This is a genomic window from Mucilaginibacter gossypii (assembly GCF_900100945.1).
Lineage (GTDB): Bacteria > Bacteroidota > Bacteroidia > Sphingobacteriales > Sphingobacteriaceae > Mucilaginibacter > Mucilaginibacter gossypii.
In genome coordinates this window covers 230181-287851 of the sequence record NZ_FNCG01000001.1, presented here as the reverse complement: position 1 = coordinate 287851, position 57671 = coordinate 230181, and the positions used below count along the sequence as shown (strand labels likewise).

The following is a 57671-nucleotide window of genomic DNA, read 5'->3' as shown; positions in this document are numbered from 1 at the left end:
TTTCCAGTCGGCGGGTGAACGCAGCGGAACCTTTGCAGGTACAGGTAACTTTGCGGCATCGTTAGCTAACTCTCCATAAGTGTATCTTTTGCTCCCGGCAATAACAAACCCATCTTCCGTTTTGCAGCTTTCAACAGCAATCCCCGAACGGGTAGCGGCTGTTTGAAGCAAGAGCGTCCGCGCGGTTGCGCCGGCATTACGATACCTGTCAAACTCAGACCAGGTGGTACTTGACCCGCCGGTAATTTGGGCACCGTAAATAACATGGTTAAACGCCTTATCGGCACCGCCATGTTTAATATTGATTTTTTTCAGATCCACATCAAGCTCATCCGCGATAAGCATGGGCAGTGTAGTCCAGATCCCCTGCCCCATTTCCACATGGCTCAGGTATACCGAAATGCTGTTGTCTGTACCTATATTTAAAAATGCATTAGGGGCAAACACATTTAAATCAGCCGTATCTGCAAGGGCAGCAAGCTTATTTGCCTTTAGAATAGTAAATGAGATGAGCAAGCCACCGCTCAATAATGCACCTGATTGTATAAAGTTACGCCTGTTCATGATTTTGCTCCTTCCCGCTGCAGTTCTGCAGCTTTGTGTATAGCCAACCGGATGCGGGGATAAGTACCGCAACGGCAAATATTACCTGACATCGCATCGTCAATATCCTGATCTGTTGGGTTGGGATTTTCCCGCAGCAAAACAGCTGCAGACATGAGTTGACCCGACTGGCAATAACCACATTGCGGAACATCGAGTTCGGCCCAGGCAATTTGCAAAGCGTGGTCATTTAATTTAGACAGTCCTTCAATTGTAGTGACCTGCTGCCCTGCCGCACGGCTCACTTTTGTTACGCATGACCGTACAGCTTCGCCGTTCAGGTGTACAGTACATGCTCCGCACTGCGCCACGCCACAACCGAATTTGGTGCCGGTAAGACCTAAAAGGTCACGAATAACCCACAGTAAAGGCATGTCCGGGTCAGCGGCAACCTCCAGCTGTTTCCCATTGATTGTTATCGCTATCATATTGAAGAGTTTAAGTTAGGCTTGAGATCGGGAATTAATAATTAAATTTAAATATTTCTACCAGGAATACCAGTGTAAATAAAATAGTTATTTTTCTTTAAATCTATTGCAGGTTAAATCTGGCGCCAGGGTGAACCGATCCGGCCGTTTCTCAATTCAATGTTCTATATTCCTGACGTGCTTGGCCGCTTACCTTTTTAAATGCCGGTGTAAAATACCGCGGGCACTTAAATTCTAAGCTGTAGACACTAACCAGCCAATTTCATATCGGCCAGGGGGAGATATCTCAAACATCGCAGCGCTCTTTATATGTACTGATAATAAATCATTGTCCTTGGGCTCTGTTACAACCTGATGGCCGTTTAATATCATCGGAGCAGGCAGATTTATTTGTTCAACACATTTTAACATTTGCCGGCATATTATTTATCTTCACAACAAATACATATTACCCATGTCAAAAACAATCAAACCCTTGTTAGTTACCTGTGCAATTGCTTCACTTTGCTCTTTTTTTGATATTACGCAGGCTGTTGCCCAGTCACTGCCGCCCGTTGAAACGCAATCACCAACGGCCGACTACAAGCCTGCTTTTCCGGGTCAGACAAGGGCCCCTGGCGCACAAACTAAAACCAAACTCAGTGTAAACGTCATCAATCATGAGCTGAAGCAACCCTTTGCTTTACGCTGTATGCCCGACGGGCGCTTTTTAATTACAGAAAAAGGCGGTACCATGCGGATATTAAAGGCTGATGGCGGTTTAGACAAGAACATTCAAGGTTTACCGGCAGTAGCGGTGGGTGGCCAGGGCGGTTTGTTAGATGTTAATTTTGATGCTTCTTTTGTAAAAGACCGGATGTTATTTTGGTCATACTCCGAAAAAGTTCCTGAGGGATTCCAGTTGGCTGTCGCCACTGGTGTACTTTCGTCCGATTACAGCAGGCTCGAAAACGTAAAGGTGATCTATCATGCTAAACCCGCCTATAACGGTCACCTGCAATTCGGCTCACGAATCGTTTTCGATAAACAGGGTAACCTGTTTGTAAGCACAGGCGAACATGGGGATGATGAAATGCGCGTCAAGGCCCAGGACCTGAATACCGCAATCGGAAAAGTATTGCACATAACCCGTGACGGGAAACCGGTACCCGATGGACCATTTGCGCAAAAAGCCGGCGCTTTGCCCGAAATTTACGCTTATGGCTTAAGAAACCCTGAAGGCATGACGATGAACCCAAATACCGGCGAATTATGGGAATCGGAATTCGGTCCGCGCGGAGGTGACGAAATTAACATTATCCGGCCGGGAAAGAACTATGGATGGCCGGTTATTACTTATGGTATCGAATACAGGGGTGTAAAAGTTGGCGATGGCATACAGCAAAAAGAAGGCATGGCCCAACCCATCTATTACTGGAACCCAAGTATTTCACCCTGCGGCATAACCTTTTATACAGGCAACCTGATTCCCGAATGGAAAGGAAATCTATTTGTAGGCGCCTTAGGTGGATCACATATCATCAGGCTTATTATCAAAGACAATAAGATTGTAGCGGAAGAACGCCTGCTGAAAGACAAGGGCGAACGCTGGCGTTCTCTTGTTACCGGCAAAGACGGCGCATTATACGGTGTTACGGACAATGGCAATCTTTACAAAATAAGTAAGCTTTAATGTGAAAAGTTATATGGGAGAGTAATTTTTGCTTAAATCGATCAGCGCTGCTTAATATAGCGGAACCGCCTGTTTGCAATTCGGGAACAGGATATACTATTACATCAAAGGTCAGCGCTTGTCCTTTTAATTGGAAATTGAAAGTTTGAGTTTCATAACTTTACATCATGGACAATAAAATAGCGCGATCGGTTTCTCCCTTTAACAATGAACTCAGGTTAAAAGGCTTCAATGTTTTCCAGATAGAAGAAGACGATCAGGCTGTCCGGTTTTACAGTAGAAAAGACTTTTACAAAATTTGCTTAACAACAGGCAAAAGCAAGATTCACTATGCCGACCGCAGCTTTGAAGTGGAGGGCACTGTTTTGTTTTTTGGCAATCCGCATATTCCATATTCCTGGGAAACTATATCAACCACTTATGTGGGTTATACCTGTCTCTTTTCCGAAGAATTTCTGTGCGTTTCAGAACGTACCGATATGCTGCAGCAATCACCCTTTTTCAAGATCGGCGGCACACCGGTATTAAAGATCACCGAACAGCAAAGAGCGTCTCTGAACATCCTCTTTCAGAAGATGATAGATGAGCAAAACAGTAGTTACGTATATAAAGACGACCTGATACGTAGTTACATCAACCTGATCATGCATGAAGCGATGAAAATGCAGCCCTCTGAAAATTTTGATCAGCATAAAAACGCTGCCTACCGGGTAGCTGCTGTATTTATGGAATTGCTTGAAAGACAATTTCCTGTAGAAAGCCCAAATAAGCCGTTGCAGTTGAAGACGGCCCAGGACTACGCCCAAAACCTCGCCCTTCACGTAAATTACCTCAACCGTATGGTAAAGGAAGTTACCGGCAGGCCAACATCTGCGCACATTGCAGAGCGGATTATTAGCGAAGCAAAAGCACTGTTACAACATACTGACTGGAACATAGCCGACATTGCTTATGCACTTGGCTTTGAATATCCCAGCTACTTCAACAATTATTTTAAACGTATGACGGGCACCAATCCAAGCTCGCTTCGCACCATGGAAGTTTGATTTTCATAAGCATTGGTTTGATTTTCTTAAACAACAAAGTTGGCAACAGCACTAACTTTGCAAAATGAAAAACATCGGCAGATACAAAACTTCCATCATACTGCAGCTGATGATTTTAGGTGCAGGTAGTCTGTTTTCACTAAGTGCCACGACGCAAAAATTTCTACACAAAGGTGATGTGGTCACCATTTCGTCGGGCATCTTACACTGGCATGGTACTACGTTCCAAAACAGCTTTACGCAAATAGCAATCAATTTCAATATAGAAAAAGGCATTGCGATATGGCTACATATTTCTGATAATGAATACAATAGCGTTAAATAAAAACATTATTATGAAAGATATTTTCGAACGGTTGAAAGCAGGGGAATTTGTTCCGCTTACTGACCCGGAATTTCACAAGGTAAATGATGTGGTGGCCCGCACTCTGGCGTTGTCGCCTGCACTCAATGCAGCTACCACCGTTGAGCAGCTCCGCGAACAGCTTAGCAACATTATTGGCGCAACAATAGACAAAAGCACCACTTTGTTCGCACCCTTCCATACCAACTTTGGCCGTTTCATTAGTATTGGCAAGCATGTGTTTATTAATCATGCCTGCTCGTTTCTTGACATGGGCGGTATTACGCTGGAAGATCACGTGCTCCTCGGCCCTAAGGTAAACCTGATCACTGAAAATCATCCACTCGACCCGGTTAACCGGCGGGGTATGATTTGCAAACCTATCGTTATCAAGCGCAACGCATGGGTTGGCGCGGGTGCCACTATATTGCCGGGTGTAACCATTGGAGAGAATGCAGTTGTTGCCGCTGGTGCGGTTGTTATCAAGGACGTACCGGCAAATACTGTTGTCGGGGGTATTCCTGCAAAAATTTTAAAAACCATTGAACCATAAAGAATAACGGTGCAGCGGCATATCGGAAACTTAAAAAGTTAATTCCTATACAGACAATAACATTTACTCACAAATACAGGTTATTAAGGCAGAATAAGTTAATGAAGCCAGGAAAATACAATGGCTGAAAAAGCACGCTATCGTTATGTCACTGATGTCAAAACCATATAAACTCTCTCAATCTATTTATTATGGAAATAATTAAAAACGGTGCGCAAGCATCAGTAAAAGGTCCGGAAGCCTGGTTTACCGGCGCCGTGCGTATAGATCCCCTGTTTGCAAAAAAAGAAGCTACCAAAGGCGCGGGTGCGTTGGTCACCTTTGAGCCCGGCGCCAGAACAGCCTGGCACACCCACCCGGCAGGTCAAACACTTATTGTTATTTCCGGTCTCGGCCGGGTACAACGCGAAGGTGGGCCAATCGAAGATATAGGGCCGGGTGATGTAGTTTGGTTTGAACCAAACGAGAAACACTGGCATGGTGCATCGCCGGGTAAAGCTTTGAGTCATATAGCCATTCAGGAAGCCGTTAACGGCGAGGTGGTTACCTGGCTGGAGAAAGTAAGTGATGATCAATATTCAAAATAAACGATTATGAAAACAACAACAGTAAAAGCATACGGTACTGAAGCTGCAGATGCGCCGATTTATGATTCCAATCTTAAGTCAGCCGGCATCCTGCCGACCGATTCAGTAGAGAAAGCCGGTTATGGCAACTTTGTACATTGGATGGATCCTGAAGGCAATAAAATTGAACTATAGGAACCTAATGCTGCGGAATATGCCAAGTCCGGGAAGTTAACAGCTAATAGCAGCATCACGCCGATACCGGTCACAGGCCATCAGAAGCCCGCTGCAGGGCTGCGACGTCAACTTTCTTCATCGTCATAAAAGCCTGCGTAATGCGTGCAATTTGTTCGGGGCTGCCGTTTTTCAGTGTTTTTAACATAACTGTTGATGCAACCTGCCAGGACACGCCATATTTGTCCTTCAGCCAACCGCATTGGCCGGGTTTGCCATCAGCTGAAAGCGCCGACCAGTAATAATCAATCTCTTCCTGCGTTTCACAAGGAATCAATAGTGACACTGCATCGTTAAAACTAAAACCGTGCGGATGCGCGCTGTCCATCGCTGCCAGCCAGGTTTGGTCGATATGAAAATCGGCAAACATAAGCGTGCCGGCTTTATCAGGCCCCATATCCTCTGGACGTGGGGCTGTAATACCCCGTTTGCCTTCTTTAAATACAGAACAATAAAAGTCGATGGCTTCATTAGCTTTACCGGCCACCAAGTCCGTATACATCAGCGACGGAACAATCACTGGTCTTTCCTCACCTGCCGGATTGGTCAGTATCAGTTGCCATGACACGCCATATTTATCGCTTACCCAACCGTAACGCTCGCTGAAAGGATAGCGGTCGAGCGGCATCATTATCTTTCCGTTTTCTGACAGTTTGCTCCAAACTTCGTCAATACGCCCTCCGGCATCCGAGTCACGCGACGGATCAAAATTGATCATAAAAGAAATAGAGGGACTGATCTTTAATCCATCCCCGGCGCTGATGCCCAGGAATGGCTGGCCGGCAAAGGTAAATTCAACTATTTCGCACTCTCCGCCGGGCATTGGAAAATGATTAACATAGTTTAAAGCCGAATCGGGCATTAAGGTTGCATAAAACTCGGCAGCTTCCCGGGCTTTATCCTGGTCGAACCAGATGTGTGGTTTGATGGGTAACATGGGTAAATGATTTTAGTGGTGATATATAATAAAAAATTGTAAGCGTTAATTGTTTTTACAGGCAGCACCGCCGGTTAAGGCTTCACCTTGCAGCCTTTATCCGGACTAAGAACTCAAGACCCTAATCTGTTCTGATTTTTCTTATTAACTACCTCAAAACTAATTGGTTTTTCATGGACAGACAAGGTGCATTAGTGACATTTAAGCGGCATATTATGACATGAGTTCGTTCACCGTCGGTCTGCCAAACCAAATGAAAAGCCCTCTATTTTCATCAGGTATACTATATTGCACATTCGTTGAAAAACCATGAAAAAACCCGTGCCATTTGACTTCCTGCTCGATTACCTGCCGACAGGTATAATCATCAAGCCGGCGGTAGGCATGTTCTATATCTATTTCGAAAAAAGATTGTGCTGATCTTCCGAAAGGTTAGTAAAAATCCGCAGCATAACGGTATTTGGATCTCTACCACGCGGGAAAATCATGCCAGCCTCAAAAGGGAAATACCGGCCGTCACTGATTTTGTATTAGACGAGGGCTTTGATACAGCCTGGCTCCTGCTTAGTGACAGCCACGATGATTTTGAGAATTCGGCAATCCAGCTTTGCGAACTTGTTTCGCGCAGGGATAAAAGGATCGGTAAAGTAACCCCCAAAAGCGCAGCGATGTTTTAATAGCCTCCTGAACAATTTAATCGTTGTCAGCATCAGCTTCTTCGGGATGATCTTTAAAATATTCCCGTGCCTTTTTTAAACCTGTGGCTATGGCCAGGCCTTCATCCCCGCTTTCCTTCAAAATTTCATTAGCAATTTCTACGGCCTTTTCCCGCAATTTGGGAGGTTGATTTTTGTAAGATGGCGGGTAGTCTCCGTTATACCAGGGCATGCTTCCTCCTTTTTAGGCAACAACAATTATAATGAAGATTTGATTGAAAAGAGTGTTGATTGAGCGACAAGAAGTTCAAAGCATTTCTTCAAAAGATCATTTGACCTACTCTTTCAAATACTTGCGAAGCCAATATCCTTATTAGAGAAGCTGCCTGATCAAAAAGCTAAATTCTGATAACGTTTTTCTGTTAGCATGCATTTGCATCAGCTTACTTTAAAAAATTGCTTAAGTAGGTCAACAGTGTTGTTGTCTGCATCATCAGGCTTACATGTCCTTGCGAAGGGACAATGGCCAATTGCGATTTTGGCATTGGCGCTAAATCAGCAGAAACGCCGCCTCCCAATAATTTATATGTTTTTGCCAATTCAAATTTGTCCAACCCGTCGTTGTCACCTGCTATGATCAATGCCGGCGCAGAAATTTTCGAAATATTTACATCACCAAAGTCGAACGGCTCCCGCGCGAAAGCGATCATCTGCCCTATAAACTTTGACCATTTTGTTTTATCTGGGGCTATTGCATCGTATGCGGCTTTCATAAGAGTATTCATAAAAAGTTCGGGCTTCCAGGATTTAAATGCATTGGTTATTTCAGGCAGCCAGCCGCTACTTTTATAAGTAGAAGAAATGATCACTAATTTTTTTAACCGTTTAGGGGCTTGTATAGCAAACTTGTAAGCCACAGAGCCACCCATACTATATCCTGCTACGTCGGCACTGTCAATTTTCAGGTAATCCATCACTCCTTCTACATCATGCGCTAAGGTAGCATATGATAACTTTCTATCCGAAAACGGTGTATGTCCGTGTCCCTGTAATTCAATAGCAATTACTTTCCTGTTTTTTGATAGTTCAGGGATCAATTCGGCCCAGTTTCCGTCAATTGTCATAAAAGCGCCATGCAGTAAAATGAGCGGTTTACCCTCGCCATATACCTCATAATAAACTTTGATACCGTTCACAGGCGCATAGCCACTGTTGGAAGGCTTTATTTGTTGTCCGTTTGATCGTGATGTTGCAAACATAATTACAATGAACAGTATTGATTTAAGAGCATCAAGTACATGGAGTAAATTTTTCATGGCGTTTAAGTTTGATTTTATTATCAATACAAAAATGGAACTCATTTCAGGGTTTGATAGCGTGCAAAAACGACTACTTAGGGGAGAATTGCGACAAAATATGCTTGTAAGCGAAGAAATGACTCTGGTTGCTCACCATTAAAGAAGATCAAGCATGGAAGCAAATAAACATGAATCTGTAAAAAGAAAACCCTCTAAAATTTCAATTTAGAGGGTTTTGATACTTGGTATCGCTTTTGTCGGGATGGCAGGATTCGAACCTGCGGCCTCCACATCCCAAATGTGGCGCGATACCGGGCTACGCTACATCCCGCTTTGGCTTTCGCCGGGTATTATGATTCCACCAATCAGAAAAGAAAACCCTCTAAAATTCAATTTAGAGGGTTTTGATACTTAGTATCGCTTTAGTCGGGATGGCAGGATTCGAACCTGCGGCCTCCACATCCCAAATGTGGCGCGATACCGGGCTACGCTACATCCCGTCTCCCTGATTGGGTGTGCAAAAGTATGATTTTAAATTAAGTTGCAAAATTTTTTTTGAAAGATTTTGCAAGCCTGCCTATAATCTGCTCATTAACAAAATATTGCCTTAAATTAAATTCTTTATGGTTTCTCACAATATCGAACAATCTTGCTATTACACTTGATTTCTCTCCAAAAAACTTAAAAAAGGATTGCATGTTGTTATGCTATAGCAGTTCAAATCCATGAATTTATATGAACAACAGCCTTACTGGCTAATAAAAGATGGCATAGTTGCCTCCTACCCTTCTCTTCAAAAAGATTTGAAGCTGGATGTGGCCATTATTGGAGCCGGCATCAGCGCCGCTTTAACAGCCTGGCAGCTCCGCAACTCGGGTTTAAGTATAGCTGTTTTTGATAAGCGCCACGTTGGTATGGGCAGTACCGCGGCCAGCACTGCGTTCCTGCAATATGAAATTGATACGCCCCTTACATCTTTAAAAGATCTGGTTGGCGAAGCAAATGCCGTAACAAGCTATCAACTTTGCCGCAAAGCTATTTATGACATTGCTGATTTATGTAAATCGCTTAAACCTGGCTTTGATTTTAGCTTGAGGCCAAGTTTGCAGTATGCCAGCTTCAAAACACATACAAATTCACTAAATCAGGAATATAACTTCCGTAAAAAACATGGCTTTGAGGTACAATGGCTCGAAGCTGATGAAATTGAACAGAAATTTGGGTTTAAAGCTTCCGGGGCTATTTTCTCCACAGATGGCGGTGAGGTTGACGCATACTTGCTTACCCATGCTTTACTTACAAATTTTGGCAAAGCCGGTCATAAAATATACAGCAATACCGATATTAAAACCATTGAGCATCATAAACAAGGCATAACGCTGCAAACCGCCAACGGCTCAGTTATCAAAGCTAAAAAGCTGATTATTGCATGCGGTTACGAAAGTTTAAAATACATTCCTAAAAAAATAGCCGAAATAAACTCAACTTACGCACTGGTTTCTGAGCCTTTACCCGATGTACGTTTCTGGTATAAGAACAGTTTGATTTGGGAAACTGCCGTACCCTACATGTATTTTAGGGCCGTGGGCGAAAACCGAATCCTGATTGGAGGCCGCGATGACCAGTTTCATCATCCGCATATACCTCCTTCTGTTATTAAACGAAAGGCGGATATGCTACAGCAGGCTTTTCTCAAAAAAATGCCGCACATCCCATTAAAAGCTGATTTTAGCTGGGCCGGAGCTTTTGCAATCACTAAAGATGGCTTGCCTTATATTGGCTGCATCCCCGAAAGACCGGACACTTATTTTGCGCTTGGCTTTGGAGGTAATGGTATCACTTTTAGCGTAATTGCTGCCGAAATTCTCCATGATCTTATCATGGAGAGAAAGAACGAACATGTTCAATTGTTCGGTTTTAACAGGTAGCGCGTTTTCAAATAATAAAAGCCGATATTTATACCTGAAATGACCGATCAATTACCCAAAATATACCTTTACCGCAGGCTTGTACAGGCTAAGTTGTTCATTGATAAAACTATCATGAACCGATCGACCTGAACGATATTGCCGACGAAGCGTATTTTTCCAAATATCATTTCATCAGGTTGTTTAAGAACATCTATGGTAAAACACCGCATCAGTACCTCATCCAGGTGCGGGTTGAAAACGCCCGGCTGCAATTAAAAAAAGGCCTTCCCGTTGCTGATGTTTGTTATGCTGTAGGTTTTGGCAGTGTTACTTCATTTTTTGCTTTATTTAAAAAGATCACCTCCTGTTCTCCTGCCAACTACCAGCAAACAGAACTTAAACGGCAAGCGGAGATGCAGCAATCGCCTCTCAAATTTATACCCGGTTGCTTTGCCCGGAAAAAAGAATGGCTGCGAAATCGCAATTTTCAATAAGCCCGGTTCTTTTTTGATAACGACTTTTGGTTTATCAAACAACATTAACATGATAACCAAATTAAACCATGTAAGCGTATTTGTACTTGACCAGGACAGCGCTTATGATTTTTATGTAAACAAATTAGGCTTTACCGTAAATACAGATGCTGCCATGGGGCCGGGAATGCGCTGGCTCACTGTGTGTGCTCCCGGACAGCCCGAATTGGAAATATCACTCATGGCTGTAACGGAGGGAATGATGTTCGACGCACAGTCGGCACATCAAATGCGCGAATTGGTACAGCGCGGTACCTTTGGGTTCGGAGTTTTTGAATGCAACGACCTTATAGCTACTTACTAAGAGTTAAAAGCGAAAGGTGTTGAGTTTACTAAAGCCCCCACCAAAGAGTTTTACGGCTTTGAAGCTTTATTCAAAGACGACTCGGGTAATTGGTTTTCATTGGGTGAAAAGAAAAGATAAATGCCTGCACACGCAATGGCGCAAAACCACCCCAATTATGGCACAAACGACAAGGTGTAAATTTTGATTTTGCATGGAGATTTGTATAAATCATTTTCAAAACATCATGGAAAATCAAATAACCACCACCCTCCAAACCGATGCACGCATTAACTTACTGGCAGTATTTGAGGATACTGCCAGCAACCTTTTATCAACCATTGCTTTATTCAATGAGCAACAAATTAATATTGTACCACCCCACGGCGGATGGACAGCCGGACAGATAGCGGAGCATGTTTTTAAATCAGCTTTACAACTTGTTCCGGTACTTAACAGTGCAGACAAAGCAGCAAAAAGAGATCCGGCCGAAAAAGTCAAAATGATAAAAGACCTGTTTCTTGATTTTGAGGCTAAATTCAAATCAGCATCAAACATATTGCCATCAGATGGGCCGCACAATAAATCTGAGCTTATCGAATTATTACAAACAGTTATCATCCAGGTTAAAGAAGTAATTAACTCCAAAGATCTTTATGCCATTAGTACTGACCTGGTAGTTCCTTTTTTTGGTGAACTTACCCGGTTAGAATGGCTCTATCTTATTTGCTATCATACTCAGAAGCACATTCACCAGTTAAAAAACGTCGGGCAGCCTTTGTGATTCGTTTAATGATACCTGCATGTTCCTGGCTACCGAATTTACAACGTAAATAATGAGCCACAGCAAACCGATTAAAGCATACATACTAAGTATAACAAGCGATAAAGTGCTCACGGAAGCGCCTTCATCGCTTTTTTGCATAAAAAGTGTGAGTATAGATAAACTTACTCCGGCACCTAAAAAGTAAGCGGTAGTACCCAGGCTTGATGCCAACCCGTAGTGTTGTTTGGGGATGTTTTTTACAGCAAGAACAGACAAACTTGTAAAACAGATGGTCATACCTAAACCGGATATAAAAGCAGCAGATAACAGCAGTAAAGGGAGAGAGTAACCTGTAAATACCGCGCAAATTAAAACCAGTCCCCCGGTTAACATACAACACATACCCAACAATCCTGTTTGTTCGGTTGTTAACCGTTTCATGATGCCGGGTAGCATAAACTTAGCCACAATAGCTGATAAAAAACTAAAAGGTACCAGTAACAAGCCCGACCGTGCTGCGGTGTAATGCATATCTTTTTGCAATAATTGAGATATAATGAAAAGGTAACCGGTAAAAAACGCGCCTAATAAAATGAATACGCCATTTGCGGTAATAACTGATGATGCTTTAAAAACCGAAAGATCTATCAGCGGATTTGCACATCGGGTTAAACGAACATATAACAGCCTCATGCAAACAACCACGCCTATGGCACAAATTATAATAAAAGTATATTGTTGTTTGATATCCGCAAGCTGGTGTACACCGTAACTAAGCATCAGCAAACCCATCACCAATAAAATGCCCGAAAACAGATCGGGAGACGACTGCCTTTGTTCAGGAGCGTCATTAGCCAGGCACAGCCAGCCTATAACAATAATAAAAACCAGTATTGGCACATTAATCAAAAACACCCAATGCCAGCCTAAGTAAGTGCTGATGATTCCGCCGATGGAAAGGCCGCTTCCTGAACCAACCGCCGCGAATGAGCTAAAGATTCCGATAGCCTTGCTCCGCTCACGTTCTTCGGTAAAAGTATGCGTTACGATGGAAAGTGCCGATGGCATGATCAACGCTGCAGCCAAGCCTTGTACGGCTCTCGATAAACTAAGAAACACAAAAGTACCTGATAAGCCGGCACCTAATGAAGTTGCCAGGAATAATACCGCACCGGTAATAAAGACCTTCTTTGGTCCGGCAACATCAGACAGCTTTCCTCCTATAATCAGGAAACCGCCGTACAATAGCACATAGAGCGTTTGAAGCCATTGAACCTGGTCGTTAGTGACCACAAACTGCTTTTGTATTGCCGGAATGGTGAGGTTAATGATGGCGATGTCAAGCGCTTCGACAAATATGGCCATAGAGGATATGATCAGGACCTTGTTCTTTTTTAGTGCCATAATTTTGATTTTTGTCCTTTCAAAACTATGCTAATAGAAATTAACAATATTATTTATTATAATTTTGGAACATAATTAAAAATTCAAGCACTAAAAAAGAACAAACGCCCAATTAACACACCGTTATGGCCCCACAAACAGAACAAGAAAAAGCCGGCATCCATCTTGATGAAAAAGATTACGAAATATTACGGCTGGTTGAACGGAATGCCAAGCTTACCGTGCGGGAAATTGCCGTTAAAATCAACCTAAGCCCTACGCCCGCACATGAACGCATTAAACGCCTCGAAAAAGCGGGGGTTATTAAAAGCTATACCGCCATTTTAGATAAGCGGATGCTGAACAAACGTATCATGGTGATTTGCATGGTAACCCTGCGCGAACATAGCCGCAAAGCAGGTGCCGATTTTATTAACGCTGTACTGGAATTTGACGAAGTGATAGAATGCTATAACATATCGGGCGATTTTGATTTTATGCTCAAAATTGTCTCTGAAAGTATGGATAGTTACCATTCGTTTTTTGTAAATAAGCTAAGCGAAGTAAAGGGTATTGGCCACTCAAAAAGCACTTTTGTAATGGATATTATCAAAGAAACCAATCATTTGCTTTAACTTACACAATAGCAGTGTTCTCCGTCCGTTTATATGTCCGGATAATTAATCGGTTCAACACCCCGTTTTATCGATTCATTAACCCGGTATATCAAATTGTTATCTTAATTTTAAGCTCAACTAAAACGGCACTTTTATCGTAATTATTACCAACCGGGTTTATATACAGACATATATGACTGCAAAACATTTACTTTTTACTTCCAAAATTATTGGTTGTTTATTAATAACGGTTGCCTTTTTTTCCTGTAAAAAAGATAAAACCGTAGCGCCTCAAACACAAGTTAGTCCTGTTACGCTTGGTTTATATGAATACGCCAGCGGGGTAAACAAACGGATCTTTTTACCCATTACGCTGGTAGGCACAAAAGCAGTGACTTATTATACCGTGTTTGATACAGGTTCATCAGGGATGACACTTGATGCCGCAGGTATCCTGCCTGCATCAATGATCACCTCGTCAGGCATCCAGTTTACCGGGGATTCGGTGGTTGTGAACGGCATTACGGTTACTAATACCAAGGGCACGATAAGCTTTGGCGACCAGTTAAGCTCTACGAAAGAATACGGCAATTTAGCCTACGCTAATATCACCATCGGCGACGCTCAGGGCAACCTTACGTTAAAAAGGGTGCCATTTTTTTTATACTACAAAATAGTTGATGAAACTGGTGCGCAATTATCGGCCCATGCCAGCGATGTTTTTGGTGTTGGCCCCGGCACAAGTTATGTAACCAGCCTGATTCAAAGCCCGTTAAGATCCTTTAGCACCGGCACAGGTCTTACAAGCGGATTTAAGCTGGCCACGTTAAATAAAAGCTTATTTTCTACCAGTGGAACTTATGTAAGCAATCTGTTAACTATCGGCTTAAGCAACAGCGATCTTTCATCAACTGGATTCATTATGCACCCGCTTTCTTATTCAAACAGCGGCGGATACTCGCCTAATATCCCCGCAACTATTACTTACAGTGGAAAGACCATCTCCGGACAGATTTTGTTTGATACCGGAACCCCATCAACTACTGTAATTGAAGACAGGCTGGCAACCAATTCAGTAGGCAGCCTTCCCGCAAATTCGACCGTAACCATAACTACCAACAAGGGCTTTGTTTATACTTATACAACATCAAGCACGGGAAACCTAACAGAAGTGCAAAACCCCAATAATACGGGTGATTACCGTACCATTTTCAGTCTCGATTTTTTCATCAGTAATGAATACCTAACCGATTATGGCAACCACCAGATCGGGTTAAAAAACAACTAAATATTAATACTTTAAAGGCGATAACATTATTTTCAAAAACCCGGCTCATAATTTCTGCTCCTTTTTTATCCCCTGCCACGAGATGACTTTTTCAATGCGCTACAAATTTACAGCGGCGCTTTTTAAATAAATCAAAGGAGATAAAAAGTCTATTTTTTATTACAGATCTCCGTAACTGCAGTACGGCGGGTGGCGGTGTAAACTATTCCATTTACCATTTCATAGCCAGTAGAAACGCTTTGCGAATAGCGTTTTAAAATAACCCCGGTGTTGTTATCTATGAGTATTGATCCGTTTATCCGGCTATTTAAGCTACCGCCTAAAACCGAAGTTTTATAAGTAACAACAGTAGTTGTGCTGCTTATAGCATAAACTGTATAGTTGGTTTCGGCCGATGAAGTAGTAACCTTCCATGAATAGCCCTTTTTAAGTGTGATGCCAACCGGAAAATCAACCATTAACTGTATTGTAGTCCCTGGCGACAGCCGTTCGGGCTGGATGCCGGCAAAAGATAACAGTGTATCATTGGCAACAGCCGGGCGTTTTAAATTCAGGATCTCGCCTTTGTTGTTTACTGAAACTATCGATTGATTATGGAACATCTTCTGCAAACCAACCTGGATAACAGAATTTGGGTCGGCAGGTTTACCTGAGTTATATACCAGGTCCTGGTTCATTGCATTTATGGTATCGATAAGCTTATCAGTAGTAATAGTAAAAGAGGCCCCCCTTTCAGAAGCATCGGTTACCTTGTAGGTTTTAACAACTATTGAAACCGAACCAACACGCAAAGTTTGGCTGCCGCGCTGTAAAACACAATTTGACTTTGTATTTACCTGCCTTTGAAACTCATCTCCCTGTTTAAATCTGCCCTGGGCATAGGTAACACCGCTCGCAAAAGCTAATATTATAACAAATATATATTTTAACTCAATTGGGGTACTTTTCATTTTAGTATTCTTGTTATAATGCCTTTAATAATTTGACATTATGTCACAGTTAGTGTTTTTTCCTGTTTGATTGGGGTTTGCCTTTTAACTTATCATCCTTCGTTCCCCCAGGCGATATCATTTTAAAGCTCTCGCTTTCGGGAATTTCCGGGATAGACCAGGGTGTAAAATTTTCGGAAGGCTGTAAAAGCGGTACCGTACTTGTTATATCGGGCATTATCGGAATGGGGCCTTTTATAATATTCACCTGGCCTGATACGGTTGGCTCAACAGGCGCTGGCGGCAATTCCGGCGATTCTGGCAAAGGGAGGTCTATAACAGCTGAAAACTGCAGGTCCTGCATTGTTTGCTTTGGCAAATGCGGAGCTTCTGGCGCTTCAGGTGATGGAATTTCAGGTAACCCCGCAGTTGCACCATTAACATCGGGTTGGTCGGGTGCATCAACCACAGGCGGCGTTGAGCCAACTGCAGCCAGCACAGGCATTTGAGTTGCTGAAACAAAGGGCTGAGCAATTACCGGGATATCCGTAAGCGTAAGTATAATCGGCTTACCCGCCGAACCACTGCCATGGGTGTTTCCTTTGGTAATTGTACCTGGGGTTAATGGCGGCGGCACGTTCCAGTCCGACTGATTATTGCGGCTCTGGGCCATAGTATTACTTAAGCCCCCCCAGGCAACTAATAACCAAATAAAGCATGGTATTAGGCTGTTGAGTCGCCGGTTTCTCTCCTTTTTTTGGACGATGTATGACATTTCCATTTAATTATCTTTATGCAGAAAGCGATTGCTTTCAATACAATCAGTCAGTTTTATTTGGTGAATAATAGCTTATTAATTTAATTTTTATTGATTGTTAATGAGCAATAATGATTTTAGGTATAGGTTAGAATTATATTGCAAAATCATTATTAAAGTTAGTCCTTTTTATCGATTACGGCACACGGCTTTCCAATATATGCTATCTGTATAATACTAAATAGTGTTTCTACATGATATACTTACCTCCAATATTTCATCTGTAAAAATAAGCTTTATGGTGTTACTCCAAAATACCAACTGCTTTGTATTGTGTGAATTTCGGCCTCTCTATAAAATTGTACTGTCAAGCACGATGGTGAAATAATATAAAACAAAGCCATAAATGGTTTTGAACAAATTAATTCATCGCGTTTCATCTAAATTAAAAAACCATGGAAAGTACTTTAAATTACCTCGCGGGCTTTGTTTCCCTAACTTTTATGGGATTATCAGCTATGTATAAATTTAAGCTCGAAAAATTGCAGGGAACAGGCAAAATACCCAACATTATCAGTGCCAGGCAACGGCAAATTGTGTTTTTCGTGTTAGCCGTATTATCTGCTTTAATAATATTCATATCCAGATTTTAAAAACACATTAACCGGTAACAACCCCAGGCCCAACGACTTTTGCTGATAAATATCAAATTACTATCTTTAACCGGGACCAAAAACCCGGATATGAAATACCCTTTGTTTTTTCTGCTTATTTTGGCTGTAATTCCGTGTTGCGGTCAAAATATTGATAGTTTAAAAAAGGTTGTTTTCAGCAAATCACCCACACAAAAACGCTTAACCGCCGCTACTCAGATTGCCAACTATGCGGCTGAAACAAATCCGACCAAAACCATCATTGTTGCAAAAGAAGGACTGAACCTTGCACATAAGCTAAACAATAAAAAAGCAATTACTTTACTATCGCAAACTTTAGGAGAAGCTTATTTCCAAACTAATCAATATGATTCCGCATCATATTATTACAACATTGCCGCCGTTGCACTCAACAAAATAAATCAACAGTACATTTTAACCGATGGTTACAACAGGTTAGCGAAAGCGTATGTAAAATTAAAAAATCATAAAAAAGCGCTTGAATTTTGCATGCTGGCAATTTCATATGCCCCAAAAACCGGTGACCGTACAGAATTGACAGAAGCCTTAAACCTGGCTGCGACGTTATATGAGGCAAAAAACAATTACCGGGAGGCCTTAAATTACTCCAGGCAGGCTTTCGACATAAAAGACTCTTTAAACCTTGCCCGGCAAACAAATGAAAACACCTCTGAAGCATACAGCCATAAATTTATGGGGGATGTTATGGGAAGTATTAAACCAAACGACTCAGAACAGGAAATTTTAAAAACCATCGATGTCAAAAAATCATTAAATGATACCCTTGCGCTTTCAATTAACTATTTTAACCTTGGCGTATTGTATAAAAACAAACGGTTATATCTACAATCTCTCGATGCATTAAAAAACAGCCTTCAGTTTGCCACACAAATAAATTATGCAGATATGCAAAGAAGCGCCACAAATGAAATAGCTGATTTGTATGAGCAATTGGGCGACTATAAGCAATCGCTGATTTACTTAAAAAAGCATGCAGCAATTAAAACCTCAGGCAACAGCACCATTGATGAACTACAGGCAAAATACGAAATAAAACAACGTGAAGATCAGGTACTGCAACAGCAATTTGAAATAACAAAGCGTAATTACTGGATGGCGGGTATCTGTGTTTTTATACTTTTAATGTTCTTTACAGGCTTTTTTTATTATAAACAAAACAAGCTAAAACAGCGCAATATGGCAATGCAGGCTATAATTGCGGCTGAGGAAAGTGAAAGACAAAGAATTGCCAGGGATTTACATGATAGTGTGAGCCAAATAATATCGGCGGCAAAAATAAACCTGTCAGTTATAGGCAGTGAATTACCTTTCATAAATGAAGAGCAAAGAACCCGTTTTGAAAAAGCAATTAACCTTGTTGACTATGGATTTAAAGAGGTAAGAACGATATCACATAATATGATGCCTTGGGCACTTCATAAAACAGGGTTAGCACAAGTAATTAAACAATTTATTGAGAATATCAAGAACAATAATATTGCAATAAACTTTTTTTGCCAGGGGTTTGATTCGCCGTTTGACGATACCATCGAGATCATTTTATACCGGGTATTACAGGAAAGTGTAAACAATGTAATGAAGCACGCTCATGCCGACAGGGTTGACATTTCACTTATAAGAAGCGATGAAAACATCAGCCTCACTATTGAAGATAATGGCATAGGCTTTGACGCAACCAATCCTGATATTTTTAAAGGCATGGGCTTAAACAATCTAATGTCGCGGATAAATTTTTTAAAAGGCAGGGTTGAATTTGATTCGCATCCTAACAGGGGGACACTTGTTTCTATTTATATCCCACTCACCAATAAACCTTTATAAGTTATATTGCATTATAAACCGGTTAAGCTCAACCGGATTTTTCAGATTAAGCTTTTGCATAATATTTTTACGGTGTGTTTCAACAGTATAAATACTTAAGTGAAGATGATCGGCCATTTGCTGGTTGGTAAAATTCTGTTTTATAAATTGTAAAAGTTCAGTTTCCCGCTTAGTAAGCTGGAACTGCTTTAAAAAAGGATCCGGTTCATTAGGCATGGAATTAACAACCGGCTGTTTGCAGGGAAAACACAGATGCCCTTGCGCTACGGAGCGCATTACCTGTAATAGTTCAGCCTTCCCGACATTTTTGAACAAGTAGCCGCTGGCTCCTTCAGCCTTTGCTTTTTCAATGAGGTGCTCCTCATTATATGTAGAAAGCATGATTACCTTAACTTTAGGATAGTAATCCTTTATGCGCTTAAGTACGTCGAACCCGTTCATACCCGGCATATTGATATCAAGTAATATGAGGTTGGGTGTTTGGGTGTGTAACAAATGTAATAATTCCTTACCGTTTGCTGCAACGCTCATTACCTCTATATCTGGCTCTCCCTGCAACAACATGTGTAAGCCGTTTATAAATAAAGTATGGTCATCTGCTATTATTACTGATAGTTTTTCCACGGTGCTTTCCATATAATAAATTCACTGTAAATCTATATTTTATCTTTATTTCATAAAATACCAACTGATTTGTATTGTGCATCCCAGCCTCTGTTCATAAAATTGTTCTACCGAAACAAACTTAAAAAAATGAAAAGCCATCGCACATCTTATTTATATGAATTATGCTTACCCGGTTACTGCACCCAATATATACCGAAATCTATTAACAGAAAAAAGTGATGGAATACTTTATTAGCACATTTATAATAATGCTGATTTGTATAATCGCATTATTACAGGATAAATCTTATGACAACGGGATAGTTTTACCAAGACCTCAGAGCAAACTTCCAGACCGAAGAGATTACCGGTTACTTAAATACAACCAAGCCTCCCACTCTATTTCGCGGATATCCCCTCAATTACTTGTTAGTGAATATGGAGCTCAAACAGGTTCATTAGCGACATCATCAACAGCCAGGCGCGTCTATCCCTCAAATTTTAACAGGACAAAAGTATTACAACCAAAGTCTAACCCAACTATTCAATCAAATACTGAAAAAGATACAGATGTCGCAAACGCCTTTTGCTCACAATGCAATTTAAGCTTCTTTGCTCCTGCCTGCAACTATTACAAACAATCCTTTAAGGTTGCATAATCGGCAGATGACAACTTCATGGCGGCGGATATTTGCTATCTGGCAATTAATGAAGTAATTAAGCTGCATTGAAGTGCTAAGTGCCGCCCCCCATTTTTATTAAACCACAAAAAATGGCTGCAATCAAAATACCTTGCTATTACAGTTTGACAATTAAATTCCTTTTAAAACATTTTATTTAAAAACAGAATCTGACAAAAAATAATAATATATACAGAATACAAATAATTAAAAACCTAACAATCAATTAATTAAATATTTATAAAAGCAATTCGGGTATTACAAGCAAAAGCTTTCACCCATTAATTTTTTAATATTCAGTCATTTGTCACTTTCTTTTTACAAAAAATATTATTATTTTTAAAAAAGTAAACTAAAACGTTTTTCTCAAACGTATATTTAGTTTTTTAATTTAAAAAAGAACACGCTTTTTCAATTATTACTTACATATCTCATTAATACTGGCTTTATAAAGTAATATTTCATGTCATTTTCCATAAACATCGTACCAACCGCCCTGAAAATTAAAATTCATATAAATTTTATATGAATTTCATATGAAGAATTCAAAAAAAACCACATTTCACTTATTTTGCATTAACGTTTTATCAATTTTTTTATAAATATTTTAATATATATAAAAAACTTTAAAAAAATTTTAACTTTTTTTTCATTTTATTACAAAAATTGTAGTTTTGGATATTAACTAAAACTGATTTTTTAACAATGAAAAAACTCCTACTCGCAAGCTGGTGTTTGTTCATGCTATTTTTTAGTGTGGTACATGCACAAAACAAAACGGTTACCGGCCGGGTAACTTCAAAAGACGATGGACTACCGCTGCCAGGCGTGTCCGTAAGAGTTGTAGGTACCACGCTCGGTACGCAAACAAATGCAGATGGTAAATTTTCTTTATCTGTTCCTGCCTCTGCAAAATCTTTAGGCTTTAGCTTTATTGGCTTTACATCTCAAACAGTTGAAATCACTTCGACACCATTAGATGTTAAACTAACAAGCAGCGCTAATAAACTATCAGAAGTGGTAATTACTGGTGCTTATGGCACCAAACAGTCATCACGATCGGCTTCATATGCAGCACAGGTAGTAAAGTCAGATGCATTGAACACTATCCGCCAGCCTAACGTTAACAACGCATTGGCAGGTAAGGTTGCAGGTGTTCAGGTACGTAGCCAGTCGGCTGCAGCTTTGGGCCGCAATACCAACATCAGGCTTCGTGGTGCTACAGGCTTTGGTAGCGGTAACAACCCTTTATATGTTGTTGACGGTACAATAATGCCAAACGCCGACGATTTGAGCAATGACGACATCGACAACATTAGTATTTTGAATGGTCCTGCAGCATCTGCTCAGTTCGGTTCACAGGGAGCTTATGGCGCTATCGTTATCTCAACTAAAAAGGGTAAAAAAACAAAGGGCGTTGGTGTTGAATTAAACCTTGGTGCCAATTTCGACAAGGCTTATATTCTGCCTAACTACCAAAACAGTTATGGTGGCGGTGCTTCTGCAGATTTCATTCAATACCATTGGAAAGACGGCGATCCTGAAGGATGGAAAGCTTTAGATGGCAAATATTACCCGGATTATACCGACGACAGTAGTTGGGGCCCTAAAATGGTTGGCCAGGAATATATTCCATGGTATGCATGGGCTGCTGGTACCAAATACTCTTTCAAAACTGCCAAATGGACCCCACAGCCCGATAACGCAAAGGATTTCTTCCGCACCGGTGTTTCTTTAAATAACAGTGTGGCATTTACTAAAGCAGCTGATGATTACAACATCAGGATGTCATACAATAACCAGCACACTACAGGTATAGTGCCTGAAACCTGGCTAAACAAAAACAACTTCACCTTAAACGCCAACTACGATCTTAACAAACACCTCACAGCAGGTGCAAGTATTAACTTTTCGGGTACACAACTTCATGGCCAGATCAGTGATGCTTACGCAAGCGCTTCAAGTGGCTCGTTCAACTCATGGTTCCACCGTGATTTGGACATGGGTATCATGAAAGAATTACAGGATCTAAAATCACCTGACGGCACCTATGTAAGCTGGAACCACCAAAACCCTAACTCATACGATCCATCAAACCCGGGCTCGTTTTATGCGGGTAACTATTGGTACAACCCTTATTTATGGCAAAAACAATGGCAAAACCTTAACACCCGCGACCGTTTGTACGGAAACATATACTTACAGTACAAGATCAATAATGATTTAAGCTTCAAGGTTACCTACCGCCGCAATCAAACCAACACCTGGAACGAAGGCAAAATTTCGTCTGAAATACAGGCAAGCGGCACTCAAACAGGTCAAAAAGCAGGTTATGGCACTTCAACATCATACTCAAACCGCGAAAACTACGAAACCTTGCTTAACTATGATAAGCAGATCAAAGATTTCCACCTGAATGTTAATGCCGGTAGCGATTTTTACAACTGGAGTTACAAAGACAACGGTGCAAACACCAACAATGGTTTAAGCGTTCCGGATTTGTATACATTAGCAAACTCTGTCGATCCGATCAGTGCCAGCAATACCAGGATCCAGGAGCAATACCGAGCGGTATTTGCAAAAGCTTCTGCCAATTACAAAAGGATTGTATATGCTGATGCGACTTTACGTAACGACTGGTTTTCAACCATCTCTACTATAAACAACGCTAACTCAGTGTTGTCAAAATCATTTGGTGGGTCATTCGTATTCAGCGAGGTATTGCCTGAATTTAAAGACTGGTTAAACTATGGTAAAGTAAGGGGATCATGGGGCCAGGTACCATTAGCCTTAGGTAACTCAACTGAAACATTTGGCGCATACAGGAACAATACACTATACGGTATCGCTCCAAATAAATGGAATGGCGCCTTATTGCAAGGTGGCCCAACCCAATTTGTTGACCCTGCCTTACATGGCACAACCACTACTTCAAAAGAGATTGGTTTAGACTTAGGTTTCTTTAACGACCGTTTAACTTTTGGCGCTACTTACTGGGCTGCAGATGACAAAGACCTTCCATTGGGCTTAGCGGTTAACGCTGCCAGTGGTGTATCATCTATCCTGACCAACGTAGGTTTGATCAAACGGAGAGGTTTGGAGATAACTGCAAGCGGTACCCCTATCCGGTTACCAAACTTTAGCTGGACAATTAATGCCAACTTTGCACAGTTATTGGATAATACAGTAGTAGAGATCAGCAATAAATACGGTGTTGACCGTGTGCAGGTTGCAGGTGTATGGGGTACAGACATGCCTTACCTGATCAATCAAAAAGGCAAATGGTGGGGCCAAATTTACGGTAACGGTATCAAACGCAATGCTGCCGGGGTCCCAATTCTTACTTCATCCGGCGCTTACATCAATGACCCTAACGTATATTTCGGCAGTGCGTTGCCTAAATATACCGGTGGTATACAAAATACATTCACTTTATTTAAAGAGTTTGTGTTGAGCGCAAATATCGACTATCAGTTTGGTGGCAAATTCGCTTCATTATCAAACCGTTGGGGTCAATATAGCGGTTTAACGGCTAATACGGCGGCACTTAACGATAAAGGCATGTCGGTACGCGACCCTGTTGCTGATGGTGGCGGTGTTAAAGTTACCGGTGTTGATGCCGACAATAAAGCCGTGACCTATTACGTCGACGCAAAATCATACTATCAGGGTTTAACAAACAATAAAACTTACGATCCCTACATCTACGACTTGACTTTCATCAAACTTCGCGAGGTTGCTGTAGGTTACAACCTGCCGATTAAAAGATGGGGTTTAGGAAATGTATTCCAATCGGCAAGGATTGATTTAACCGGCCGTAACTTATTGTTGATATACGCTAAATCTAAGGATTTCGATCCGTCAGAGATCACCGCGACAGAAGGTGAAACTGCCCAATACCCAGGTACGAGGGGTTTTGGTTTCAACCTAAAAGTAACATTCTAAGCGAACAAGGATTATTAGACTAAGAAAAAATGAAAAAGATATATCTATATACATTAGCAGGCGCGTTCACCTTTTTGGGCGCGGGCTGCAATAAGCTAAAGGATTTTGGCGACGTAAACAACAATCCTGCAGCAACAGTAACGCCTATCCCTTCGGCCTTGCTATCAAACGTTGAGGCAAATTTGGGTGGTTATGCATCAACCGGTACCGAGGCAATAAGCGGTGGCCAGTATGCTCAATATTTTACTGAAACGCAGTATTCAGGTACTTCATTGTACAACCTGCCTCAAAACGGGTTTACAGGCAATTATGCAGGTAATCTTAATAACCTGCAGCTTATCATTAACCAAAACCCAAGTAAAAACATGGTTAATGTGGCTAAAATACTGCAGCAATATATTTTCTGGATAGTAACGGATTCGTGGGGCGATGTTCCTTACAGCGACGCACTCAAAGGGGCGGCTAACATATTGCCTAAATATGATTCCCAGGAAACCATTTATAAGGGCATACTTACCACGCTGACTACGGCTATAAATTCGTTTGATTCATCGCCAATAAGCGGTGACATCATTTATGGTGGTGATGTGGCATCATGGAAAAGAATGGCAAACTCCCTTAAATTGCTTGTTGCAATTCAAATGTCAAAGGTAACCGCTTCTTCTTCCATCGCATCTGCGGCAACCAACGAAGCTATTACCCCAGCTAATGGAGGAGTAATAACTACTACCGATCAAAACTTCAAACTTCAATATCCTGGAGGTAATTACAAAAGCGCATGGTGGAACCTGTATAACGGACGTAAGGACTTTGCCGAATCAAAAACCCTTACCGATTATACCGCGAGCACCAGCGATCCGCGCCAGGCAGCTTTTGGCGGCGAGAGTGAGCAGGCGGGTAACGTTACGACATCAAATATTGGCGTTCCATACGGCTTAGCGCGTTTAGCGGTGACCTCTTTTACCGACGCTAACCCAAAATGGGCACGTGTTTTACGCGGCGACTTCAGGCTTGAAAACGGATCAGTAACCCTGATCACAGCTGCAGAGGTGTGGCTGGCAAGGGCCGAAGCTGTAAACCTGGGCTGGATCACTCCAACAACATCTGAAACAGTAGCCATCGATTTCCAAAATGGTATAGGTGAATCGTTCGTACAGTGGGGGCTAACATCTGCTGCGGGTAAAACTTTCGCACAAGGCTTAGGCACACCTAACATTCAGCTAATTTCAACTCAGCGTTGGGTGGCAAGTTACCCTGACGGCCATATGGCCTGGGATATCTGGAGGAAAAGTGGATACCCAGTACTTACGCCTGCTCCTGATGCTACAAACGCATCAAAGCAAATTGTAAGGAGGTTTGTGTATGCTACTTCAGAGTACAATACCAACGGCGCAAACGTTAGCGCGGCAGTTACACGCATGGGCGGCGATACTCAGGATACAAGAGTTTGGTGGGATGGTGGTAAATAATCATTTTAAAAATTGACACAACATGAAAAAGAACATATTCAATAAATATTTGCTTGTTGCCTGTATCGGATCTGCGATTGCTTTTTCAGGCTGCCGGAAAGAAACCATTGCTGATAAGGTTGGCGGGCAGGCTATGGACAATGGCAAGTCGTTTGTCGGCTTTCCAGACGGTCTTGAACAACAGCATTTCTTTGATCCATTCACAAACATTAAAACTGTTGATGTATTTTCTATCAAACGCGACGCAAAAAGCGCTGCTGATTTGCAAAAAGATCAAACTGTGGTCTTAAAAGCAATTCCAGACGCAATTGATAAATACAACGAAAATAACGATACGGAGTATGAATTACTGCCAACAAGTCTGTATACAATAAGCAGCACCAAAGTTACTGCCGGAACTTCGGGAAACCTAAATGCTAAATTTGCTCCTGGCGACTTCCAGAACTATTTTACCATCAAATTAAATGGAAGTAAATTTGATCTGACAAAAAAATACGCGCTTGCTTATATAATCAGTGACGCTGCCGGTTTAACCGTCCATGCTGAAAGCAAGGACACGCTATACACCTTCTTCGCTATCAAAAACAAGTATGATGGTGAATACCACTCAACTGGTATTTTTCACCATCCTGTGAATGGCGACCGAGCAATTGATCGGGATAAAATCCTTACTACAGCTGGTGCTACAGCCGTAAGCACAGAAATTGGTGATATTGGCGGATCAATGACCCTGACTGTAAATGAAGCTACAAACGAGGTAACCGTTTCTGGTAATGTTAGTGCAACCCAACCGTTATTACCTGTTGCCGGGAAGAAAAGCATTTATGACCCTGCGACTAAAAGCTTCATACTAAATTACAGGTACCCAGCCGGTACAGGTGATCGTGTTATTGAAGAAACTATCAAACACAAATAATAAAAAATCAAAAAAGAGCCGTTTTGCATTGCATAATGCGGCTCTTTTTATATCCTGTTACATCACATAATTGATGACATACTGACCTTATTAAACTAAACAAATCCGTATTGAATTGGGGTTTTAACAATTATTATAAAACACCAACACTTTTAACTGCAGCTTCGTTCTTTTAGTTAATAGTTACAACAAGAAACCGTACACAGTAAGCTCGTGTACGGTTTTCCCTATTATATTCGGTTGTCAGAAATTCGGATCAAAATTAAAACAGATCGGGTTTGACAATCCTACCATATTACCGCTCAGTGCTGCTGATTGCGGCACCTGAGGGTAAGGTGTAGACGGCCCTTCTACCGTCACCCGGTAATAAGTACGGCCGGCTATTGCCGGTGTATCGGTAAATTCAATCATGGGCATTTTTCCTTCCATTTTAAAAGCACCAAACGGGTTGCCGTTTTTTACCACATTGATAGTGTAGGTAGTATCCTTTATACTGTTCCCGGTTAACTGAACTTTAAATTTAACCGGCTTACCTGTTGCCTTTACATTATCCCCCATCATCATATCCATTTTATCGTCGCCATTTAAATCAGCATAAAACTCAACACGGGGAGCATATGGGTTTGAACTTATGGATACCCGTCCGTTGGTTAAGGCGTCAATAACGGCTTGCTTAGTACGTGCAGTTGCAAATACCCAGGTAGTAGGCGTTCCTGCATAATTGGCTTTAGCCTGGTAAGTATTAGGGCCTGGTTTTTCATCCCCTACAGGCACGCCGTGATGAGCATCGCTCCCTCCCCTGCCGGTTAGCTTTCGGCCCGATGAAAGCATATCATCCCAGATCATGATCGCATTGGCATTTTTTGACCAGATGGCCGAATTCCATACTTCGATAGAATTAACCATATCATACGAATACCCAAAATGATCTTTACCGCTGGGATGGTTTGCCGACAGGTGAATACCAAGTTTATTCTTTATGCGCCCAACAACAGTATCACGCTGATCGCGCACATCGTATAACTGCTGATGATTATAAGGCCTGGCCGAAAAGGCGTTGCCGTGGCCGCGGGTAGTTGTCCATTCGGCAGCGTAAAGCAGCAATACCGAATCTGATTTAAACTCCGGATCAGCCCAGGTATTGTGGGCTACGTCGCCTTCTACATGATTATCGTGATCGGTAATAGCCAGGAAATCGATCCCTACCAACTTGCAAAAAGTAATGATCTTGCTGATTGAATTATTTGACGACTCCTTGCTATGCCTGGAGTGCATATGCAGCTCGCCTTTAAGCCAGATACCCTGACTGAGACTGGCCGGCGGCGGCAGTGTACCCAGCGGTTTTTGAGCCCAGGGGTTTACATGGGCCGATTGCCCCAATGCCGAACCGCTGATGCAGCCCGCAACCATAATTATTAAACCGGTTTTAATTAACAGTCCAATGTTCCTGTTAGTGGTTAGTACCATAAGTAATTTTGTCGATCTTTTTATTTTGTAATACTTTCGGCAGCCAACTTAGCCCACTCATGTTAGCTCACCGTTAACAGGAACAAATGATATAAAAATGTGACAGTGAAGCAAAAATTGAGGTGTCCGCTTTAATTTTTATTTGACTGAAAATTAAAGCTAACATCCCGCAAAACATTTGTAATTTAGGATTAAGCGATTTAACTCAACAAATTACACCTATGAGCAACCCGACAACAACACGCTGGCCTAGGCTCGATTACCATGATCTTAAAGATACCCTTGCAAGTGTTCATATGTGGACTCAAATCATTGGTAAGGTAAGACTAAAACAAATGCCCTGGATCAATCATTCATGGCAGGTAACCCTTTATGTAAGTTCAACCGGTCTAACTACCGGAAGTATGCCATTTGAGGGCGGCGTTTTCCAGATAGATCTTGATTTTATCAGTCATACCCTGAATATATCCACCAGTACCGGAGAAAAACGATCGTTTGGGCTCGGTACCGGAAGCGTGTCCGCCTTTTACAGTTCCCTGATGAATAGCATTGCTTCAGTTAATGCAGGCGTAGAAATATATGCAGTGCCGAATGAAGTGGAGCCGGCTATTCCTTTTGCCAAAAATCATACGCCATGTAACTATAATGCTTCCATTATGCATGATTACTGGCAGGCGCTGGTAAGGATCCATAATGTTTTCACAGAGTTCAGGGCCGGGTTTCAAGGAAAAAATAGCCCGGTACATTTCTTTTGGGGAGGATTTGACCTGGCGGTCACCCGCTTTTCGGGCAGGCCTGCACCAAAACACCAGGGCAGCGTTCCCAATATGCCCGCGATAGTAATGCAGGAAGCCTATTCGCAGGAAGTAAGCTCATGCGGCTTTTGGCCAGGCTCAGATGCCTTCCCTCATCCCGTTTTTTACGCATATTGCTACCCTACTCCCGAAGATTTTGCCAAACAGCAAGTATCGCCTCCCGAAGCATTTTACAGCGGGGAAATGGGTGAGTTTTTATTGACCTACGAAGTTGTTTCCCGATCGGCCGACCCGGAACGGACTCTGCTTCAATTTTTGCAATCCACGTATGACGCCGCGGCTAAAACGGGTAATTGGGATAAAGATCTGCAATGTGATTTGTCGGCATTAAAGAACGCATGAGATAAACATTGAGAGGACTCTTTCGACAGACCCTGAGGAAGCTGTTCTAAGAACCTGGAAATATATTTCAATTTGGTATTATGCAAATTATCATTTAACTTTATTTAGCAATAATTATTTGATTATGAGCCAATTTCCAGATCCTGACGAAACCCCAACCCCTGAAGAAGACAGTGGAAATATCCCTGATATATGGGATATCAAAACATCAGGCAAGGGTCGTGTGGGCAGGTCAGACATTAACCTTGATGAGGCCATGCCTTGTGCCGAAGACAGCGAGCCCTATTTGGAAGGGGATATAGATACCCCCGGTTTATGGGATGATAACGACCTGTCATCGTCTGATCAGGCGGATTATCTGGGAGCGGAGTAGTCAGGAAGCTATAGTTGCAATAGCAAAAGCTATCCCCATAACTATGGGCGAAAAAAATATTGCCCGTAAACAAAGTACGTAAATATTCCATCTATAATCGTTTTTCTTTGTGTTTTGCTCAATCCGTTCCTGGTAATTGATGATCTCAACTTTGTAAAACCTCAGGATCCTTTCATCATCAGCAATATCCTTATGGAAAAATGCCTTATCAAAGTATACTTTGGGATTTGTACCTGGCAAAAGATATTCACTTGGGGTTAAGCCTTGCAGTACAAACATTAAACCTACTATCAAAAAATAAAAGATCCCTACAATTGCTGTAAACAACAAACTATCCAGGTGAGGTGTATCCTTCCATTTTCCGATAGCATAAGCCACAAGACCAATTAAAACACCTGAAACCAGGGTTAATAATCCGTTTGATCGTTCATAAATACCCTTTGCAGTTTCTATGGTGTAGTTATATGATTTTTCGGCCTGTTCAAATATGAACTTTGCATCTTCCAGGGTCAATTTATTGAGCCATTCCTTTTTTTCCTGCCAGTAGTTTTCCATATGGATACTTTTAACCTAATTTAAACTAAATCCGGCGTAATCCATACAAAATCAACTAAATACAATTTAATTCGCCTCGTGTACTGGCGTACCCCAATAAAAAAGCCCGGCGCTTTTTTAAGCAACAGGGCTTCGTTCTTTTATATTTGGGCTTCTATTAGTTAGGCATCAGCACAGTATTAACTACATGGATAACACCATTTTTTTGAAACACATCGGCAATGGTGACCCATGATTTATCACCTTTTTCGTCGACAAGGTATAGTTTTTTGCCTTTTGCCATAACAGTAAGTGTACCGCCCGCTACAGTTTTTAGTTCAGCTTTCCCCATACCTGCCTTAACTTTAGTCCATAAATCTGCCGAGCTTAAACGGCCTGCTACTACGTGATAAGTTAGGATCTTGGTCAGCGTTGCTTTATTCTCTGGTTTTAATAAAGTTGGAACGGTCTCTTTCGGCAGTTTACTAAATGCTTCATTAGTTGGCGCAAAAACGGTGAACGGGCCCTCGCCCTTTAGGGTTTCAACCAGGCCCGCTGCCTTAACAGCGGCAACAAGTGTAGTGTGATCTTTTGAATTTACAGCATTATCAATAATATCTTTGGTGGGGTACATAGCCGCGCCGCCTACCATTTTGGTTTGAGCGTTGACTTTAGGGACTACTGCAAAAGCTACTAATGCAAAGGCCGCGATGATCATTTTTTTCATAAATTATTATTTCAATTAGTTTGGAAGAAACTACGATTCACGGCAGCTAACAGATTTACAATCAATCAAAAATACACACAAAAATCTAATTATCAACAAGTTAATAATACCCTATTTTAGAGTAAAGCTATGTTTTCGGCATAATAAACAACTCACCTGTTTATTACATGCATTTCCAATCCGGGGCGTTCACAATTACGTTTATAATTGAAACCAGCAACAACAAATGCTCACCGAAAAACTTATAGCCAACAGGATCCGTACAGTAAGGCAAGAAAAAAATTACACTCAGTTTTACGTTGCCTACAAGCTCAACGTATCACAAAACACGTTCAGTAAAATTGAATTAGGAAATGTTAAACTGACCCTTGCCAGACTCATTGATATAGCAAAGGTTTTGGAAGTTGATTTGCATGACTTTTTAAAAGAAGAGCATTTGCATATTATCGCGAGGTAAAACTTTCCCTGGAGCTATTGGGCTCTCCAAGTTGCTTATTTCTATTTTCCAGGAAGATCAATCATATATTTTCGGAATATGACTTTGACCGCGGAATCTTCAATAAATTAAGCCTGGCTATTAACACTTCATGAAAAACACAACGTTGATTTACCGTGTACTGCCCGACTCGCTTTATCTGATATTCGGGCTCAATTACTTTTTACATTTCATAACCTATCAATCGCTTCACGCAGGCAAAGCAGTGGCTTTCATAGCACGCCCAAAGGCAAGGGATATTTTTTATCCTATGCAAAATGTCATACAAATAGTTAGCGGACTATCATTGATATTTAATCGTTACGCGCCGTTTTCGACCGTTGTATTATTCCCGGTCAGTTTAAATGCTTTATTGTTTCATACGTTTTTAGTGCGACATCGGGCTGGCTCATGGGTGTTACACTTGCAGTACCTAACCTGCTGCTGGGTTACGCTACCGTAAGTATTACAGCAGCATGTTTACCATGAAGGCCGTTGGGGAATAAATTATTTTGATAATATCAATATTCCTACACACCCTTTAAAGCCTGTGCTATCCAAATTGGAATCAGCTTCTTTCTTTCCTTTATCATCGTTGTAAATTCGGCGGCATCAAAATAGCCTGCCTCCAATTGCCTCGGTCGCACAAGAAAAGGGAAAACAATCATACCGGCAATATTCCACATCAGGTTAATGGGATGAAATTTCATGACGCCATCGGCCTGCAATGCATAAAGCTGCCTGGCAAAAACAGAATCGGTTAATGTCTTAATTTTTTCGACCATGGGCAAGGTGGTGTGCCCTGCAAGCACTTCGTTTACCATAAAAAATGGAAAATCAGGATTTTCTAAAAGCTGGTCGATATAATACCCTACGCAAATCTCTATCTTTTCAATAGCGGTAGAAGCCTCGTCGTTTAAAACCGGTTCAATTTTATCAAAAAGCTTTTTTATGGTTTCGTCCATGATAAACTCAAAAAGATTTTCCTTACTGCGGAAATAATAGTTAACCGATGCCACGTTGGTATTGGCCTCGGTAGCTATGTCCCGTACAGTAGTTGCCAGGAAGCCCTTTTTAGTGAAGATGCTCCTTGCAGCATTCAGTATTTTTTCTTCGGTTGTTGTTTCGGCTATTGTAGTCATGGATGATATATGTTTCAAATTTAGTCATTCAAAAACATATATCATCCGGGGCTGATTAATGTGTATCAGCCACAGCCTTTTGCCCTTTTACAATCGGCGCTAAAAATATCAGCGGAATGGCTGCCAGCATCACCCAACCAACCACAATGTAAGCGTCGTTATAACTTAGCAGTGTGCTTTGCTTGTTTACAGTACCGTCAATAGCGGCATAGGCCATTTTTGAAGCATCAAAAAAAGATTTCCCTTTAGCCATAAACCCGTGCAAAAGTGCGTTATATCTATCGGTAAAATAGTTATTATACGGATTGATATTACTTAACAAGTTATTGCGGTGCGTTGCCACGCGGATATGGATCAGCGTATTTAACCCGGCAATACCAAACGAACCGCCAAGCTGACGCATCATATTATTTAAGCCGGTTCCCTGCCCTATCTCAGCCCCCTTTAAGCCACCGATGGCAATAGTAGTAAGCGGAACAAAAAGGAGTGACAAACCGATCCCCCTGATAGCCAAAGGCCAAAAGAAATCGCCGGTACCTGATACCAGCGTCGAGCCGCTCATAAACCAGGAGAAAATGAAGAACAATATCATGCCCCCCACAGCCATAAACTGTGCAGGTAAACCTTTATTAAGCATAATACCCACAAAAGGCATCATCATAATGGTGAACAAACCACCCGGCAGCAGGATCTCGCCGGTTTGCTGTGCCGAAAACCCCAGCAGGTTTTGACAAAAAACCGGAAAAACGAACTGCGACCCATACAAGCCAACACCAAGTATAAAGGAAGTAACCATCCCGGCCGAAAAGCTGCGGTGCCGCATGATCTTGAAATTAACAATAGGATGATCGGTGCTTAACTCACGCCACAAGAAAAGCAGCAGGCCGATAACCGCTGTACAGCTGAGTACAATAATATAAGTAGTGGCAAACCAGTCTTCATCCTCTCCCTTCTCTAATATTGTTTGTAAACTTCCTACCGTAATTGCTAACAAAGCAATCCCCCACCAGTCAATAGGTTTGTCCTTGCCATCTCGGGATGTCACTTTTACGTACATCACTGTAAATATCGATGCAAGGATGCCTACAGGGATATTCACGTAAAAGATCCAACGCCATGCCGCATGGTCTGTTATGTAACCACCAATTGTAGGGCCTATGGTTGGCCCTACTACTGCGCCCAATCCAAATAAAGCTGTTGCAGTGCCTAACTGTTCTGCCGGCCATGTTTCAATCAGGATAGCCTGTGATGTTGAAAGCAAACCGCCACCTGCTAAGCCCTGTAAAATCCGGAAAGCAACAAGCTCCGTAAGACTGCTGGAATTACCGCATAAAAACGAGGCAATGGTAAATACAATGATGGACGTTAAAAAATAGTTTTTACGACCGAAAAAACTACTCAACCAGCCCGACATGGGCAAAATGATAACGTTTGCTACGCTGTAACCCGTAACTACCCAGGCAGCATCAGTTATGGTGGCCCCAAGGTTACCCTGAATTTGAGGAATGGAAACGTTAACGATGGTGGTATCTATTAATTCTAACAATGAAGCAATGATTACCGTGATGGTAATGATCCACTTTTTAAATCCTGACTCGGCCATTTGATAAATTTTTTTGTCTTAAATAATGGCACAAATTAATCAATCGTTTGATTAAAACATTTGTTTTAAATATTTGTACAAATTATTACTATGCAGTGACATGATAATTAATATTAGATAGAAAGGCAGGAGTAGTTGGATTCTTTTGGATAAATAGATTAAGGCTGTATAAAAATTAAACAGACAATCCTTACCTAAGAATTGAAATCTAACCGATAATATTTATTCAAAAGGGGGTTAACATGTTTCCGGAAAAAAACACACAATTAAATGATTATTAATCAGATATGCAAAACAACCCTAAATTGTGTTAACCCTGTTAACCCTTCTGTTAGTACAGTCAATCCAAAACTATATATCGCTTAAGAATCTGAGTAAGGCAAAAAAAGAAGAGGCTGATCATGATTTATGATACAGTAAGTACTCACCGGAGATTTCATTGATTTTTTACATCATTTGCTACAAGCAGAGCACGTTGTTCTCCTACGAATACATCGATCAATCCAGAGTATCAAAAATCACTGAAGCTTGCCCGAAATTGGGATGTGGTGGGCCCATTATTTTCCGGCTTTAGGGCACAGAAAAAAATTAAGGCTTGTTAAAGAATTCACCAAAATGCCAGAGGATTCCGGAAGGGTCATGTAAAAAACATTCCCTACCCCATTGCTCTACACGGATTGGGGTTAATCTTACGCCGGCATATTTTGCAGGCAGATCAAGAGCCAGCAACTCGTTCCAGTAGCGGGCAACATCATCAACTTCCAGAAACAACATGGTGTTATCAACCCAATCTTTAACGTAAGCGTTCTGAAGATAAAATGCCAGCTGACCTGTCTTGAACACCGACATATTGGCATCCAGTACAACCTCTTCAAATCCCAGGTCGCGATAAAAACTTCGCGATATTTCAAAATCTTTAGCGCCGATGAATGGCCTAAGCGATATAGCTTTGTGTTGCATAGTGTAGTTTAAATTTGAGCAGGCAACCTGCTAAATAAGAAGCAAGTTGCCAACTAATTAAACACGAAGATACTTTATAACCGCTGGTTTTCAAGCAGCTTCAGACTTCTTCCTCATCTTTAATTTTTTTGCTGAGATAGAAAAGTAACCAGTGATGCAAATTCATCATATGATAATGCATTGGCAAGCCCAACAGGCATCATAGATGTTTTCAGTTCCTTCCTGGTAATCACATCGCTGGATTTAATGGTAAATACATCTCCGGTAATGTTTCTCATCACTATTTTTTGGGCAGACTCATCTGTAATAAATCCCATATAATTTTTATTCCCTTTAGCTGTGATCATCACAGTGGCAAATCCCTGCGAAATAGAAGCGCTGGGTTTTAAGATGGATTCGGCAATTTGCTGGCGGTTCATGATAGATCCTATCTGTCCCATAAACGGGCCTTTTAATTTTTCGCCACGGGTAAGGCTATGGCAGGCTACACAACCTTGCTGCGTAAAGAGTGCCTTTCCTTTCTTTGGATCTCCTTTAACTTTGGCTAACATTAACATCACATCTTCAATAGATGAATTACCGATCTGCCCTTTTTTGTTCAGGATCTTTGACAAATCTACTTTAATCTCTTTTGTTGGAACACTTTTTTCCTCGCCGCCAAAAGCCGTGATCCCCATTTGGTGGCGCTCATTCAGGTCAGCATAAAATTGCTTGCCGGCAGCGCCTGCTTTGCTTCGTTCAAGCGTCAGGAACTTCTCGATACGAGCCGAGCCACCCCAGGTTATACCCTTATAAATTGGGCCATGTGAATCGGGCCGGGTTCCCCACCACCAGGATGCATCATAGGGAGCTTCCTGCTTATAAAGGCGTGCCAGGGTTACCAATATTTGTTTCTTTGTTTTTACATCTTTGATTTTGGGATAAGCGACAATCAAACCGTTTACCGCTTTAGTATCGTACATATACCGCAATGCCCATAATGCTAATGTCGAATTGGTAGTTCCAATTGCACTAACGCATTCATCAACCGCATTCATGCTTACAAGTGCCCTCACAGCCAGATGGGGCAGTATTATGGCCGAATTGGGCGTGGCGTGCGGCCCTTCGGTATTTTTAGCAGGTGCTGCAAAACTTGCAGGAACTTGCGTTTTAAGCAATTGAGGAGCGGCTTCTAAACGGCCAAGACGACCCAAACCTATAATTGCCGCAGCTTTCACGCGCGGAGACGGATCTTTCAGCCCGTTCAAAAAGGGAGCTATTGGCACTTGTGCTATTCCTTCTTTCCTGTCTGTTAAGGCTCGTAATGCAAATTCCCTCAGAGCATTATCCTCCGTAAGTTGTACAAGGTTAGCTATTCCGCTCTCCCGGGCAATTTGTCCGTAAGTAAAAAGAGCAGCCACCCGTGCATATAAAGCAACACTCGCATCTGATGCTATGGCAAAAGCTGCCTTGCTGCTTTCGTCAGCCGGCCTGGTAATAAGTTCCTGTGAAGCATTTAATCTCGCCACTGCGCTTTCTGATTTTAACATATTGGCCAAATCAGCTACGGCCAGCGCTTTAACATCAGGAAATGCTTTATAGTTCCATCCATTAGGTATGGCCCTGATAACATAGCCCTTTGATGCACTGCCCGAATATCCCGCGCCATCCCAAGCTGAAAGATAAAGCCGCCCCGAACCATCAACATCAAGGTCAGTGATCTGAGGTAGTTCAATAAACGGTTCCTCAGTTTGTTTAAAACTGGCACCATCTGGTTTTACCCTATTAATATAAAGTTCGCTCCGTCCCCAGTCGGCCGTCATAGGTACATGGTTATATTTTTCGGGCCAGGTAGGTTCATCCATAAATAGCGAACCTGTGCCTGAACCTCCGCCCAAATCAACCAGGGCGGGCAGAATCTCATCTGTAAAATGCTGAAATAATAAGGGGTAACCATATTCGCCCGATTGAATATGATGCGAAAAACGGATGTTCCATCCGCCGCCATCATTGGTATTGTCTCGGGTAAATACATTCATGTACGGATCTATAGCAACATCATAAATATTGCGGGTACCATGAGTATAAACCTCCATTTCTTCGCCATTAGGCCTTACCCTTATAATGCCGCCGCCAAGCATGGTCAGTTTTTTACCATCGCGGTCGGTAGCATCATGAAAGCCGAAATCGCCAACAGCTATGTAGATCCATCCATCAATCCCCATACGGATGCCATTAGTGGCATGGTCTGTTCCGCGTTCAACCAGCATGTGAGCATTACTCAGGTGCTCGACGAGTGGTTTTGGCGGCCCGTCGGCTATGCCATCATGATCTTTATCTTCAAAAACTTCAAGGATCATACCAGTTGCCTTAAGAGTTTCTTTTGAAAAAACTGTATGAAGCACAAAAACCTGGTCGCCCATGATGAGTATACCGCGCGGATCATCAACATCAGCAAAATCTGTATGTTTATCTAACTTACCATCATTATCGCTATCGATAAGTTTAATTATCCGCCCTTTTCCGGGGTCTTTACCCAGCGAACCAATCATATCAACGCCAACAAACACCTCGCCTGTGGCAGCCACAGCTAAACAAGCCGGACTTGGTGTAAGCTCAGGTCCGGCAAACCTGGTGATTGTAAAGCCGGCTGGCCAATGGAGCGAATCGCTCTTAGAATGACTTTGTCCTCGTATTGAAGCCAAAGTATTTGGTTTAGTGGGTCCCGCTTCGTTACTGCGGGTATTTGCAAAATATTTGAACGTCAAAAAGAAAGATAAACAGAGGAATAGGGTTAAGGAAAACTTTAACATTTTTATTTTTAATTATACAGGTAAAAGGCAGTCAAATTAGTCTTTTTATTTTATTTATTGTTTAGGAATCCGTTTCTCAGCGGTTAACTGCTTAACTACGTCGGCCAATTTCTGACGATCATGCGCGTATTTTTCAAGATCAACAATTTCAACTTTCCTAAACTCAACAGGATGACTTTCGCTTTGCAGGGAAATTGTACCACTTTTTAACAACGCACCCTCCTCTGTACTGCCAACCGGGTCCAGTTGCGGGCGCTGATAACGTAACACTTCTTCTCCGTTTACATAATGCACCACCAGCGAATCGCCCAAAACAAGAGCCTCCACCCTAACCCACTGATCGCCATGAAAGGTTTCGGATTTTGAATCCAGGCAATGACTTTTAACAACCGAGTTATTTAAAACGTACTGTGTACCGGGGGTGCACACGTTCGCGGTCGGCCTTTTATCTTTACCATTGCCGCCCAACAACTGAACCTCAATGGATATTGGAAAATCCTGGTCTACCTTCATAGTTTTAGGATCCTGACCATGTATCATAATTCCGCTGTTGCGAAACGCCCATCCGGGGCCACCTTTTACCTGGTTACCTGTGAAACGATACTCCACACCTATAAGATAATATGAAAAAGGCTTTTTGTAAAACAAATGCCCAAACTGGTCATCAAATTTTTCATATTGATCATAATTTACCTGGATCTTATGATCAACAACCCTGAAGGTGTTACCAAAATTTTCATTTAATTGATGTTTCCTGATTTTAACAGTCCAATCCGTTAAATCCTTTCCGTTAAAAAGCTGTTCCCACTTAACTTTCAATTTTGGGTCCGGGCTTTTCAACGCCAGCAATATGGGCAGGCTTATTAAAAATAAAACATTCAGTATTGAAAAAGTGAGTCCACGCTTTATCATGACATATTTTTTGATTATCTAACTATTAGTTTATTGCCCGAAAGATAAAAAAGCAGATTGCTATATCGGTTTAATCGGCTGCTGATCAAAAATGCAATAATAGAATTAGAAAAAAAGGGGGTAAAACCCTAAATTTAAGGGGGTAAAATAAATTGCCTGTAAAAATCAAGATACAGAAACCTATCTGGTAGTATAGAAGCAATTAGCTTATAAACATATACTCAAAACATCTCCCTGAACACTACTCTGCCCTTGCTTTGTAACATTATCACTTGGATTAAAAAACAAGACACTTTTGTAAATCATTTTGATATTTTTACTTACCAGTTATTAACTAATAATTTATGTTGCATAGTAGGATAAATAACATCTTAAATCCGAAAATATACTTTAGTTTCCTGTTCCTTTTCGTTTACCTAAATGTTTTTGGTTTCACAGCCGGGCAGCCCGTGCGGTATCTTGGTATCGAAAACGGACTATCTAATAATGCGGTTACATCTCTCTACCAGGATCAATATGGTTTTATGTGGATGGGTACTTATGATGGCTTAAACCGGTATGACAGCGATGAATTTAAAGTCTACAGAAACGAGTGGAACAACAACAAATCCCTCCCATACAATCATATAAGTGCCTTAAATGGTGTTGGTAACAAAATATTGATAGGCACACAACGCGGGCTTGTTTTTTATAATTACCCCGACTCTTATTTTTATCCGGAATATTTCCGGGAGCACAACAGCGGGCGCCGGTTAAAAATAGCTTCAAATATAAATGTTATTGTAACCGGTAAGGATAGCAGTATATATATAGGATCCGATGAGCTGGGATTATTGAGATATGATAAAACCAGGAAACTTTACCTGCAAACGAGGCTTACCGACCAATATAATTATAGTGTAAAAGCATTATGCCCTACCCGGGCAGGCGTTTGGGTATTTGTAAAAAACCGCGGGCTGGGTTTATACGATCCAAAATCTGATCGTATAAATATCATCAATACTCAACTTTACAATGCCAGTTGCCTGCTTTCAGATAAAGCGGGCAACCTTTGGATAGGCACTGAAAACGGCTTGTTTATATTTGACAGTAAAACACGAGCTATCAAGAGGTTTCAACTGGCTATTGATAAACTTACCAGCGATAACATATCCAATTTAACTCTCGACGAAAAAGGTAATATCTGGATAGCTACCGACGGTGGCGGCATCAATATTTTAAATACAGATAGTGGCAAACTCACTTTTATTACCAATGGTAACAAAGCGGGTTCATTGCGCAGTGGGGCTGTTACCGCTGTTTATAATGACAGGGAATCAAGAAAGTGGATAGCAACGCTGCGCGGTGGGGTTAGCGTGGTGGACAATTTTAAAAAGCCATTTGCACTTTTTAACAACGATCCCTTCAACAAAAACAGTGTGATCAACAATTTTATTCTTTCCTTTTGCGAAGATGAAAAGCATAACCTATGGATAGGCACCGATGGCGGCGGGCTTTCTTACTGGGACATTAAAAATAATTTATACACCGGCTATACTCATGCATCAACCGGCGGAGGCTTAAGTACCGATTTTATTGTAAGCATACTTAAAACCTTCGATAATAAAATATGGGTTGCTTCTTTCAACGGTGGTATTGACCAGTTTAGCAAAGCTACCGGCAAATTCAAGCATTACAACTGCTATAATACATTAACCCAAACAACCGATAGAAACCTATGGAAACTTTTTGAAGATTCCAGGCACCATTTATGGGCAGGTACTACCAGGGGTGGCCCATTATATCTTTATAACCGAAAAAATGACCGCTTTGAACTATTTGATGAAAACCTGGTTAACATACACGCTATATTTGAAGACAGTAATGGAAACTTATGGGCAGGTAATTACACCCGGCTCATTAAAATAGATACCGTTAAGAAGGCTCATCATTTTTTTAATGTGGGCTATGGCATCAGAACCATCGCGGCTGATAATTCAAACCATTTATGGGTTGGCACTGAGGGTGGTGGATTGCTAAAATTCAACCTTCCTGATATGAGCAGTGTGAGGTATACCAAGGCTAATGGTTTGCCAGGTAACTCAATCCTTAACATTCTTATCGACAATAAAGAAAACCTATGGTGCAGTACTTACAATGGTTTAAGCAGGTTTTCCCTGGCAAAAAATAAGTTTACAAATTATATTGTTTCTGATGGTTTGCAAAGCCTCCAATTTAATTACAACGCGGCTATCCGGCTTCAATCGGGCAACATGGCCTTTGGAGGGATTAATGGATTTAACATTTTTAATCCCGACAGCATACAGGTAGCAGACCATCGGCCCGATCTTCGTATTACCGGCCTGAAAATTGACAATTTAGAAACCGATGGCTCCAGCGAATTGCTCAAAAATCAATCTGTAGCCGATCTTAAAACAATCCAGCTTAATTATGAACAGGCTGCGCTTACCGTTCATTACACGGCGCTCGAATATTCGTTTCCGGATAAAATTGAATATGCTTATTATCTTGAGGGATGGGACCATGGGTGGAACTATGTGGGCAAGACCAAATCTGCATATTACACTCATTTAAATGAAGGCTGCTACAGGCTAAGGATCAAAGCTACAGACACCCGGGGAAACTGGATGCCGAAACAGATCAGTGTTAAAGTTATTGTGTTTCCGCCATGGTACAGAACGTTGTGGGCCTACGGGGTATACCTGGTTATTATCTTTGGGATAATATACCTTTATCTTTTATATCGGGTAAAGCAGGCAAAGCTTAAATTTGAAATTAACCTGGCTAACTTAAAGGTTGAAAAGGAAAAAGAACTGAATGAAAAAAAGCTCGCTTTTTTTACCAATGTTTCGCACGAGTTCAGAACGCCACTTACGCTAATCATTAATCCTGTCAAAGATCTGCTGGACAAAAATAAAAGCCATTCGGACGAGCTAAATACAGTATATAGGAATGCCCGCCGCTTATTAGGATTAGTAGATCACCTACTGCTGTTTCGCAAAACTGAAAGCGAAAACGCGCAGTTAAATATAAGTGAGATAAATTTTGTACGGGTATGCGAAGAGGTATTTTCGTGCTTTGCACATCAGGCTAAAATCAAAAACCTGAATTTTAACATTGAAACAACCAGCAGGAATATCGCGGTATTTGCCGATGTCGAAAAAATAGAGATCTCATTGTTTAACCTTATTTCGAATGCGGTTAAGTTTACACCTGATCATGGCACCATCAAGATTTTTGTAGAAGAAGATGACACACATGTTTACTTTAAAATATCAGATAATGGCATTGGTATCAATACCGACACCGGCGATAAACTGTTTGATAAATTTTATCAGGTAAAGGACAATAATTATTTTAAAAAGGGCTTTGGTATCGGTTTGTACCTGGTTAAAGTATTTATTGATTACCATAAGGGCACGATAAATTATTTAAATAATAAAAATGGCGGAACAACCTTTACCTTAAAGCTATCGAAAGGAATAAAACACTTTTCGGCAGAGGAGATAAATATTGTAACAGTTCCTGACTATAATTTTGTAAATGACCTTATAGATCATGACAGTAAAGAACTGATTGAAGAGAATGGTGAATTACAGAAGCTTGAACTGTTTAGCCAGGAAAAGCATACCCTCGTTGTTATTGACGATAATGAACAGATCAGGACATATATCAAAAAAATATTTTTTGCCGACTATTTAGTTCTTGAAGCAAAAGATGGAGCAACCGGTCTTGAGCTGATTAAAAAATATATACCAGATCTGATCATCAGCGATATTGTAATGGACGGAATAAACGGGTTGGATTTATGTAAAATGATTATGGAAGATGCGGCGATAAAGCATATCCCGGTTATTTTGCTCACCGGCGATACCACACCCGATATTATGGTTAAAAGCCTTGAACAAGGCGCAATAGACTTTTTGCGAAAACCATTTGATAAAGAATTGCTCACAGCAAGGGTTAAAAGTGTGTTGAGGAATAAAACCAAACTTCAGCAATATTTTTATAAGGAGGTTACGAAGGAAAACATAGCCATTAATATTTCGCGGGAAAATAAAGACCTGCTCAACAACTGTATTGCTGTTATTGAGCAAAACTTCAACAGCGACAATTTTGATGTTTATGCCCTTGCCGATGCAGTCGGCATTAGCTATCCAACATTATTTAAAAGGATCAAAAGCACTACCGGTCAGTCTATCAATAACTTTATCAGGTTTGTTCGCCTGCGTAAAGCTGCCGAGCTTCTTATCCAAACCAATTGTAATATCAACGAGGCGGCAATACAGGTAGGGATCAGCGATATCAAATATTTCAGGGAACAATTTCACAAACAATTCGGCGTCAATCCATCAGAGTTTATCAGAAAACACCGGGCAAATTTCCAGGTCTCCTATCGATTAAACGAGTTTGAAAAACCTCAGGTAAATTAAATATCAATTGGACAAAGGCGAGTAGAAGAAACATCAGGCTGTCTTAAAAACAGAAAAACAACCTTGAATATAATTTTCTCGCCCTTTAATTTATAGTTATGTCCCTCTTTTATACTTTAAACTATGCCTTACTTTGTTTCTGACAAAATCGACAATCTCATTTAAGATTTATAACTATTTCGTTATCATGATTACTAAAATAATAACTGCCATATTGCTTATAGCGCTTCCGGTTCTCGGTAAATGTCAGCAGGATACGCTGGGCGGCTATAAATTGGTTTGGGCAGATGAGTTTAACAAATACGGTGCTCCCAATCCGGATAATTGGGCATTTGAATCCGGTTTTGTACGGAATAATGAAGATCAATGGTATCAGGAACAAAATGCAATTTGCCGCCACGGCAAATTGATAATCGAAGCGCAGAGGGTACACCTGATAAATCCTGGGTACGTACCTAACAGTACCAACTGGAAACAGAAAAGACAATTTATAAATTATACCTCATCAAGCATTAACACAAGGGGCAAGCACAGCTTCCAATACGGCCGGTTCATTATGCGAGGCCGTATAAGTACCGATGCCGGCCTATGGCCCGCTTTTTGGACCTTAGGTATAGAAAAGCCCTGGCCTGCCAACGGAGAAATTGATATTATGGAATATTACCAGAGTAAGCTTTTGGCTAATATTGCCTGTGGTACGGCGGTCCCTTATAAAGCCAAATGGTATAGTAACACCAAAGCCCTCCATACTTTCAAAGCTAACTGGAGTAAGAAATTTCATACCTGGCGTATGGATTGGGATGCCACAGCTATAAGTTTATATGTTGATGACAGCTTGCTCAATCGTATCGAGCTAAAAGATCTTGTTAATCAGGACGGCACTCAATTTAACCCTTTTATGCAGCCTCATTATATATTGCTGAACCTTGCAATAGGAAGCGACAACGGTGGCGACGCATCTGCTACAAAATTCCCTAAACGGTTTGAAGTTGATTACGTTAGGGTGTATCAAAAAAAATAAAGCGCTGGATCAGTACATTTTGTTTGCTGCCTTTTAAAATTGTCATATATACATTATTCCTAACCAAAAACAGGGACATAAGACCGTTTTATTTTAAAAACGTTGCATATAATGGATTTTATCCCCTTTTTTTTACAGCTTTACCCCCTTTTTTTGCAAAAAAATAGCACTTAATTGTGGCTACCAATTAACATAGACTGTTTGTTATCCCCTGCAAAAATTATACGGCTTTTTCGTACAGATTTTTTATTTGTTAAAAAATTGCCTGCTGATGTTGTGCAATAATATAGCTTCTTAAGTTTTAAGAAACACCAGGCTACAATTATTAACGCCGGCATAAAACGGAAAGCTACCATTGTTCTTTGAGATTACCGCCTGAATTTCGACCTGAATTTAAACTGTTATTTTAACAATTATTCTATTAACTCATTTCATAACCTAAATAAAAAAATAATGGCAAGACAGAAAAACTAAAAAGGAAAACGGACCATGATCCAGACGCATTAACAAATGCCAAGTTTTAAATTCTAATCACTCCCAATTATGCAATATTTTTTACCTGATAAAATATCTTTGAGAAGAAAATCCGGGTCAGTAGTTTTATCACTGATCCTGCTGATAGCTATGCAAACAAGCAGCTATGCAGCTAATGCCTTTAACTCTTTCAGCGGAATAAAACTTAACCGATATACCGCCGCTGTACCTATTAAAGGTAAAGTAATTGACAAAACCACCGGTGAAACCATCATAGGCGCATCCGTAAAAATCAAAGGAACCAGTACAGGTGCCGTTACCGATGTAAACGGTAGTTTCGCGCTTAACGCCGATCCTAATGCTGTACTGATAGTTAGCTATATAGGCTACGAACAGGCTGAGTTTCCACTTAACGGACAAACCTCGGTAACCATCAGGCTGCAGGTAAACGCCAAGAACCTGAACGAGGTTATCGTGGTAGGTTACGGTACCCAAAAGAAAACATCTTCAACCGCGGCCGTGTCAACCATTCAAACTACCGAAATTGCAAAAAAACCGGTGGTTAACTTAACCAACAGCCTTGTTGGTCGTGCATCGGGTTTAATTATAACCCAAAGCAGTGGTGAACCAGGCTATGATGGTTCAAACATCCTGATCAGGGGTATTGGATCCAATGGTGGTAGTTCGCCGTTGCTTGTGGTTGATGGTGTACCACGCGATTTCAGCCGCCTTGACCCTAATACCATAGAAACCTTTTCTGTATTGAAAGACGCCGCCGCCGTTGCCCCGTATGGTGTGGCCGGCGCAAATGGCGTAATCCTGGTTACAACAAAAAAAGGCAAATCGGGCAAACCGACTTTAACTTATAACGGCTACTATGGTATCCAGAATCCGACCAAAGTACCCACATTTGTTGGCTCATATGAATATGCGCTTCTGCGTAATGAGGCCAATGCCAATGATGGCCAGCCAGCGGCATACACCGCAGACGATATTCAAAAATTTAAAGACCACTCAGATCCTGATGGTCATCCTGATGGCCATCCTTTGCAGCAAATTATCCAGAAAAACCGTCCAATCACTTATCACAATGTAACGCTTTCGGGAGGTACAGATGATATCAAGTATTTTGCAGCCCTTGGATATACTCACCAGGCAGGTATGTGGAGCACAACCTATCTTGATAAATATAATGGTTCGTTAAACTTAACTGCAAACGCCACTAAAACCACAACGGTATCCCTCTCTGTTAACAGTTATGTAGAAGATCAGCACTTTCCATCCCAAAGTGCTGCCACAATTATTGGGCAGGCACAACGCCAGGCGCCGACAACGCCTATTTATTACAGTAACGGATTATGGTCTGGTTATATCGGTCAGTCGCTTATAGGCGAAATTTATCACAGCGGTTATCAATTCAATGAAAATACGGCCGTATTGTCGCAGTTTACAATTGACCAGAAGCTTCCTATCAAAGGTTTAAGCTTGAAAGGTGTGCTCAGCTATGATAATGGGCCGGATCCTTTATTCACAGGAAATCAAACCTCGTTCCAGCGTATTTATACTACCCCTATACCTTTCTATAATGTTGACGTTACTACCACCCCTTACACTTATAAACAGGGGATACAAGGTAACTCAAAGGCTACATTTTCAGAAAATTACAGCCAAAACCACACATTGACCATTCAGGGCTTGTTATCTTATGCAGGTTCATTTGGCAAAAGCGATATTACCGCTTTAGGCGTTTTTGAAAGCCGCCGCGTAAAGTATCAAACATTTGGAGCCACTAAATATAACTACAACCTTGATATTGATGAATTGGATTTTGGCGGTCCGGCAGCTGCGGATGCAACTAACTTTGGTCGATCAAGCGGTCAAAAACAAATTGGTTATGTGTACAGAGTAGGCTACTCATACGATAAAAAATACCTGTTTGAAGCAACGGGCAGATATGATGGAAGCTACCTGTTTGCTCCAGGCCATCGTTATGGCTTTTTCCCTGCTTTTTCTGCCGGCTGGCGACTGTCCGAAGAAAAATTCATTAAAGACAATATTCTCTGGCTTGATAACTTAAAACTTAGGGCTTCCTGGGGTAAATCGGGGGCCTATCCAAGAACTAATAACAATATTCAAACTTACCAGTATCTAAACCCTTATAACCCTTATGCAAACTCCGCTGTTATTAATGGCAGTGCAACACAGGGAATCAACGAGGCATTGCAGGGCAATCCTAATATCGGCTGGGAAAAAGCGACTAAAACAGATATTGGATTTGAAGCTACGTTATGGAAAGGTTTACTAAGCATTGAAGCCGATTACTTCTATGAAAAAAGGGGCAATATGCTTGTAAGCATTGGGAATACATTACCCGGTGAATACGGCCTCGGCGTAGGGCTTGTAAACGGCGGCATCATGAGTAATCACGGTATCGATCTGACACTGCAAAGCTCCCATAGCTTCTCAAAAGACCTGCGGTTAGATGTTACAGGTACTTTCACCTTTGCCAGGAATAAACTATTACAAGTTTATGAGACAAACGCAACAGCGAACAATCCAAACAGGAGAATAACAGGCAGGCCTTTAAATACCATATTTGGATACCAGGCGTTGGGTTATTTCAAAACAACGGATTTTAACGCAGATGGATCACTCAAAGCTGGTTTACCAGTTCCTTCTTTCGGACCTGTTAAGGCAGGCGATATTGAATATGCTGATTTAAGCGGACCTGACGGAAAACCAGACGGCAAGATCGATGCTAACGACCAAACTGTAATAGGCCATCCTAATACGCCAGAGATCATCTATGGTTTAGAACCTAGGTTAACGTTCAAAAACTTTGATCTTGATGTTTTATTCCAGGGTTCGGGTAACAGCAACATTGTTATCAGCAACTATTTTGCTTTTCCTTTCAACGCATCCGGTTCGGCCTCTCAGTTGGTGTATGACGACCACTGGACGCCATCAACCCCAAATGCTTTATACCCAAGGGTTACCGGCACACCAACATCAAATAACACGCAAACTTCGTCCTGGTTTGTCAGAAATGATTCCTACATCAGGTTAAAGAGCTTTGAAGTTGGCTACACACTGTCAAACAAGCTGTTGCGGAATAAGATCCAGTCTATAAGAATTTACGTTGCAGGGCAAAATGTCATTAACCATTTACCTCATGTAAAGGAAATTATTGACCCGGAAAATAGTGGCAATAACACCAACTACTATCAACAGCGTGTATTTTCATTAGGTTTAAATGCCACATTCTAACTAAAATAAGAAAGCGATGAAACAGATTTTTAAAAAATACAGAGAGCTTTTTTTACTTGCTTTGCTTGTTGTAAGTATCAGTGGATGTAAAAAAGATGATTCTTTAAATGTGACAAATAAAGCATTTCTAACTGATGTAGCTACATTCAGTTCGCAAAGTAATGCAGATCTTTTTGTAAATGACATATATAATCAAATCCCCGACGTCAACAATGACTATCAGCTAACAGAACAATATGCCGATAACAGTTTTTGCGGGGCAGCCTGGGAAAACGGTCAGGCAACTGTAAGGGCGGGTTCCATTGGCCCAAGTAACGTACCAACCGGCCCCGGCGGTATGTGGTCATGGGAAGGTAACTATAGCAAAATACGAAAATGCAATGTATTTCTACAACAGGCGGCTTTAAATAAAGCGAAGTATACCGACGATTGGTACAAGCAGCGCGTTGCGGAGGTTACGTTTCTAAGAGCTTACTTCTACTCCCTGTTGTTCACAGCTTACGGAGGGGTGCCTATTATTACCGTACCGCTTGATAACCGGAACGGAACTGATATTTTTACTGCCCGGGGCACTATTGATGAGACTGTTGCCTTTATTGAGGCTGATTGTGACGCTGCTGCCGCTGTTTTACCTACAAAAGCAGCACAAACCGGGAGAGCCACAAAAGGCGCCGCATTAACACTTAAGGGCTGGGTAGAGCTTTTTGCAGCCAGTCCGCTGGTAAACACAGCCAATGACGCAGGGAAATGGAGTAAAGCAGCGGCTACCAACAAATCAGTGATGGATATGGGTACTTATAGCCTGTTCAACACTTCGGCTACTTCTTATGCCGACCAGTTTTTATCGGCAAACAACTGGAATATTGAAACCATTTTTGCCCGCGGTTATGCAACCGGGCCTGCAAAGGGCAGTCACCGGGAAGGTTATCTGGGCCCGGTATACGTGAATGGTGTTCAGCAGTCATGGGGAAACCTTGCTCCAACACAGGGCCTGATTGATGATTATTCGATGGATAATGGGTTGCCTATTACAGATGCGGCTTCTGGCTATAATCCTCAAGCCCCTTACGCCCATCGTGAGCAGCGTTTCTATCAGTCAATCTTATATGATGGTGCAGCATGGCAGGGAGATATAATAAAAACGCGAATAGGCGGCAGTAACCAGATAGACCTTGGCTCGTCAAGCGATATCACCAATACCGGCTATTACGCCCGTAAAACACTGGATGAAAGCATCACCGGGCAAACCAGTATCAACCTGGCGCCAAGCTTTGCCAATTACATTATTTTCCGTTACGCGGAAGTGCTGTTAAGCTATGCTGAAGCGCAAAATGAAGCGGTTGGGCCAGATGCATCGGTTTATGACGCGGTTAATAAAGTAAGGGCGAGATCTGCATTGCCTGCCGTAAAAGCCGGCTTAACCAAGGATCAAATGCGTGTATATATTCGTCGCGAACGGCGTATCGAGTTGGCTTTTGAAGATAAGCGATGGTTTGATATTCGCCGATGGCTGATAACTACCGGCACAAACGGTGTGCTTACCACGCCGGAATATGGAATGAAGATCGAAGCCGGTGGGTCAGGGCTAACGTACACCACGGTCAAGATATTCACCAATACCTTCTTCGAGCGGCAAAACTGGATGCCAATTCCGCAAGCGGAAATTGACAAGAATAAAAAACTGGTACAAAACCCAGGATACTAAAAGATTAATACCTTGATTTTACATAACCCCGGGGCAAATGTCCAGGGGTTATGTATTTAAAGACAACTCTCACCGATTAATATTTTTTAGCTTTAAGCTTTGTGCATTCTGCTTTTAGCTTTTGTATATTAACTGCCTTTTAAAATATTCATGAATAATAAACCTGATAGTCACCGTCCTGCAAAAAATCGCAAAGTTGTAATTGTTGGTTCGATTGTTTTGGTCATAACCGTTTTGGTAGTTTATTCAATATGGCATTTCTCTGAAAACAAACAGGATAATGCCGGTACAGATCTACGTACCGATTACCCGACGGCAACCCTTCAAAGCATTGCCAGGGGTAAGATATTATCACAACAATATTGCCGCTCGTGCCATATGCTGCCCGAACCAGCGTTGCTTAACAGGTTTAAATGGAAAAATGTATTTCCGCAAATGGGTTTACGTATGGGCATTAAAGCCCACAGAGGTGAGTCATACGTAGGGACAATTAAGGGCGACGATTTGATTGTGCCCGACAAGCCCGCATTAAATGAGGAACAATGGCAAGATATTATCGATTATTACATGAACACCGCCCCTATCGCCTTACCTGCACAAAACAGGCCCATGGCTATTAAACGGGAACTCCCCTTTTTTAACATCCAAAAATCACAGCAATCATTTGACGGCAAACAGGTGCTGGGCTGCTATGTAAGAATTGACAACAGCGCTAAGCCCGCTCGTGTTTTTATTGCCAACGGGCAAACAAAAAAGCTTTATCTTTTATCAGGTCAATTAAATATCATCGATTCGGTATCAACAACCGGCCCTGTGGTTGATATGCTTTTCGACCATGGCAATACCATGATTTGCACCATAGGCAATGAATTAGGTGCCAACAGCGATAAACTGGGGACTATAACCCCATTAACCATTTCCGCCGAAGGCAAAATGCAATTAGCATTTCAGCCTGTATTCAATAAGCTTGGTCGCCCGGTTCAAATACTGGCGGCCGATTTAAATAATGACAACAAAACCGACTATGTTATTTGTGAATTTGGGAGTATAACGGGCGAGCTCTGTTGGATGGAAAATTTGGGTACCGGCGCTTTTACCAAACATGTAATAAGTAATTTACCCGGAGCCATAAAAGCATATATTGATTATAAGGATAAAAAATTACCTGGCCTGTACGTGCTTTTTGCACAGGGAGAAGAAGGGATTTTCCATTTCGAAAACAAAGGGAGCGGCAAATTTGAGTCAAAGGAAATTTTAAGGTTTCCGCCAATTTATGGGTCGTCCTACTTTGAAATGGTTGACATGAACCATGACGGGTATAAAGACATAGTTTACACCTGCGGCGATAACGGGAATGCAACGCTGGTATTAAAACCATACCATGGTATCTACATTTTTTTGAACGATGGAAAAGACAATTATAAACAGCGATATTTTTATCCGATAAACGGCTGCTATAAAGCCATCGCTAAGGATTTTGATAGTGACGGAGAAGTTGATCTTGCAACAATCAGCCTTTTTACCGATGCAAAGCAACCCGAAGAAGGCTTTGTATATCTAAAAAACACCGGCAACTTAAACTTTGTCCCATATGCATTTCCTGCCGATACAAAGTTTGAACGCGCGGTAACTCTTGATGCCGGTGATATAAACGGTGATGGAAAGCCCGACCTGCTTATTGGAAATGCCTTTTTTGATTTTGGCCCTTTCAGTTATAATATCAAAGAGCCGCTTTTCTACGTTTTAAAAAACGTTTCGAAATGAAAGTAACAACTAAATTTCCAAGGCAAATAGATCAGGATTGTTTGAGGGAACTATAGCTGTTTTTCAAACACGATGTATATATTATTACAGCCCACATACGTAAAGCCTAACCTTTTACAAATATTTACTGCTTTAATGTTGTCAGCATTCACCTCGGTACGACATTTTTCAAACCCCTTCATTGTTAAATCTTTTAATGCAAATTCAACAAGCCTTCGGCCATACCCCATCCGTTTTGTAGAAGGATCGATGATCAGCATGGAAATAAACCCAACTTTATTTTCATAATCGTTGGCATAATAAGCCAAAAAACCCTGTAAAGCATCTTGTGCCATAATAGTTATGATACATGCTTTTTCAATTAACTTATCAATGTAACCATCCAAATCGCCTACTTCAAACAACCCGCTTTCGTCGTTAATCATCAGGTTCATTAAATCATAAATTTTCGATTTTAGGTAAGAGCCCTGTTCAATCATGATTGGTTTAAAATTTATTTACTTAATTTAAATCGGTTATATCAGCCCAGGTAAATAGCAATTAACAGAGCACGTTAATATGTACTAACCTCTTATCGAAAATCAAATGATGCCGATACAAAAGTGACTGATATTTAGATTACATAACCAAATTATAAGTATGTTTTTAAAGAAACAACAAGAGTAAAATAATGGTACTAAATTGTATATGACTGCACATAGCGTTTACACCATTTGTAAATCGGTTTTTTAGAATTCTATCGATAATGGATAAACCACAACATATTGACCCTGTTGGCCAATTTGGTTTTGGCCACCTTTAGTTATCAAAATCAAATAGTTAAGAATGTAAATGAAATTGGTGAAGAGGGATGAATCAAAAATGGTTTTTCCAGATCTCCTTTATGATGCGAATTGATGGCAACTTTGAGTATTTGACATAAAGCAAAATCATTTAACCATTTGATTTAAAATTTTTTAACAGATACAAATCAATATCAGCGGGTGGAAACCTGTTAGAACACCTGGAAGGGATTTTGGAGGTTGTAAAAAGTATTAAGAAAGTGTAAACTCAGTCCTGCTTTTAGTACTTGTCTACCAGATCATGTATAAATTTATTGTATTCATCCCGCATGGGCAATTCCATGTTTATATAAAGTGTACGTCGGTTAATTAACACGTGTTCATCGGTCTTCGGATTAAATCCTTCCTTTTTTAAATCCTTCCAATACAAACCTATTCCTCTTTTTTGCCAAGCGGGAAGATTGTTGAAATTTACGCCATACTGAAATAATAATTCATTTTTATTAGCAATGCTCATCCCCTCGATTTTTGAAGTTGCCTCATTCATGGTAAAACCATCTTGTCTTAGCCGCCAGTAACAATGTGCATTTAAGGCGTTTCTGTGTGCATCTTCATTACGCCATCTAAAATAATCTTCCACTAAATTTCTATTGGGAAGCTCTGAGAGGCGGCAGTCAAAAGCTGCCACGCTGCCCAGCGATGCGGAGAATTTGGCGCTGGCTTCGCTTGCTAATATGGAAATGTATTTTCTGGTCTTTCGGCCAAAAAGATTTTCGTTTGGGTGCAGGAGCAGTGATATTTCGTCACTTTCGGTATAACCATATATCACATTGAAACCGCAATTCATCAGGTGTTTTACTGTTTCAACCATCAAGTCCCGAAATTTTTCGTCAAAAGGTGCTTCGAATTTGTGTGTTTCTTTTGTAAGTCTGGTGAAACTTCGTCCATCAATTCTGGCTACAATGTACATATCAGGGAGTACGCAGCGGTCTTGTGAGGTCTCATATATCCTCATTTTTTCATCTAAATCATCAAACTTCATCTAACCATTTGTTTACTGTAAATGTATTATTTTCCGCTACTACATAATAAAGTTCATCAAAACCTTCTGCTATCTGCGGTAAGACAAGACGCTTAAAAGTTCCCCGTATGCCAATTTCAGGGATATTTTCTTTACCAACACGTTGATTATTCCGCTTTATGGCATCAGTTATCTTAGATTGAAAATAATATCCAATCACTTTAAAGTTATTTGCTTTCGCGATAGTTATATATTTTGCTCTTTCTTCCAGGGAAGAATTAGTGTTATCTATTACAAATGGATGGGATGTTTGGATGCAAGTTTCTATAAACCTCAATTCTTTATTTCTTGTGTTTAGCTGGTCTAAGGAAATACGCATGTGGGTGTTAAAAAAACTCTCTTTAAAGAAAGTAGTTTTACCTGTCGCCTGAATTCCGCAAAATATTATAGCTTCCATTTGTGCAAATGTAAGCGTTTAATGGATGTAAGTAAACAGTGTCGGCTTTTATGACGGGACCTATAGCAACAAAAAAGGACCGCAACTTGCGATCCTCTTGCGAAGCGGAGAGAGAGGGATTTGTTTACCTCTTAAACCGACCTGATATTCAATATTTTATATGGATTTTATTTCTTACTCACCGAAATACTCACCACTTTTTTTGTACAGATTAATTGCAAATCTTATAGTGCAAATATAGCAATTTTGGATTTGTAACACATTTTATCGTAACTTATCATGGTGATCATCTGTAACCGCAAAGGTAGCCCGCGAAGCCAGGGCAGTAAAGGGCTTTCGCGGCATAAACCCACAAGCCTTTCACGCACTTGGCCATTTATTCCACGTTCCCTTGACAGCCCTGTCTTCTTCCGCTTTTTGTTGCTTAACAGAAGATTACCTGAACGACTATGCCGGTTTTATAAAGTAGTCCGCCGATAAGTAGCAAGTTTGTGTTTTTGTTACCACAAAAACTCCCCCGATGCCTGCGGCTCGGGGCAAACTTGCCATTGCTCCCGATGGTTGCAATGGACGTTACTATACGAATTATAAATTCATCAATTGCGACTTATTTTAATAAAACAAGCTTCACGTTACTACTGTGGTGATTTGATTTTAGCCAAACTATATAGTCAATTTGAACGCTCATGCAAATGTAATAGCAGTCAATAATTGGAATCATTAAAAAAAAGATAGTTTTGTTGTACAAACCTTAATCTATAACATAACAAGGCTAATGAGAAAGCAGCACAGAATTCAAGACCCTGATGTAATTGATGAAAATGTTATTAGCAGACTACTGGACGAAAATAAAGAAGTAATTGTACAATTCTCTTCGGAAGTCTATAACAGTCATATCTTGTCAAAACTCAATGAACTGACTGGCAAGTATGATGAAAATCTCACTATACGGTTTTATGGACATTATAGCAGCTCATTTGATTGTAGTATTGTTGACCAGATACCGGAAGTAAAATCATTGAGTATTGACTGCTTAAGGCAAGCTCATAATTTAGAAAGCATTACTTATTTAAAAAAACCTGAAAAAATTAGGGATAGGCGTATTCGAGCTCAAAGAAACAGATATACTAAGTGCTAAGAATTTCCAAAACTTAAACAGATTGTACATTTTGGACACCAAAACAAAGGCTTTAAACTTGGATTATTTGTCCAGCTACAAAAATTTGGATTATTTAATTGTTGCGGGTCACACCAAGAATATAGAAGCGATAGGCTCTTTAAAAAGATTAGAACATCTCAACTTAAACGGCATATCAAAAGTTCCGTTATCATTTGTAAACGAATTGCCAGTTCTGCACACTTTGAACATCATACTTGGAGGCAGAGATAATATCAACGAGATTGAGGGTAATAACATTGAAAATTTAAATCTCACTTGGATAAGAGGATTAAATGATTTAGAAAACATAAACCGCTTCCATAAGTTAAAAACATTATTAGTTCAAGACCATATTCGCTTGCCGAAAATTCATTTTGGCAAGGAATTTACAAATTTGACCGATATAAAGGTTCTTAACTGTAAAACGCTTGGTTCTCTAACTGGTATCGAAAATCTTCCAGAACTTCATCAACTGAGGGTCTACAGGACAGATATAGATTTTGAAAAGTTTATTCAACAACCGTTACCATTAAAATTGAAAATTCTGGCGTTTTATACTGCTAAAAATAAAGTTGACGCGCAATTAAAATCCCGCTTGAAAGAATTGGGATACATAGACGGACTGGATAGAAATTCGTAGCGCTTTTTATGTGAACAAAGCCTGACTAAAGTTTGGTATATTCCAAATTACAAATTTAAAGTATACTCACTACCATGGTAAAAACGGCCTTTAAACTACAATGAGGTGGGCAAAGTATACTTTGGGTATACTCAAAACCCCGTTTGCAGCGCAAACGGCAAGCAAAGTTGGGCAGAGCCCAACTTCCGCTTGCTCCCCCGCTGCCGCGTTTGTACTTTGAGAATTTAATGTATTCGCCCTTCAAAATAAACAGTGCAAAACGCCGTCCGATTGAACAAACCAGTCCTTATTCAACCGTTAAGCAACCAACAGCGCAAGGCCGGGTAAAATGTCAAGGGCCCCGATCCTATCATCGGGGTTTATATACCCTTGACGTTTTATCCCGGCGTGGGCTATCTTCGCTGTAGCAGTGAATAAGGAATGAAAAACCAAGCTGCCTAAAACTGATAATTGGGTTAATCAATAACAAACTTTTGCCTAAGCAATGCCATATCCTGTCCCACTTTTAAATCTAAAATCTTGGCATAGTGCTGGGTGGTTTTGATATTAGTATGGCCCAACATTTTCGATACGCTTTCAATAGGTACACCATTAGACAGCGTTACAGTTGTGGCGAACGTGTGCCGTGCAATATGAAAGGTAAGTATTTTATTGATGCCGCAAACGTCTGCAATCTCTTTCAAATACGCATTCATTTTTTGATTGGTAGATACGGGCAGCGCCTTATCTGTATTGCAACAAAGCGGATGGTCTGCATACCTTTTTAACAAACTCAACGCAGATGGCAGTAAAGGAATACGACTTGGTGTGTCTGTTTTTTTTCGTTTGGTATATATCCACATTTCCCCGTCAAGGCCTTTTACTATTTCAGCCGGCTTCAATTTTTTCACATCGGCATAGGCCAATCCTGTAAAGCAACAGAAAAGAAAAATATCCCTCACCTGGTTGAGCCGTTCGGTTGGAAATACTTTATCTGCTATGGCTTGTAATTCTTCCCGGTTTAAAAATATCCTGTCAACCCGTTTAACTTTGGCTTTGTAATTTACAAAAGGGTCTTTATCAAGCCAGCCACTTGCTAAACAAATGCGGATGATCTTGCCAAAGTTCTTAATGTATTTGATAGCGGAGTTGTTGGCGCACTTACGTTCGGATCGCAAATAAAATTCATAATTGGTTATAAAATCATGGTCAATCTGCTTAATGTCTATATCCGAAACTTTGTACTGCCATTCTAAAAAGCTCCGGGTATGCCTTAAAGAGGTTTCGTAGCGTTCCAATGTCCCTGCAGCATACTCATCACCAACCAAAGCCGAAACCTTTTTATTGTGGTCTTTAAACAAGCTGATAAGCATCCGGGATTTTTCGCTCTTACCCAATAGCTTGTTTTTTAAACTTTCGGCAGTAACCATACCGCCAGTTTCGGTTAATTGGCCATGCGCTTCGTACACCTGGGCTTGCAGGTTATCAAGGTAGGCGTTAAAAGATTTGATTTCTTCTTTAGTTCCCTTAAAGCGTCCTGCGGTACTGTTCCATAGAGTAGGTTCACATTCCCGGCCTGTACTGGTTTCTGCCCGTTTACCATTAACAGTAATCCGCAAATAAATAGGCACAAGGCCGTTTTGATGGTTTTTTGGCTTCTTTAAATAAAAAAGCAAGCTGAAGTTAGTTTTCATAATGTTTTGACATTAAAAAGTGAAACAAAATTAAGCTTGCAATCAGATCCGTACAAGATGTTCAACTTTTTAACAGGTTGACTACCAGAATGATACGTAGATATTGATGAGTGAGTATTTTCAAAAATTAACTCACCGAATAACGCACTTTTTATATGCGAAATGGTGGATAAAATGGGCATTTAGCCCAAAAACAAAA

Annotated in this window: 50 protein-coding genes, 2 tRNA genes and 1 pseudogene (1 of these 53 only partly in view); 30 read left to right on the top strand and 23 right to left on the bottom strand. The window is 41.0% G+C overall.

The window, feature by feature from the left end:
* Window positions 1-564: the 5' end (the start) of a xanthine dehydrogenase family protein molybdopterin-binding subunit gene (locus BLS28_RS01330; protein WP_091162508.1), read on the bottom strand. The gene continues 1587 nt to the left of window position 1, outside the view; 564 of the gene's 2151 nt are visible here — the first part of the coding sequence; its start codon is at window positions 562-564; its stop codon lies beyond the left edge, outside the window.
* Complete coding sequence (locus BLS28_RS01325) at window positions 561-1031, bottom strand: (2Fe-2S)-binding protein (protein WP_091162506.1); 471 nt, start codon at window positions 1029-1031, stop codon at window positions 561-563. Before BLS28_RS01325 ends, BLS28_RS01330 begins: the two co-directional genes overlap by 4 nt.
* A 454-nt stretch (window positions 1032-1485) precedes the next feature.
* Here BLS28_RS01325 and BLS28_RS01320 point away from each other — a divergent pair, with 454 nt between their 5' ends.
* The 6 genes from BLS28_RS01320 (at window position 1486) to BLS28_RS30705 (ending at window position 5406) form a co-directional block, all read left to right on the top strand.
* Window positions 1486-2703, top strand: a complete 1218-nt coding sequence (locus BLS28_RS01320) for a PQQ-dependent sugar dehydrogenase (protein ID WP_091162505.1) — start codon at window positions 1486-1488, stop codon at window positions 2701-2703.
* 167 nt (window positions 2704-2870) lie between these two features.
* On the top strand, window positions 2871-3749 hold the full coding sequence (locus BLS28_RS01315; RefSeq protein ID WP_091162504.1) for a helix-turn-helix domain-containing protein: 879 nt from the start codon (window positions 2871-2873) through the stop codon (window positions 3747-3749).
* Window positions 3750-3813: 64 nt separating this feature from the next.
* Window positions 3814-4074: a cupin domain-containing protein gene (locus BLS28_RS01310; RefSeq protein WP_091162502.1), complete on the top strand. Its 261-nt coding sequence runs from the start codon at window positions 3814-3816 to the stop codon at window positions 4072-4074.
* Between the two features lie 10 nt (window positions 4075-4084).
* The gene (locus BLS28_RS01305) at window positions 4085-4645 is read left to right on the top strand and encodes a DapH/DapD/GlmU-related protein (RefSeq protein ID WP_091162910.1); all 561 of its coding nucleotides are present in this window, start codon (window positions 4085-4087) and stop codon (window positions 4643-4645) included.
* 191 nt (window positions 4646-4836) lie between these two features.
* Window positions 4837-5232 carry a (R)-mandelonitrile lyase gene (locus tag BLS28_RS01300; RefSeq protein ID WP_091162500.1) on the top strand — a complete coding sequence of 132 codons (396 nt, stop codon included), beginning with the start codon at window positions 4837-4839 and terminating at the stop codon, window positions 5230-5232.
* A gap of 6 nt (window positions 5233-5238) precedes the next feature.
* Entirely contained in the window at window positions 5239-5406 is a 168-nt protein-coding gene (locus BLS28_RS30705) for a hypothetical protein (protein WP_176844334.1), read from the top strand.
* Window positions 5407-5476: 70 nt separating this feature from the next.
* Here the strand turns inward: BLS28_RS30705 and BLS28_RS01295 are convergent, their stop codons facing one another.
* Entirely contained in the window at window positions 5477-6382 is a 906-nt protein-coding gene (locus tag BLS28_RS01295; protein ID WP_091162498.1) for a VOC family protein, read from the bottom strand.
* A gap of 413 nt (window positions 6383-6795) precedes the next feature.
* Here BLS28_RS01295 and BLS28_RS01290 point away from each other — a divergent pair, with 413 nt between their 5' ends.
* On the top strand, window positions 6796-7059 hold the full coding sequence (locus BLS28_RS01290) for a hypothetical protein (RefSeq protein ID WP_091162495.1): 264 nt from the start codon (window positions 6796-6798) through the stop codon (window positions 7057-7059).
* Window positions 7060-7075: 16 nt separating this feature from the next.
* Here BLS28_RS01290 and BLS28_RS01285 read toward each other — a convergent pair whose 3' ends face one another.
* From BLS28_RS01285 to BLS28_RS01270, 4 genes are all read right to left on the bottom strand, one after another.
* Window positions 7076-7270 (bottom strand): DUF2188 domain-containing protein, encoded by a 195-nt coding sequence (locus BLS28_RS01285; protein ID WP_091162486.1) that lies wholly within the window; start codon window positions 7268-7270, stop codon window positions 7076-7078.
* 211 nt (window positions 7271-7481) lie between these two features.
* Entirely contained in the window at window positions 7482-8354 is an 873-nt protein-coding gene (locus BLS28_RS01280) for an alpha/beta fold hydrolase (protein ID WP_091162485.1), read from the bottom strand.
* Between the two features lie 239 nt (window positions 8355-8593).
* A tRNA-Pro gene (locus BLS28_RS01275) sits at window positions 8594-8667 on the bottom strand.
* Between the two features lie 95 nt (window positions 8668-8762).
* Window positions 8763-8836: transfer RNA gene (locus tag BLS28_RS01270), tRNA-Pro, on the bottom strand.
* A 225-nt stretch (window positions 8837-9061) separates the two neighbouring features.
* On the opposite strand from BLS28_RS01270, the gene BLS28_RS01265 reads away from it, so the two are divergent.
* The 5 genes and pseudogenes from BLS28_RS01265 to BLS28_RS01250 all read left to right on the top strand — a co-directional run bounded on the left by BLS28_RS01265 (window position 9062) and on the right by BLS28_RS01250 (window position 11846).
* Window positions 9062-10264 carry an NAD(P)/FAD-dependent oxidoreductase gene (locus BLS28_RS01265; protein WP_091162483.1) on the top strand — a complete coding sequence of 401 codons (1203 nt, stop codon included), beginning with the start codon at window positions 9062-9064 and terminating at the stop codon, window positions 10262-10264.
* Window positions 10265-10386: 122 nt separating this feature from the next.
* Window positions 10387-10431, top strand: a pseudogene (locus tag BLS28_RS31670) (hypothetical protein); the annotation flags it as partial.
* A 12-nt stretch (window positions 10432-10443) separates the two neighbouring features.
* Complete coding sequence (locus BLS28_RS01260; RefSeq protein WP_432327472.1) at window positions 10444-10740, top strand: helix-turn-helix domain-containing protein; 297 nt, start codon at window positions 10444-10446, stop codon at window positions 10738-10740.
* A gap of 49 nt (window positions 10741-10789) precedes the next feature.
* The gene (locus BLS28_RS01255; RefSeq protein ID WP_256337314.1) at window positions 10790-11083 is read left to right on the top strand and encodes a VOC family protein; all 294 of its coding nucleotides are present in this window, start codon (window positions 10790-10792) and stop codon (window positions 11081-11083) included.
* A gap of 226 nt (window positions 11084-11309) precedes the next feature.
* A complete protein-coding gene (locus BLS28_RS01250; protein WP_176844333.1) occupies window positions 11310-11846 on the top strand; it encodes a DinB family protein in 537 nt (178 codons plus the stop codon).
* On the opposite strand, the gene BLS28_RS01245 is transcribed toward BLS28_RS01250, so the two are convergent.
* Window positions 11820-13232 carry an MFS transporter gene (locus tag BLS28_RS01245; protein WP_091162479.1) on the bottom strand — a complete coding sequence of 471 codons (1413 nt, stop codon included), beginning with the start codon at window positions 13230-13232 and terminating at the stop codon, window positions 11820-11822. The two genes, BLS28_RS01250 and BLS28_RS01245, sit on opposite strands and share 27 nt — an antisense overlap.
* Window positions 13233-13357: 125 nt before the next feature.
* On the opposite strand from BLS28_RS01245, the gene BLS28_RS01240 reads away from it, so the two are divergent.
* Window positions 13358-13846, top strand: coding sequence for an Lrp/AsnC family transcriptional regulator (locus BLS28_RS01240; RefSeq protein WP_091162477.1), 489 nt, complete (start codon window positions 13358-13360; stop codon window positions 13844-13846).
* Window positions 13847-14021: 175 nt separating this feature from the next.
* Window positions 14022-15116, top strand: coding sequence for a pepsin/retropepsin-like aspartic protease family protein (locus BLS28_RS01235; RefSeq protein ID WP_091162475.1), 1095 nt, complete (start codon window positions 14022-14024; stop codon window positions 15114-15116).
* A gap of 149 nt (window positions 15117-15265) precedes the next feature.
* Here BLS28_RS01235 and BLS28_RS01230 read toward each other — a convergent pair whose 3' ends face one another.
* On the bottom strand, window positions 15266-16066 hold the full coding sequence (locus BLS28_RS01230; RefSeq protein WP_091162474.1) for a hypothetical protein: 801 nt from the start codon (window positions 16064-16066) through the stop codon (window positions 15266-15268).
* Window positions 16067-16115: 49 nt separating this feature from the next.
* A complete protein-coding gene (locus BLS28_RS01225) occupies window positions 16116-16718 on the bottom strand; it encodes a hypothetical protein (protein ID WP_091162472.1) in 603 nt (200 codons plus the stop codon).
* 827 nt (window positions 16719-17545) lie between these two features.
* Here BLS28_RS01225 and BLS28_RS01215 point away from each other — a divergent pair.
* On the top strand, window positions 17546-19318 hold the full coding sequence (locus tag BLS28_RS01215) for a tetratricopeptide repeat-containing sensor histidine kinase (RefSeq protein ID WP_143020671.1): 1773 nt from the start codon (window positions 17546-17548) through the stop codon (window positions 19316-19318).
* Here the strand turns inward: BLS28_RS01215 and BLS28_RS01210 are convergent.
* Complete coding sequence (locus BLS28_RS01210; protein WP_091162467.1) at window positions 19313-19954, bottom strand: response regulator transcription factor; 642 nt, start codon at window positions 19952-19954, stop codon at window positions 19313-19315. The two genes, BLS28_RS01215 and BLS28_RS01210, sit on opposite strands and share 6 nt — an antisense overlap.
* 209 nt (window positions 19955-20163) lie before the next feature.
* Here BLS28_RS01210 and BLS28_RS30455 point away from each other — a divergent pair, with 209 nt between their 5' ends.
* The 4 genes from BLS28_RS30455 (at window position 20164) to BLS28_RS01195 (ending at window position 26934) form a co-directional block, all read left to right on the top strand.
* Window positions 20164-20583, top strand: a complete 420-nt coding sequence (locus tag BLS28_RS30455) for a hypothetical protein (protein ID WP_143020670.1) — start codon at window positions 20164-20166, stop codon at window positions 20581-20583.
* A 726-nt stretch (window positions 20584-21309) separates the two neighbouring features.
* Window positions 21310-24549, top strand: a complete 3240-nt coding sequence (locus BLS28_RS01205; protein ID WP_091162465.1) for a SusC/RagA family TonB-linked outer membrane protein — start codon at window positions 21310-21312, stop codon at window positions 24547-24549.
* Between the two features lie 29 nt (window positions 24550-24578).
* Window positions 24579-26018 carry a SusD/RagB family nutrient-binding outer membrane lipoprotein gene (locus BLS28_RS01200; protein ID WP_091162463.1) on the top strand — a complete coding sequence of 480 codons (1440 nt, stop codon included), beginning with the start codon at window positions 24579-24581 and terminating at the stop codon, window positions 26016-26018.
* Between the two features lie 22 nt (window positions 26019-26040).
* Window positions 26041-26934 (top strand): BT_3987 domain-containing protein, encoded by an 894-nt coding sequence (locus tag BLS28_RS01195; RefSeq protein WP_091162462.1) that lies wholly within the window; start codon window positions 26041-26043, stop codon window positions 26932-26934.
* 243 nt (window positions 26935-27177) lie between these two features.
* Here the strand turns inward: BLS28_RS01195 and BLS28_RS01190 are convergent, their stop codons facing one another.
* Window positions 27178-28401, bottom strand: a complete 1224-nt coding sequence (locus BLS28_RS01190) for a CehA/McbA family metallohydrolase (protein WP_091162460.1) — start codon at window positions 28399-28401, stop codon at window positions 27178-27180.
* A 221-nt stretch (window positions 28402-28622) separates the two neighbouring features.
* Between BLS28_RS01190 and BLS28_RS01185 the strand changes: the two genes are divergently transcribed.
* Window positions 28623-29558, top strand: coding sequence for a DUF5996 family protein (locus BLS28_RS01185; RefSeq protein ID WP_176844332.1), 936 nt, complete (start codon window positions 28623-28625; stop codon window positions 29556-29558).
* A gap of 124 nt (window positions 29559-29682) precedes the next feature.
* Window positions 29683-29931 carry a hypothetical protein gene (locus BLS28_RS01180; protein ID WP_091162456.1) on the top strand — a complete coding sequence of 83 codons (249 nt, stop codon included), beginning with the start codon at window positions 29683-29685 and terminating at the stop codon, window positions 29929-29931.
* Here BLS28_RS01180 and BLS28_RS01175 read toward each other — a convergent pair whose 3' ends face one another.
* Both BLS28_RS01175 and BLS28_RS01170 read right to left on the bottom strand, forming a co-directional pair.
* Window positions 29932-30486, bottom strand: coding sequence for a hypothetical protein (locus BLS28_RS01175; protein WP_091162454.1), 555 nt, complete (start codon window positions 30484-30486; stop codon window positions 29932-29934).
* Window positions 30487-30643: 157 nt separating this feature from the next.
* Window positions 30644-31192: a fasciclin domain-containing protein gene (locus BLS28_RS01170; RefSeq protein ID WP_091162452.1), complete on the bottom strand. Its 549-nt coding sequence runs from the start codon at window positions 31190-31192 to the stop codon at window positions 30644-30646.
* 226 nt (window positions 31193-31418) lie between these two features.
* Between BLS28_RS01170 and BLS28_RS01165 the strand changes: the two genes are divergently transcribed.
* Together BLS28_RS01165 and BLS28_RS30450 are read left to right on the top strand one after the other, a co-directional pair.
* Entirely contained in the window at window positions 31419-31649 is a 231-nt protein-coding gene (locus BLS28_RS01165; protein ID WP_091162450.1) for a helix-turn-helix domain-containing protein, read from the top strand.
* Window positions 31650-31779: 130 nt separating this feature from the next.
* The gene (locus BLS28_RS30450; protein ID WP_143020669.1) at window positions 31780-32130 is read left to right on the top strand and encodes a hypothetical protein; all 351 of its coding nucleotides are present in this window, start codon (window positions 31780-31782) and stop codon (window positions 32128-32130) included.
* Window positions 32131-32197: 67 nt separating this feature from the next.
* On the opposite strand, the gene BLS28_RS01160 is transcribed toward BLS28_RS30450, so the two are convergent.
* The 5 genes from BLS28_RS01160 to BLS28_RS01140 form a co-directional block, all read right to left on the bottom strand.
* Entirely contained in the window at window positions 32198-32809 is a 612-nt protein-coding gene (locus BLS28_RS01160) for a TetR/AcrR family transcriptional regulator (RefSeq protein WP_091162448.1), read from the bottom strand.
* 55 nt (window positions 32810-32864) lie between these two features.
* Window positions 32865-34412 carry a DHA2 family efflux MFS transporter permease subunit gene (locus tag BLS28_RS01155; protein WP_091162446.1) on the bottom strand — a complete coding sequence of 516 codons (1548 nt, stop codon included), beginning with the start codon at window positions 34410-34412 and terminating at the stop codon, window positions 32865-32867.
* 588 nt (window positions 34413-35000) lie between these two features.
* Window positions 35001-35372: a VOC family protein gene (locus tag BLS28_RS01150; RefSeq protein ID WP_091162444.1), complete on the bottom strand. Its 372-nt coding sequence runs from the start codon at window positions 35370-35372 to the stop codon at window positions 35001-35003.
* Window positions 35373-35491: 119 nt separating this feature from the next.
* A complete protein-coding gene (locus tag BLS28_RS01145) occupies window positions 35492-38056 on the bottom strand; it encodes a DUF7133 domain-containing protein (protein ID WP_218134329.1) in 2565 nt (854 codons plus the stop codon).
* 162 nt (window positions 38057-38218) lie between these two features.
* On the bottom strand, window positions 38219-39076 hold the full coding sequence (locus BLS28_RS01140; RefSeq protein WP_091162440.1) for a 3-keto-disaccharide hydrolase: 858 nt from the start codon (window positions 39074-39076) through the stop codon (window positions 38219-38221).
* Between the two features lie 344 nt (window positions 39077-39420).
* On the opposite strand from BLS28_RS01140, the gene BLS28_RS01135 reads away from it, so the two are divergent.
* The 5 genes from BLS28_RS01135 (at window position 39421) to BLS28_RS01115 (ending at window position 51740) form a co-directional block, all read left to right on the top strand.
* The gene (locus tag BLS28_RS01135; RefSeq protein WP_091162438.1) at window positions 39421-43509 is read left to right on the top strand and encodes a hybrid sensor histidine kinase/response regulator transcription factor; all 4089 of its coding nucleotides are present in this window, start codon (window positions 39421-39423) and stop codon (window positions 43507-43509) included.
* Between the two features lie 187 nt (window positions 43510-43696).
* The gene (locus tag BLS28_RS01130; protein WP_091162436.1) at window positions 43697-44530 is read left to right on the top strand and encodes a glycoside hydrolase family 16 protein; all 834 of its coding nucleotides are present in this window, start codon (window positions 43697-43699) and stop codon (window positions 44528-44530) included.
* Between the two features lie 573 nt (window positions 44531-45103).
* Entirely contained in the window at window positions 45104-48271 is a 3168-nt protein-coding gene (locus tag BLS28_RS01125) for a SusC/RagA family TonB-linked outer membrane protein (protein ID WP_218134328.1), read from the top strand.
* Between the two features lie 16 nt (window positions 48272-48287).
* The gene (locus BLS28_RS01120; RefSeq protein WP_091162434.1) at window positions 48288-49976 is read left to right on the top strand and encodes a RagB/SusD family nutrient uptake outer membrane protein; all 1689 of its coding nucleotides are present in this window, start codon (window positions 48288-48290) and stop codon (window positions 49974-49976) included.
* A gap of 150 nt (window positions 49977-50126) precedes the next feature.
* Window positions 50127-51740 (top strand): FG-GAP repeat domain-containing protein, encoded by a 1614-nt coding sequence (locus BLS28_RS01115; protein WP_091162432.1) that lies wholly within the window; start codon window positions 50127-50129, stop codon window positions 51738-51740.
* A 50-nt stretch (window positions 51741-51790) separates the two neighbouring features.
* On the opposite strand, the gene BLS28_RS01110 is transcribed toward BLS28_RS01115, so the two are convergent.
* The 3 genes from BLS28_RS01110 to BLS28_RS01100 all read right to left on the bottom strand — a co-directional run bounded on the left by BLS28_RS01110 (window position 51791) and on the right by BLS28_RS01100 (window position 54000).
* Entirely contained in the window at window positions 51791-52219 is a 429-nt protein-coding gene (locus BLS28_RS01110; protein ID WP_091162429.1) for a GNAT family N-acetyltransferase, read from the bottom strand.
* A gap of 583 nt (window positions 52220-52802) precedes the next feature.
* Entirely contained in the window at window positions 52803-53564 is a 762-nt protein-coding gene (locus BLS28_RS01105) for a tRNA(His) guanylyltransferase Thg1 family protein (protein WP_091162427.1), read from the bottom strand.
* A complete protein-coding gene (locus BLS28_RS01100; protein WP_091162425.1) occupies window positions 53554-54000 on the bottom strand; it encodes an AAA family ATPase in 447 nt (148 codons plus the stop codon). Before BLS28_RS01100 ends, BLS28_RS01105 begins: the two co-directional genes overlap by 11 nt.
* Before the next feature lie 775 nt (window positions 54001-54775).
* Here BLS28_RS01100 and BLS28_RS01095 point away from each other — a divergent pair.
* Window positions 54776-55138 (top strand): hypothetical protein, encoded by a 363-nt coding sequence (locus tag BLS28_RS01095; RefSeq protein ID WP_091162424.1) that lies wholly within the window; start codon window positions 54776-54778, stop codon window positions 55136-55138.
* Window positions 55139-55169: 31 nt separating this feature from the next.
* Window positions 55170-55799, top strand: coding sequence for a hypothetical protein (locus BLS28_RS01090; RefSeq protein WP_143020667.1), 630 nt, complete (start codon window positions 55170-55172; stop codon window positions 55797-55799).
* A 455-nt stretch (window positions 55800-56254) separates the two neighbouring features.
* Here the strand turns inward: BLS28_RS01090 and BLS28_RS01085 are convergent, their stop codons facing one another.
* Window positions 56255-57472, bottom strand: a complete 1218-nt coding sequence (locus tag BLS28_RS01085) for a site-specific integrase (protein WP_091162420.1) — start codon at window positions 57470-57472, stop codon at window positions 56255-56257.
* Between the last annotated feature and the right edge of the window lie 199 nt (window positions 57473-57671).

Excerpts from the sequence above, each read along its gene's own strand:
- BLS28_RS01325 (WP_091162506.1), bottom strand. The coding sequence starts at position 1,031 with ATGATAGCGATAACAATCAATGGGAAACAGCTGGAGGTTGCCGCTGAC.
- BLS28_RS01320 (WP_091162505.1), top strand. The coding sequence starts at position 1,486 with ATGTCAAAAACAATCAAACCCTTGTTAGTTACCTGTGCAATTGCTTCA.
- BLS28_RS01315 (WP_091162504.1), top strand. The coding sequence starts at position 2,871 with ATGGACAATAAAATAGCGCGATCGGTTTCTCCCTTTAACAATGAACTC.
- BLS28_RS01310 (WP_091162502.1), top strand. The coding sequence starts at position 3,814 with ATGAAAAACATCGGCAGATACAAAACTTCCATCATACTGCAGCTGATG.
- BLS28_RS01305 (WP_091162910.1), top strand. The coding sequence starts at position 4,085 with ATGAAAGATATTTTCGAACGGTTGAAAGCAGGGGAATTTGTTCCGCTT.
- BLS28_RS01300 (WP_091162500.1), top strand. The coding sequence starts at position 4,837 with ATGGAAATAATTAAAAACGGTGCGCAAGCATCAGTAAAAGGTCCGGAA.
- BLS28_RS30705 (WP_176844334.1), top strand. The coding sequence starts at position 5,239 with ATGAAAACAACAACAGTAAAAGCATACGGTACTGAAGCTGCAGATGCG.
- BLS28_RS01295 (WP_091162498.1), bottom strand. The coding sequence starts at position 6,382 with ATGTTACCCATCAAACCACACATCTGGTTCGACCAGGATAAAGCCCGG.
- BLS28_RS01285 (WP_091162486.1), bottom strand. The coding sequence starts at position 7,270 with ATGCCCTGGTATAACGGAGACTACCCGCCATCTTACAAAAATCAACCT.
- BLS28_RS01280 (WP_091162485.1), bottom strand. The coding sequence starts at position 8,354 with ATGAAAAATTTACTCCATGTACTTGATGCTCTTAAATCAATACTGTTC.
- BLS28_RS01265 (WP_091162483.1), top strand. The coding sequence starts at position 9,062 with ATGAATTTATATGAACAACAGCCTTACTGGCTAATAAAAGATGGCATA.
- BLS28_RS01255 (WP_256337314.1), top strand. The coding sequence starts at position 10,790 with ATGATAACCAAATTAAACCATGTAAGCGTATTTGTACTTGACCAGGAC.
- BLS28_RS01250 (WP_176844333.1), top strand. The coding sequence starts at position 11,310 with ATGGAAAATCAAATAACCACCACCCTCCAAACCGATGCACGCATTAAC.
- BLS28_RS01245 (WP_091162479.1), bottom strand. The coding sequence starts at position 13,232 with ATGGCACTAAAAAAGAACAAGGTCCTGATCATATCCTCTATGGCCATA.
- BLS28_RS01240 (WP_091162477.1), top strand. The coding sequence starts at position 13,358 with ATGGCCCCACAAACAGAACAAGAAAAAGCCGGCATCCATCTTGATGAA.
- BLS28_RS01235 (WP_091162475.1), top strand. The coding sequence starts at position 14,022 with ATGACTGCAAAACATTTACTTTTTACTTCCAAAATTATTGGTTGTTTA.
- BLS28_RS01230 (WP_091162474.1), bottom strand. The coding sequence starts at position 16,066 with ATGAAAAGTACCCCAATTGAGTTAAAATATATATTTGTTATAATATTA.
- BLS28_RS01225 (WP_091162472.1), bottom strand. The coding sequence starts at position 16,718 with ATGGCCCAGAGCCGCAATAATCAGTCGGACTGGAACGTGCCGCCGCCA.
- BLS28_RS01215 (WP_143020671.1), top strand. The coding sequence starts at position 17,546 with ATGAAATACCCTTTGTTTTTTCTGCTTATTTTGGCTGTAATTCCGTGT.
- BLS28_RS01210 (WP_091162467.1), bottom strand. The coding sequence starts at position 19,954 with ATGGAAAGCACCGTGGAAAAACTATCAGTAATAATAGCAGATGACCAT.
- BLS28_RS30455 (WP_143020670.1), top strand. The coding sequence starts at position 20,164 with ATGGAATACTTTATTAGCACATTTATAATAATGCTGATTTGTATAATC.
- BLS28_RS01205 (WP_091162465.1), top strand. The coding sequence starts at position 21,310 with ATGAAAAAACTCCTACTCGCAAGCTGGTGTTTGTTCATGCTATTTTTT.
- BLS28_RS01200 (WP_091162463.1), top strand. The coding sequence starts at position 24,579 with ATGAAAAAGATATATCTATATACATTAGCAGGCGCGTTCACCTTTTTG.
- BLS28_RS01195 (WP_091162462.1), top strand. The coding sequence starts at position 26,041 with ATGAAAAAGAACATATTCAATAAATATTTGCTTGTTGCCTGTATCGGA.
- BLS28_RS01190 (WP_091162460.1), bottom strand. The coding sequence starts at position 28,401 with ATGGTACTAACCACTAACAGGAACATTGGACTGTTAATTAAAACCGGT.
- BLS28_RS01185 (WP_176844332.1), top strand. The coding sequence starts at position 28,623 with ATGAGCAACCCGACAACAACACGCTGGCCTAGGCTCGATTACCATGAT.
- BLS28_RS01180 (WP_091162456.1), top strand. The coding sequence starts at position 29,683 with ATGAGCCAATTTCCAGATCCTGACGAAACCCCAACCCCTGAAGAAGAC.
- BLS28_RS01175 (WP_091162454.1), bottom strand. The coding sequence starts at position 30,486 with ATGGAAAACTACTGGCAGGAAAAAAAGGAATGGCTCAATAAATTGACC.
- BLS28_RS01170 (WP_091162452.1), bottom strand. The coding sequence starts at position 31,192 with ATGAAAAAAATGATCATCGCGGCCTTTGCATTAGTAGCTTTTGCAGTA.
- BLS28_RS01165 (WP_091162450.1), top strand. The coding sequence starts at position 31,419 with ATGCTCACCGAAAAACTTATAGCCAACAGGATCCGTACAGTAAGGCAA.
- BLS28_RS30450 (WP_143020669.1), top strand. The coding sequence starts at position 31,780 with ATGAAAAACACAACGTTGATTTACCGTGTACTGCCCGACTCGCTTTAT.
- BLS28_RS01160 (WP_091162448.1), bottom strand. The coding sequence starts at position 32,809 with ATGACTACAATAGCCGAAACAACAACCGAAGAAAAAATACTGAATGCT.
- BLS28_RS01155 (WP_091162446.1), bottom strand. The coding sequence starts at position 34,412 with ATGGCCGAGTCAGGATTTAAAAAGTGGATCATTACCATCACGGTAATC.
- BLS28_RS01150 (WP_091162444.1), bottom strand. The coding sequence starts at position 35,372 with ATGCAACACAAAGCTATATCGCTTAGGCCATTCATCGGCGCTAAAGAT.
- BLS28_RS01140 (WP_091162440.1), bottom strand. The coding sequence starts at position 39,076 with ATGATAAAGCGTGGACTCACTTTTTCAATACTGAATGTTTTATTTTTA.
- BLS28_RS01135 (WP_091162438.1), top strand. The coding sequence starts at position 39,421 with ATGTTGCATAGTAGGATAAATAACATCTTAAATCCGAAAATATACTTT.
- BLS28_RS01130 (WP_091162436.1), top strand. The coding sequence starts at position 43,697 with ATGATTACTAAAATAATAACTGCCATATTGCTTATAGCGCTTCCGGTT.
- BLS28_RS01120 (WP_091162434.1), top strand. The coding sequence starts at position 48,288 with ATGAAACAGATTTTTAAAAAATACAGAGAGCTTTTTTTACTTGCTTTG.
- BLS28_RS01115 (WP_091162432.1), top strand. The coding sequence starts at position 50,127 with ATGAATAATAAACCTGATAGTCACCGTCCTGCAAAAAATCGCAAAGTT.
- BLS28_RS01110 (WP_091162429.1), bottom strand. The coding sequence starts at position 52,219 with ATGATTGAACAGGGCTCTTACCTAAAATCGAAAATTTATGATTTAATG.
- BLS28_RS01105 (WP_091162427.1), bottom strand. The coding sequence starts at position 53,564 with ATGAAGTTTGATGATTTAGATGAAAAAATGAGGATATATGAGACCTCA.
- BLS28_RS01100 (WP_091162425.1), bottom strand. The coding sequence starts at position 54,000 with ATGGAAGCTATAATATTTTGCGGAATTCAGGCGACAGGTAAAACTACT.
- BLS28_RS01095 (WP_091162424.1), top strand. The coding sequence starts at position 54,776 with ATGAGAAAGCAGCACAGAATTCAAGACCCTGATGTAATTGATGAAAAT.
- BLS28_RS01085 (WP_091162420.1), bottom strand. The coding sequence starts at position 57,472 with ATGAAAACTAACTTCAGCTTGCTTTTTTATTTAAAGAAGCCAAAAAAC.